Source organism: Alkalihalobacillus sp. BA299, from assembly GCF_017745675.1.
In the GTDB taxonomy this organism is placed as follows: Bacteria; Bacillota; Bacilli; order Bacillales; family Bacillaceae_F; genus Alkalihalobacterium.
Genome location: NZ_JAFLJM010000009.1, coordinates 115,344 through 173,014 on the forward strand (window position 1 = coordinate 115,344; position 57,671 = coordinate 173,014).

General features: G+C 36.1%; 50 protein-coding genes and 2 pseudogenes (2 of these 52 cut by a window edge). 42 read left to right on the forward strand and 10 right to left on the reverse strand.

The window, feature by feature from the left end; genetic code table 11:
* The 23 genes and pseudogenes from pdxS to J0N78_RS13585 form a co-directional block, all read left to right on the forward strand.
* A protein-coding gene (gene pdxS / locus J0N78_RS13475; RefSeq protein ID WP_209123629.1) for a pyridoxal 5'-phosphate synthase lyase subunit PdxS crosses the window boundary here: on the forward strand, positions 1 to 76 show its 3' end. 809 nt of this gene lie to the left of the window's left edge; 76 of the gene's 885 nt are visible here — the last part of the coding sequence; its start codon lies beyond the left edge, outside the window; its stop codon occupies positions 74 to 76.
* A 451-nt stretch (positions 77 to 527) separates the two neighbouring features.
* Entirely contained in the window at positions 528 to 1,625 is a 1,098-nt protein-coding gene (gene aguA, locus J0N78_RS13480; RefSeq protein ID WP_209123630.1) for an agmatine deiminase, read from the forward strand.
* A 25-nt stretch (positions 1,626 to 1,650) separates the two neighbouring features.
* Positions 1,651 to 2,526: a carbon-nitrogen hydrolase gene (locus J0N78_RS13485; protein WP_209123631.1), complete on the forward strand. Its 876-nt coding sequence runs from the start codon at positions 1,651 to 1,653 to the stop codon at positions 2,524 to 2,526.
* Between the two features lie 344 nt (positions 2,527 to 2,870).
* Positions 2,871 to 4,254, forward strand: a pseudogene (gene nhaC / locus J0N78_RS13490) (Na+/H+ antiporter NhaC).
* A 438-nt stretch (positions 4,255 to 4,692) separates the two neighbouring features.
* Entirely contained in the window at positions 4,693 to 6,066 is a 1,374-nt protein-coding gene (locus tag J0N78_RS13495; protein ID WP_209123632.1) for a putrescine aminotransferase, read from the forward strand.
* A gap of 89 nt (positions 6,067 to 6,155) precedes the next feature.
* Positions 6,156 to 8,267: a sigma 54-interacting transcriptional regulator gene (locus J0N78_RS13500; RefSeq protein WP_209123633.1), complete on the forward strand. Its 2,112-nt coding sequence runs from the start codon at positions 6,156 to 6,158 to the stop codon at positions 8,265 to 8,267.
* A 1-nt stretch (position 8,268) separates the two neighbouring features.
* Positions 8,269 to 8,499, forward strand: a complete 231-nt coding sequence (locus J0N78_RS13505; protein WP_209123634.1) for a biotin/lipoyl-containing protein — start codon at positions 8,269 to 8,271, stop codon at positions 8,497 to 8,499.
* Between the two features lie 223 nt (positions 8,500 to 8,722).
* A complete protein-coding gene (locus J0N78_RS13510) occupies positions 8,723 to 10,360 on the forward strand; it encodes an ABC transporter substrate-binding protein (protein WP_209123635.1) in 1,638 nt (545 codons plus the stop codon).
* 33 nt (positions 10,361 to 10,393) lie between these two features.
* Entirely contained in the window at positions 10,394 to 11,353 is a 960-nt protein-coding gene (locus J0N78_RS13515) for an ABC transporter permease (protein WP_209123636.1), read from the forward strand.
* Between the two features lie 3 nt (positions 11,354 to 11,356).
* A complete protein-coding gene (locus J0N78_RS13520; protein WP_209123637.1) occupies positions 11,357 to 12,247 on the forward strand; it encodes an ABC transporter permease in 891 nt (296 codons plus the stop codon).
* 15 nt (positions 12,248 to 12,262) lie between these two features.
* Positions 12,263 to 13,267 carry an ABC transporter ATP-binding protein gene (locus tag J0N78_RS13525; protein ID WP_209123638.1) on the forward strand — a complete coding sequence of 335 codons (1,005 nt, stop codon included), beginning with the start codon at positions 12,263 to 12,265 and terminating at the stop codon, positions 13,265 to 13,267.
* A complete protein-coding gene (locus J0N78_RS13530; RefSeq protein ID WP_209123639.1) occupies positions 13,264 to 14,241 on the forward strand; it encodes an ABC transporter ATP-binding protein in 978 nt (325 codons plus the stop codon). Before J0N78_RS13525 ends, J0N78_RS13530 begins: the two co-directional genes overlap by 4 nt.
* Before the next feature lie 18 nt (positions 14,242 to 14,259).
* The gene (locus J0N78_RS13535) at positions 14,260 to 15,204 is read left to right on the forward strand and encodes a DUF1177 domain-containing protein (protein WP_209123640.1); all 945 of its coding nucleotides are present in this window, start codon (positions 14,260 to 14,262) and stop codon (positions 15,202 to 15,204) included.
* Positions 15,201 to 16,457, forward strand: coding sequence for a M20 family metallopeptidase (locus J0N78_RS13540; protein WP_209123641.1), 1,257 nt, complete (start codon positions 15,201 to 15,203; stop codon positions 16,455 to 16,457). The genes J0N78_RS13535 and J0N78_RS13540 overlap by 4 nt, the downstream gene beginning before the upstream one ends.
* A gap of 38 nt (positions 16,458 to 16,495) precedes the next feature.
* Positions 16,496 to 17,260 carry an IclR family transcriptional regulator gene (locus J0N78_RS13545; protein WP_209123642.1) on the forward strand — a complete coding sequence of 255 codons (765 nt, stop codon included), beginning with the start codon at positions 16,496 to 16,498 and terminating at the stop codon, positions 17,258 to 17,260.
* A 72-nt stretch (positions 17,261 to 17,332) separates the two neighbouring features.
* Positions 17,333 to 18,943 (forward strand): PucR family transcriptional regulator, encoded by a 1,611-nt coding sequence (locus J0N78_RS13550; RefSeq protein WP_209123643.1) that lies wholly within the window; start codon positions 17,333 to 17,335, stop codon positions 18,941 to 18,943.
* A 295-nt stretch (positions 18,944 to 19,238) separates the two neighbouring features.
* Positions 19,239 to 19,871, forward strand: coding sequence for an aspartate/glutamate racemase family protein (locus J0N78_RS13555; RefSeq protein WP_209123644.1), 633 nt, complete (start codon positions 19,239 to 19,241; stop codon positions 19,869 to 19,871).
* Positions 19,872 to 19,888: 17 nt separating this feature from the next.
* Positions 19,889 to 21,463: an OPT/YSL family transporter gene (locus J0N78_RS13560; protein WP_209123645.1), complete on the forward strand. Its 1,575-nt coding sequence runs from the start codon at positions 19,889 to 19,891 to the stop codon at positions 21,461 to 21,463.
* A gap of 80 nt (positions 21,464 to 21,543) precedes the next feature.
* Entirely contained in the window at positions 21,544 to 22,599 is a 1,056-nt protein-coding gene (locus J0N78_RS13565; RefSeq protein ID WP_209123646.1) for an S-methyl thiohydantoin desulfurase family protein, read from the forward strand.
* 23 nt (positions 22,600 to 22,622) lie between these two features.
* Positions 22,623 to 23,561, forward strand: coding sequence for a DUF1177 domain-containing protein (locus J0N78_RS13570; RefSeq protein ID WP_209123647.1), 939 nt, complete (start codon positions 22,623 to 22,625; stop codon positions 23,559 to 23,561).
* A gap of 2 nt (positions 23,562 to 23,563) precedes the next feature.
* Positions 23,564 to 24,220 (forward strand): AroM family protein, encoded by a 657-nt coding sequence (locus tag J0N78_RS13575; protein ID WP_209123648.1) that lies wholly within the window; start codon positions 23,564 to 23,566, stop codon positions 24,218 to 24,220.
* 63 nt (positions 24,221 to 24,283) lie between these two features.
* Positions 24,284 to 25,162, forward strand: coding sequence for a DMT family transporter (locus J0N78_RS13580; protein WP_307794937.1), 879 nt, complete (start codon positions 24,284 to 24,286; stop codon positions 25,160 to 25,162).
* Complete coding sequence (locus J0N78_RS13585) at positions 25,149 to 26,105, forward strand: aminopeptidase (protein WP_247747299.1); 957 nt, start codon at positions 25,149 to 25,151, stop codon at positions 26,103 to 26,105. Before J0N78_RS13580 ends, J0N78_RS13585 begins: the two co-directional genes overlap by 14 nt.
* 701 nt (positions 26,106 to 26,806) lie before the next feature.
* Here J0N78_RS13585 and J0N78_RS13590 read toward each other — a convergent pair.
* The 3 genes from J0N78_RS13590 to J0N78_RS13600 all read right to left on the reverse strand — a co-directional run bounded on the left by J0N78_RS13590 (position 26,807) and on the right by J0N78_RS13600 (position 30,501).
* Positions 26,807 to 28,015, reverse strand: coding sequence for an oxalate decarboxylase family bicupin (locus J0N78_RS13590; RefSeq protein ID WP_247747300.1), 1,209 nt, complete (start codon positions 28,013 to 28,015; stop codon positions 26,807 to 26,809).
* A 256-nt stretch (positions 28,016 to 28,271) separates the two neighbouring features.
* Positions 28,272 to 28,541 (reverse strand): hypothetical protein, encoded by a 270-nt coding sequence (locus J0N78_RS13595; protein ID WP_209123650.1) that lies wholly within the window; start codon positions 28,539 to 28,541, stop codon positions 28,272 to 28,274.
* A 124-nt stretch (positions 28,542 to 28,665) separates the two neighbouring features.
* Positions 28,666 to 30,501 (reverse strand): UbiD family decarboxylase, encoded by a 1,836-nt coding sequence (locus J0N78_RS13600; protein ID WP_209123651.1) that lies wholly within the window; start codon positions 30,499 to 30,501, stop codon positions 28,666 to 28,668.
* A gap of 359 nt (positions 30,502 to 30,860) precedes the next feature.
* Here J0N78_RS13600 and J0N78_RS13605 point away from each other — a divergent pair, with 359 nt between their 5' ends.
* The gene (locus J0N78_RS13605) at positions 30,861 to 32,897 is read left to right on the forward strand and encodes a methyl-accepting chemotaxis protein (protein WP_209123652.1); all 2,037 of its coding nucleotides are present in this window, start codon (positions 30,861 to 30,863) and stop codon (positions 32,895 to 32,897) included.
* 178 nt (positions 32,898 to 33,075) lie between these two features.
* Here the strand turns inward: J0N78_RS13605 and gbsB are convergent, their stop codons facing one another.
* The gene (gbsB, locus tag J0N78_RS13610; protein WP_209123653.1) at positions 33,076 to 34,287 is read right to left on the reverse strand and encodes a choline dehydrogenase; all 1,212 of its coding nucleotides are present in this window, start codon (positions 34,285 to 34,287) and stop codon (positions 33,076 to 33,078) included.
* A gap of 54 nt (positions 34,288 to 34,341) precedes the next feature.
* Positions 34,342 to 35,814 (reverse strand): betaine-aldehyde dehydrogenase, encoded by a 1,473-nt coding sequence (betB, locus tag J0N78_RS13615; protein ID WP_209123654.1) that lies wholly within the window; start codon positions 35,812 to 35,814, stop codon positions 34,342 to 34,344.
* Between the two features lie 352 nt (positions 35,815 to 36,166).
* Between betB and cudC the strand changes: the two genes are divergently transcribed.
* The 10 genes and pseudogenes from cudC to J0N78_RS13665 form a co-directional block, all read left to right on the forward strand.
* Positions 36,167 to 36,670, forward strand: a complete 504-nt coding sequence (gene cudC, locus J0N78_RS13620) for a choline uptake/conversion transcriptional regulator CudC (protein WP_209123710.1) — start codon at positions 36,167 to 36,169, stop codon at positions 36,668 to 36,670.
* Between the two features lie 105 nt (positions 36,671 to 36,775).
* Positions 36,776 to 37,819 (forward strand): ABC transporter substrate-binding protein, encoded by a 1,044-nt coding sequence (locus J0N78_RS13625; RefSeq protein WP_307794933.1) that lies wholly within the window; start codon positions 36,776 to 36,778, stop codon positions 37,817 to 37,819.
* Positions 37,820 to 37,902: 83 nt separating this feature from the next.
* Positions 37,903 to 38,760, forward strand: coding sequence for an ABC transporter permease (locus J0N78_RS13630; RefSeq protein ID WP_209123655.1), 858 nt, complete (start codon positions 37,903 to 37,905; stop codon positions 38,758 to 38,760).
* A gap of 19 nt (positions 38,761 to 38,779) precedes the next feature.
* Complete coding sequence (locus J0N78_RS13635) at positions 38,780 to 39,952, forward strand: quaternary amine ABC transporter ATP-binding protein (protein WP_209123656.1); 1,173 nt, start codon at positions 38,780 to 38,782, stop codon at positions 39,950 to 39,952.
* Between the two features lie 59 nt (positions 39,953 to 40,011).
* Positions 40,012 to 40,176 (forward strand): aldehyde dehydrogenase family protein, encoded by a 165-nt coding sequence (locus J0N78_RS13640; protein ID WP_209123657.1) that lies wholly within the window; start codon positions 40,012 to 40,014, stop codon positions 40,174 to 40,176.
* 21 nt (positions 40,177 to 40,197) lie between these two features.
* On the forward strand, positions 40,198 to 41,610 hold the full coding sequence (locus J0N78_RS13645) for an FAD-binding oxidoreductase (RefSeq protein WP_209123658.1): 1,413 nt from the start codon (positions 40,198 to 40,200) through the stop codon (positions 41,608 to 41,610).
* A complete protein-coding gene (locus J0N78_RS13650) occupies positions 41,603 to 42,898 on the forward strand; it encodes a (Fe-S)-binding protein (RefSeq protein WP_209123659.1) in 1,296 nt (431 codons plus the stop codon). The genes J0N78_RS13645 and J0N78_RS13650 overlap by 8 nt, the downstream gene beginning before the upstream one ends.
* A 607-nt stretch (positions 42,899 to 43,505) precedes the next feature.
* On the forward strand, positions 43,506 to 45,689 hold the full coding sequence (locus J0N78_RS13655; protein ID WP_209123660.1) for a malate synthase G: 2,184 nt from the start codon (positions 43,506 to 43,508) through the stop codon (positions 45,687 to 45,689).
* Between the two features lie 349 nt (positions 45,690 to 46,038).
* Positions 46,039 to 46,479, forward strand: a complete 441-nt coding sequence (locus tag J0N78_RS13660; RefSeq protein WP_209123661.1) for a MarR family winged helix-turn-helix transcriptional regulator — start codon at positions 46,039 to 46,041, stop codon at positions 46,477 to 46,479.
* A gap of 42 nt (positions 46,480 to 46,521) precedes the next feature.
* Positions 46,522 to 46,827: pseudogene (locus J0N78_RS13665) on the forward strand (ABC transporter substrate-binding protein); the annotation flags it as partial.
* Positions 46,828 to 46,880: 53 nt separating this feature from the next.
* Here the strand turns inward: J0N78_RS13665 and J0N78_RS13670 are convergent.
* Positions 46,881 to 47,642, reverse strand: a complete 762-nt coding sequence (locus J0N78_RS13670) for a DUF3891 family protein (protein ID WP_209123663.1) — start codon at positions 47,640 to 47,642, stop codon at positions 46,881 to 46,883.
* A 277-nt stretch (positions 47,643 to 47,919) separates the two neighbouring features.
* Between J0N78_RS13670 and J0N78_RS13675 the strand changes: the two genes are divergently transcribed.
* From J0N78_RS13675 to J0N78_RS13690, 4 genes are all read left to right on the forward strand, one after another.
* The gene (locus J0N78_RS13675) at positions 47,920 to 48,231 is read left to right on the forward strand and encodes a YtxH domain-containing protein (RefSeq protein ID WP_209123664.1); all 312 of its coding nucleotides are present in this window, start codon (positions 47,920 to 47,922) and stop codon (positions 48,229 to 48,231) included.
* 114 nt (positions 48,232 to 48,345) lie between these two features.
* Positions 48,346 to 49,035 (forward strand): response regulator transcription factor, encoded by a 690-nt coding sequence (locus tag J0N78_RS13680; protein ID WP_209123665.1) that lies wholly within the window; start codon positions 48,346 to 48,348, stop codon positions 49,033 to 49,035.
* A 15-nt stretch (positions 49,036 to 49,050) separates the two neighbouring features.
* Positions 49,051 to 50,499 carry a sensor histidine kinase gene (locus tag J0N78_RS13685; protein WP_209123666.1) on the forward strand — a complete coding sequence of 483 codons (1,449 nt, stop codon included), beginning with the start codon at positions 49,051 to 49,053 and terminating at the stop codon, positions 50,497 to 50,499.
* On the forward strand, positions 50,492 to 51,592 hold the full coding sequence (locus J0N78_RS13690; RefSeq protein WP_247747302.1) for a mechanosensitive ion channel family protein: 1,101 nt from the start codon (positions 50,492 to 50,494) through the stop codon (positions 51,590 to 51,592). Before J0N78_RS13685 ends, J0N78_RS13690 begins: the two co-directional genes overlap by 8 nt.
* 42 nt (positions 51,593 to 51,634) lie before the next feature.
* On the opposite strand, the gene J0N78_RS26185 is transcribed toward J0N78_RS13690, so the two are convergent.
* Positions 51,635 to 52,591 (reverse strand): methyl-accepting chemotaxis protein, encoded by a 957-nt coding sequence (locus tag J0N78_RS26185; protein ID WP_280637222.1) that lies wholly within the window; start codon positions 52,589 to 52,591, stop codon positions 51,635 to 51,637.
* A 241-nt stretch (positions 52,592 to 52,832) separates the two neighbouring features.
* Here J0N78_RS26185 and J0N78_RS13700 point away from each other — a divergent pair, with 241 nt between their 5' ends.
* From J0N78_RS13700 to J0N78_RS13705, 3 genes are all read left to right on the forward strand, one after another.
* Entirely contained in the window at positions 52,833 to 53,678 is an 846-nt protein-coding gene (locus tag J0N78_RS13700; protein ID WP_280637223.1) for an FAD-dependent oxidoreductase, read from the forward strand.
* 41 nt (positions 53,679 to 53,719) lie between these two features.
* Entirely contained in the window at positions 53,720 to 54,082 is a 363-nt protein-coding gene (locus J0N78_RS26190) for an NAD(P)/FAD-dependent oxidoreductase (protein WP_307794934.1), read from the forward strand.
* A gap of 159 nt (positions 54,083 to 54,241) precedes the next feature.
* A complete protein-coding gene (locus J0N78_RS13705; protein WP_209123667.1) occupies positions 54,242 to 54,640 on the forward strand; it encodes an HPr family phosphocarrier protein in 399 nt (132 codons plus the stop codon).
* A 256-nt stretch (positions 54,641 to 54,896) separates the two neighbouring features.
* On the opposite strand, the gene J0N78_RS13710 is transcribed toward J0N78_RS13705, so the two are convergent.
* Positions 54,897 to 55,148, reverse strand: a complete 252-nt coding sequence (locus J0N78_RS13710; RefSeq protein ID WP_209123668.1) for a DUF2621 family protein — start codon at positions 55,146 to 55,148, stop codon at positions 54,897 to 54,899.
* Between the two features lie 290 nt (positions 55,149 to 55,438).
* Here J0N78_RS13710 and J0N78_RS13715 point away from each other — a divergent pair, with 290 nt between their 5' ends.
* Positions 55,439 to 56,017 carry a hypothetical protein gene (locus J0N78_RS13715; RefSeq protein WP_209123669.1) on the forward strand — a complete coding sequence of 193 codons (579 nt, stop codon included), beginning with the start codon at positions 55,439 to 55,441 and terminating at the stop codon, positions 56,015 to 56,017.
* A 151-nt stretch (positions 56,018 to 56,168) separates the two neighbouring features.
* Here the strand turns inward: J0N78_RS13715 and J0N78_RS13720 are convergent, their stop codons facing one another.
* Entirely contained in the window at positions 56,169 to 57,209 is a 1,041-nt protein-coding gene (locus J0N78_RS13720) for an ABC transporter substrate-binding protein (RefSeq protein WP_209123670.1), read from the reverse strand.
* Positions 57,206 to 57,671 carry the 3' portion of an ABC transporter permease gene (locus tag J0N78_RS13725; protein WP_209123671.1) on the reverse strand. It continues 287 nt past the right edge of the window, so the window shows 466 of its 753 coding nt (coding positions 288-753); its start codon lies beyond the right edge, outside the window; the stop codon is at positions 57,206 to 57,208. The genes J0N78_RS13720 and J0N78_RS13725 overlap by 4 nt, the downstream gene beginning before the upstream one ends.

Below are 57,671 nucleotides of genomic sequence, written 5' to 3' on the forward strand. Positions count from 1 at the left end.
ACTAGGAACAGCAATGAAGGGAATTGAAATTTCTTCATTACAGCCATCAGAACGTATGCAAGAACGGGGATGGTAAAACTCTAGCTTCAAAAATAAGTTAATAAAACTTTATTTATAACGATAGGCGTAATGTCTTTTCATAGATTAGACATTATCCTATCGTTTTTATTAATCTTAAAGGGCGGTTAATCTAATAATTTAAAAAAGAGTCTATATGGCTTTAAATTTTACGACAATTAAAATTTTAAAGGATAGAAATGACATTGAATAAATCGTTATTCATTTTTGCATAAATTATGCTTCTGTGAATGAGGCTCTACTCATCAGTTATCAACACTTTCAAAGTTTATAGATAATTTGGAATTGGCATGAATTTTGCAATAGTAAATATGAAAGTTGTAATAAATGAGTAGGAGGTTAACATGTTACAAAGAAAGTACTTCTTTATACCTGTCTTATTATCGATGAATTTAATCGATGCATCTCTACATTAAAAATATTTAATTTTCAATGAGAGGTGCAGAAGAATGGCAAAGACATTATATAGTAAACCAATAAACGATGATTTTCGCATGCCAGGTGAATTTGAAGAACATGAAGGGACTTGGATGCTTTGGCCAACACGAACAGATACGTGGAGACTAGGGGCAAAACCAGCCCAAGATGCTTTTGAAAAAGTGGCTATTGCCATATCACAGTTTGAGCCCGTTACCGTTTGTGTTCCTTGTTCTCAGTATGAGCATGCCCGTGAAATATTACCGAGTTCAATTAGAGTAGTGGAGGTATCTTCTAACGATGCTTGGATGAGAGATATCGGACCTACTTTTATAAAAAATGACCAAGGGGAAGTACGAGGAATTGACTGGGGATTTAATGCCTGGGGAGGTTTACAAGGTGGTCTTTACTTTCCTTGGGATCAAGATGCTTTTGTTAAACAGAAAGTACTAGAAATTGAAAGAATCGATCGATATGACGCGCAACATATCATTCTAGAAGGTGGAGCGATAACGGTTGATGGGGAAGGAACACTCATTACGACCGAGCAATGCTTGTTAAATGCCAACCGTAATCCTAACATGACGAAAGAGGAAGTAGAAGAGCAATTAAAAAACTATTTAAACGTCAAAAAAGTCATTTGGTTAAAACAAGGGATGTTAAATGATGAAACTGATGGTCATGTCGATGAAGTCGTTTTCTTTGTTAAGCCAGGGGTACTAGCGATGAGTTGGACGGAAGATACAAGCCATACACAATCCCCTATTCTTAGTGAAGCTTACAATCAATTAAAAAATGAAGTAGATGCTAATGGAAGAACGTTTGAAATTCACAAAATTCAAATACCTAAACAGGTAAAGATTTCAGAAGAAGATGCGAATGTAATTGACCGTTCTAGAAGTAGTTTTAAGAGAGGTGGTGGAATTGAACTAGCCTCGACTTACGTCAATTGTTATATCTGTAATGGAGGAGTCATCGTTCCGGCATTCGGTGATCCTGAAGACGAAAGGGCACTTATAAAAATTCAAGAATTATTTCCAGAGCGTAAAGTCGTTCAAGTAAACACAAGAGAAATAGCCCTCGGCGGTGGAAATATTCACTGTATTACACAACAGCAACCTAAAAAATAATTAAATAGAAAGGAAGTAATTGATCATGTCAAAAGGAAAAGTAAATGTCGCATTAATTCAACACAAATGTGTTGAGGACCGCTCTGAAAATATGAAAGTCGCAGTCGATATGATACGTAAAGCTGCAGAACAGGGGGCGCAAATTATTTGTACGCAAGAATTGTTTACTGGAACGTATTTCCCGCAAACGATTAATGTCAATAAATATGAATGGGCAGAACCAATTCCAGGACCTACAACTAATACGATGCAATCTTTAGCAAAAGAACTAGGTGTTGTGATTATCGTTTCATTATACGAATATGCCATGGATGGTGTCTATTTTAATACAGTCGTCGTTTATGATACAGATGGTGCTAATCTAGGAAAATATCGAAAACATCATATACCAGAAGGTCCTCAATATATCGAGAAATATTATTTTACAGAAGGAGATGGTGGATATCCTGTGTTTAAAACGAAGTATGGAACTATTGGAGTACTCATTTGCTGGGATGAGTGGTTCCCAGAGCCATCTCGTATTCTTGCTTTAAAAGGAGCAGACATTGTATTTTATCCTTCCGCTATCGGTTCAGAACCAGATTATGCAGATTTGGACACATCGCAAACATGGATGGATGCAATCAAGGCACATGGCATTCACAATAATATGTTTATTGCCGCGGTCAATCGTGTCGGACGTGAAGATAGTGATGAGGGCTATATGGAATTTTATGGTCGAAGCTTTATTAGCAACCCATGGGGTACAATTATAAAAGAAGCAGAAACGAAAGAAAATGAAATTATAATAACAGAGATTGATCTATCTGAAATAAAACGAGCAAGAAACATCTTACAATTCCACCGTGACCGTCGTCCGGATAGCTATCAAGATTTATTAAAAAGAATTATAATAGAATAATATGTTGTTTTATTAGGTCTTAAAGTTATTATTTAAGACCTCTTTTTTTATAATAAATCTATTATATATCGCTTTTACAGGTTCACATTTATAAAATATGAACATAAGAAAAAATCATTAATTATGCACTATTGAATGATCTATTCAAAATTGCAGATTAAAAAAGAAATCTATAGGTTAAATCATAGAAAATATATGAAATATAAGCTTTGTTGAATGTTCAATAGTTGGCATAGGAATTGCAAGTAATAGAGTGTAGTTATTTAAAAAGATTTTTGGAGGGGATTACACTGACAAAAGGTAGAAAACCAACGATTTTCGTAGCTTTGATTCCAATTGTTTTTATGATTTGCGCACTTGCAGTTTCAATCGTTGTATATGATGTAGATGCGCATATTCCTTTACTACTAAGTGCAGCTGTTGCTTGTATTGTTGCACTAAAGCTAGGGTACAAGTGGAAAGAAATTGAAAAGAGTATGTTAGATACAATTAGACTCTCGATGCAGGCCATTCTAATTTTAATGATCATTGGAACGATTATTGGTTCTTGGATTGCTGGTGGGATCGTACCTACAATGATTTATTATGGGTTAGATATATTATCACCAGGTTATTTTTTAGTGGCAGCTTGTTTAATATGTTGTGTGGTTGCGATCGCTGCGGGTAATGCGTGGACGGCTGCTGGTACCATTGGGGTTGCGGTGTTAGGAATTGGTTTTGGTTTAGGTATTCCGCTGCCAATGGTGGCAGGTGCGATCATATCTGGAGTATATTTTGGAGACAAAATATCACCGTTATCCGAAACAACCAATCTAGCTCCAGGAATAGTTGGGGTAGAGTTATTCGATCATATTAAACACATGCTCTATACCACTGTACCTGCTTTAATTATTTCCTTGATCCTTTACACGATTTTAGGGTTGAAGTTTTCCGGGCAAGGTTCTAGTACGGATGATGTTTTATTAATTCAACAGACATTAAAAGGAGAGTTTTTAATTAGCCCCTTTCTATTAATTCCTCCTTTACTTATTATCGTAATGCTCGTGTACAAAATACCAGCGATACCCGGTTTAACGATCGGTTCAATACTTGGAGCGCTTTGTGCAATCTTTATTCAAGGCCAATCCGTAGGTGACACGATATCTGCATTACATTACGGTTTTAAAACGGTTACGAATGTGCCAATCGTTGACGATTTACTGAATCAAGGTGGAATCGAATCGATGATGAGTACCGTTGCGTTAATTTTATTAGCGATGTCATTTGGTGGAATATTAGAAAAAGCAAGGATACTAGAAACGATCGTCGATCAGTTACTAAGGTTTGCTAAAAGTACAGGCAGTCTTATTACTGCTACAGTAGCCACATGTTTCTCTGCCAATGTCATTGCTTGTGATCAATACTTATCAATTGTACTGCCAGGGAGGATGTATGCTCTTGAATTTCAAAAAAGAGGACTGCACCCGAAAAACTTATCACGGACCGTTGAAGATGCTGGAACGATGACTTCACCACTCATACCATGGAATACATGTGGGGCATTTATGTATGCTACTTTAGGTGTACATGCTTTTGATTATGCGCCTTATGCTTTTCTCGTCCTGTTAAGTCCATTAGTAGCTATTCTTTATGGTTATACAGGTATAAAAATTGAATACCTACCAACAGAAAAAGCGGAAAATGAAGCGTCATAATCGATATTTAGAGTATAAAATATGCTTCTATTAAGTTTTGTTTCGAAACTTTTATCTTTGAAACAAGGTGGTAATCGAAATATGCAACATTTTATCACACAATTACCCTATGAATTGGCTTCTGCTTTTATCGCATCCATTATGTTTATTATTGCGGGTATTTTTATCTGAATATTTTTAAAAATGGTTTTACCCATTTGTGAATAACGTTATGCGTTTTTGCATAAATCGGGTTTGTTGGAAAGGACAAAACATAAGCATGTACCTGTTTTCAAAAGCGTTACAACTGGCAAATTAGAGCATGAGAACTTCGATAAACAGTAAATAAGTGAAGTTGGCATAAAAATTGCAATTATTAAGTTGAGCGGTGAAAAGGGGGAGGTATATGACATTGGAGAACGTAGAGGAACTAGGTCTGTAAAGAATATTAGAAATTCATTCTATCAAAAATATTTAATTGGAGGATAAAAAGATGGAAACGAGTACAACTACACAAACATTGGAAAAAGAATATGGAGCGATTAATTCATATATTAAAAAAGTATTATCATTAATCGAAAAGGAACACGTATCCAAAGAAGAAGCCGAATGGATTACGAAAGAAACAGTAGATAACTTTAGGGAGCATGTTAACCCAGGATTTTTGGAATATCGAAAATCGGTAACGAAGGACACTCAATTTGCATCCGTAGAATGGTCAGATTCAGGTTCTTGCTTTAAAGATGTTCATGGTAAAGAATACATCGATTGTCTTGGTGGGTTTGGGATTTATAATGTAGGACATCGAAATCCTAAAGTAGTCAAAGCGGTTACGGATCAATTAAAAAGACAAGCACTACACAGTCAAGATTTACTCGATCCATTACGCGCGATGTTAGCGAAAATTCTAGCGGAAATTACACCTGGTGATTTAAAATATTCCTTTTTTGTCAACAGTGGGACTGAAAGTGTTGAGGCTGCATTGAAACTAGCAAAAATGTATAATGAACGAAATACATTTATTGCAACGACAAGGGCCTTTCATGGCAAAAGCTTAGGTTCCTTATCAGCAACGGCGAAAGGAGTATTCCGTAAACCGTTTTTACCATTAATACCTGGGTTTAGACATGTCCCATTTGGTGATATTGACATGATGCGTAAGACGATGGAATCTTGTGCATTAGTAGGCGAAGATGTAGGCGCTGTTATTATTGAGCCAATCCAAGGTGAAGGTGGAGTTATGGTACCTCCAGAAGGGTATTTAAAACAAGTTCGTGCATTATGTGATGAGTTCGGTGCTTTACTGATTTTTGATGAAGTCCAAACGGGTATGGGTCGAACAGGTAAAATGTTCTGTGCTGAAGTTTATAATGTTGTCCCTGATATTTTATGTCTTGCTAAGGCATTTGGTGGAGGAATTATGCCAGCTGGAGCGTGCGTGGCTTCTGAGAAAGTATTTAAGAGCTGGTTCCCTAACCCATTTATGCATACTACTACATTTGGAGGAAATCCATTAGCTTGTGCCGCAGCAATTGCTACGATTAATGTATTAATTGAAGAAAATTTACCGCAAAGAGCGCAAGAAGTGGGAGAATACTTTATCAATGGGTTAAGAGAAGTTGCAGCTCAGCATCAAGACAAAGTCTTAGAAATTCGCGGGAAAGGCTTACTCATTGGTGTTGAATTTCATTCAGACGAAATCGGCTACGAAGTGTCAAAAGGATTATTTGACCGCGGCGTACTTGTAGCGGGTACACTCATTAATTCGAAAACGTTTAGAATTGAACCACCTTTAACAATAAGCTATGATGAAGTCGATCAAGTGATTGCAACATTCAAAACAACTTTAGAAACACTGAAAGTATAATTTGAATGGAAGGCTTTATTGCCTTCCTTTTTACTTAACTTTCCTTTTCTATAAGATATAATGAAGAAAAAAAGGATGGTCGATTTACAATGATAGATGTTCGAACTGCAAATACAATATCAATCAATTCGTCGATTTCGGATATCTGGGAGATGATGTCAAAGTATACGGACCCATTTATCTTTATTACTGACCCATTAGAAAATGAGGGGATTATTGGATATATTCATAGTAAAGATATTATGCCTTTGCTAAGAAAAGGTAACATTGAAAACCTTCATGTTAGCGAATTGCCTATTCAAACGAATATTATTAAAGTGTCTAAAAATGCAGATGTATTAGACTTTTTTAAAGTGTTTGGTGAAGATGTCGTTGTAATCGTAGGTGAAACTAACAGAATTGAAGGATATTTACAAAGAGAAGATGTTTTATATTACCTTTTAACAAGTAAATCTTCAGGAACCGATTGGATCCGCTCCCTCTTAAATTCCATCCCTATGGGAATTATTATTACCGATACCTATGGAAGAATAGAAAATTTTAGTGACGAAGTACTTCGTATGTTGAAAATGTCATCTGAAGAATTAAGAGAAAAGCAAGTAGGAGAGCTTTTAGATCAAGAGTCTTACTTAAAAGTGATTGAGCATGGAGAAACGATTTTAAATTATATCATCATTAAAGATGAATATAGTGTATTAGCCGATTTAGGACCGATAAGGAATAAGAAAGGGATTGTTACTGGATCGATTGTTGTTTTACAAGACTTACCGTATATCGAAAAGATGGCGATGGAATTAGAATATGTAAAAAACTTAAATGTTGACTTACAAGCCATTCTTTCATCTACTTATGATGAAATTATTGTCCTTAGTAAGAAAGGGACATTGCTTCGATATAGTGGTAGATTAATTAATGATTTTTGGGAAACGGATAAGGAGCAACTAATTGGAATTAATTTAATGGAATTAGAACACGAAGGGACTTTCTTTTCATCGATTGTAAGAAAAGTCATTGAAAAGAAACGGAAAGTAACGGTCACTCAAGAAAGTCGTTCAGGAAAAAATGTGTTAACTGTTGGTAATCCGGTATTTAATCAAAATGGAGAACTAGAACGTATCGTCATTGCTTTAAGAGATATTACAGAAACGGTTTTATTAAAAGAAGAGTTACGAACAGCAAAAAAAGAATCAGAAAAGTATAAAAAAGAGTTAGAGCATTTTAAAGATTGGTCTAATTTAAATATCAATAAAAAGATCATATACCGTAGTGATAAAATTGAAAATGTCATGAAATATATAAAAAAGATTTCTAACGTTTCTTCAACGGTGTTATTAACGGGCGAATCAGGCGTTGGAAAAGAGGTCTTTTCTAGAGCAATTCATGAACTTGGTCCACGAAGCAATAAACCTTTTATAAAAGTAAATTGTGGTGCGATTCCAGAAAATCTGCTTGAAAGTGAACTTTTTGGCTATGAAAAAGGTGCTTTTACAGGTGCAAATGCCAATGGAAAACCTGGTTATTTTAAATTAGCGAATAAAGGGATTTTATTTTTAGATGAAATAGGAGAGCTCCCACTTAATTTACAAGTAAAGTTATTACGTGTATTACAAGAAAGAGAATTTATGCCAATTGGTGGTACACAACCGATTGATGTAGATGTTCAAATTATAACAGCGACAAATAAAGATTTAGAGGAAATGGTCGAAAGAAAAGAATTTAGAGAGGATCTATTTTACCGTTTGAATGTTATTCCAATTCATATCCCTTCTCTAAGAGAGCGACCTGAAGATATTCCGCTGCTTTGCCTTCATTTCCTGCAAAACTTTAATCATAAATATAATAGAAATAATCAATTATCCCAGGATGCCTTAGACTTATTAGAATCCTATTCTTGGCCAGGCAATGTCAGAGAACTTCAAAATATTATTGAACGATTATCAGTAACTAATGATAATGAACTCATTGATTCAGAACAAATCCTTCCGATTATAAAAAAAGGAAAGAAAAGTACAGGGAATAAAGAAATAAATAAGATTATCCCTTTAAAACAAGCCATTAATAATGTAGAAGAACGTTTAATTATTCTGGCTATGGAGGAGTATCAAACGACAACGGAAGCCGCAAAAGCATTAGGTGTCAGTCAATCGACCATTAGTAGAAAATATAGCGAATTGATAAAGAAGAAAGAAAGAGGGGAGTAAAATGGGGTATAGCACAGAGGTTATAAGTCCTTTTAATGGGAAAATAAAAAGGATCTATTATAATCCAGGAGATGATATAGAAGCTGGTGAGGTTTTAATTAGTCTTTATGTCAACGATGTAAGTATGGACATCTTATCTCCTATTGATGGGAAAGTTGAATTAATAGATGTAGTGATTGGAGAAAAGGTTATTTCAGGAATGGTTATAGCTATTATAAAGGAAGCACATTAAAACAATCTCAGTTAAATGAGGTTGTTTTTTTATATTGATATTTAAAGTTAAACATTTCCTTTTATACAAGGAAATGTTTATGTCAGAAAATACTACGCAAATTAATTTTTTAGAATATTTACATTATAAAAAAGGCTTGTTATAATGGCAACATAAAGTTTCATATATAGAAGTTGTGTTTCTATATATGAAACAATAAATAAATAAGAAAAGAGGGGAAGAAATGAAAGCGTTAGGAAAACATTTTGGTCTGATTTTTTTGGTGACGTTTCTTTTTGTTGTTGCAGCTGCATGTAGCAGCGGGGAGACTTCACAAACAGAAAACAAAAATGAAGGGGAAGCGACACAGGAAACATCGGAAAGTAATACTACAGAAGAAACTGGTGTAAACGAGGGTGGAGAATTAACAGTGGGTCTTTCAGCCAATCCAATGACTTTAGATCCAGTGAACTATACTACCGCATATGAAGGTCAAGTAATTAGAAGTATTGCTGATACATTAGTGATTTATAGTAATGACTTATCTGAAATTGAACCTGCTTTAGCGACAGAATGGGAAGTATCTGAGGACATGTTAACTTATACATTCAAGTTGCGGGATGACGTTTATTTTCAGCCTGGTGAATATCAAAATGGAAGACAAATGACAGCTGAAGATGTCAAATATAGCTTAGAGCGTTCGGCGAAACAATCGGCCATGAACCGGCTTCGTATGGTAGACCGTGTTGATGTTGTAGATGAATTTACTGTAAATCTGCACCTTAACGAAAAGAACTCAGCATTACTAGCTGTATTAACAGATGCTGGTAATGTTATTGTTCCAAAGGAAGAAGTAGAAGGTTGGGGCGACCAATTTGGTATGAACTTAGTAGGGACAGGCCCATTTCAATTGGATGAATGGAGAATTGATGACCAAATTAAGTTATCAAGACATGAAAACTATTGGTCACAAAGACCACACTTAGATTCCCTTATTTGGAAAGGTATTACAGATCAAAATATGATGGTGAATGCGCTTCGCTCAGGTGATATCGATATTGCAACTGATGTTCAGGGGCAAAATCGAGCGATATTAGAACAAGATGATAATTTTGAACTTTTAACTACTCCTGGCTTATCCATCGAATATGTCGCTTTAAATATGAAGGAAGGTCCAACAAAGGATATTCGTGTACGTGAAGCAATTAATTTAGCAACAAATGTCGATAACCTTGTGCAGGGAGTTTTCCAATATGGGGGAGCCGTGAGATCTTATCTTCCACTACCGAAAAGTTCATGGGGTTACGATCCATCATTAGAAAGTCTTGTCCCTGATTTTGATCCAGAAAGAGCAAAGGAATTACTTGCAGAAGCTGGCTACCCAGATGGATTTGAAATCGATTTATACGTCATTGAAAGACGTGTACCACATGCTACGATTTTTCAAAGTCAACTTAAAGAAAATTTAAATATTACTGTGAATATAAACGTAGTAGAAATGGGTGTTTTAACAGATGTTGCTTCAAAAGGAAATGCTCCGATGTACTTAATGGGCTGGAGCTGGTATCCAGATCCAGACTTCTTCCTATATCAAATGTTCCATAGTGATCAAATTGGAGCTCTTGGTAATGGATACGGGTTTGATAATGAAAAAGTGGATGAATTAATTAAGAAAGCTACATCAGAAACAGCAGAGCAAGAAGAACGTGCAGCCTTATATGTAGAGGCGCTTGAATTAATTGTTAAGGAATATCCGCGTGTAGAACTAAGTCTTATTGAAATTTCTGCGGGGATTAGTAAAAATGTCGAAGGTTTTGATGTTAGACCTGATAGTTCATATGTCATCGTTAATCCTAATACAAATGTTTCAATAAAAAAATAGGTTCCTCTATGAGAAGAATGGAGGCGATACGTCTTGCTGAAATTTACAATTAAAAGATTAATAAATATTATTCCTACTTTACTTATTGTTGCTACGATTGTTTTTGTTATCAACCGGATTATCCCTGGTGACCCAGCTGCTGTTATGCTGGGTCCCCAAGCTACAGTTGAAGATATTGCTGAAATGAGGATTAAGTTAGGTTTAGATCAGCCAATTTTTATGCAATACATCGATTATATTATTAACCTATTAAAAGGTGATTTTGGACAATCGATTTACTATAAGGAGTCAGTTCTTATACTTATCTTAGATCGATTTCCTAATACGGTATTACTTTCAGTAACCGCATTAATGATTGCTCTTTTAATTGGTATTCCTGCAGGTATGATCGCTGCAACTAAACAAAACTCTATATTAGATTATATTGTAATGTTGGGAGCGCTTGTGGGTGTTTCGATGCCTGTATTTTGGTTAGGTATAATGCTTGTGCTTCAATTTAGTGTAAACCTCGGCTGGTTTCCCGCAACTGGAATTGGATCTATGGATCAGGGGTTTGGAAATGTATTTATACATTTGATTTTACCAAGTATAACTCTTTCGACCATTCCTATGGCTACATTTGCAAGAATTACGCGATCGAGTATGTTAGAGGTTATCTCACAAGATTATATAAAGACAGCGAGAGCGAAAGGATTAAATGAATTTTTTATTATTGCGAAGCATGCACTCAAAAATGCACTAACGCCAATTTTAACAGTAATGGGGATGCAGATCTCTTTATTGTTAGGTGGTTCCGTTCTAACCGAAACTATCTTTAGTTGGCCTGGTATGGGTCGATTAATAATTGATGCTATTGATAAGCGTGATTTTATGATCGTTCAAGGTGCTGTTTTGTTTGTTGCACTTATCTTTGTTTTAGTTAATCTTATCGTTGATATTTTATATAAGGTAGTAAATCCACGTGTGAATTATACAACGAAAAAAGGGAGATAGAATATGGAAGATGCACCAGTTTCTACTAAAATAGAAGCCATCAAGCAACCAAAAACAACCGGAAATTTATTTTTAAAAAAATTGATAAAAAATAAATTAGCTGTAGTTGGACTGTTCATAATTATTATCATGGTTATTACAGCTATTTTTGCTCCGCTAATTGCAACCCATCCTCCTGAAGCTATGGATACAGGGAATGCTCTAGTAGACCTTGGGACAAATGGTCATATCCTTGGAACTGATAATTACGGTCGGGATCTATTTAGCAGAATTGTTTTTGGTACAAGGATTTCAATTATAGTAGGTATACTCTCAGTAGGTTTTGGAGCTGTTATCGGAACGTTTCTTGGCTTAATTTCAGGTTATTATGGTGGGCGGCTAGATAACATCATTATGAGATTGATGGATGGTTTGTTTGCTTTTCCATTTATATTATTAGCAATTACCTTAATGACGGCACTTGGAAATGGATTGATGAATGTTATTATTGCGATCGGTATAGCTTGTGTACCAGGGTTTGCTCGTCTAGTACGTGGACAGGTGTTAAGTGTAAAAGAAGAAGAGTTTGTTGAAGTGGCACGATCGATTGGATCGACAAACGGGAGAATTATTTTTACGAATATTCTACCAAACTGTCTCGCTCCGATTATTGTATATGGGACGATGAGTATTGCGGGTGCGATTTTGTCTGAAGCCGCTCTCAGTTTTTTAGGATTAGGTGTACAACCACCAACACCTACTTGGGGAAATATCTTGAAAGATGGAAAGGATTTCCTTGTTCTTTCACCCCATATGGCTACATTTTCTGGTCTAGCAATTCTACTAACAGTAGTAGGGTTTAATATTTTTGGTGACGGATTACGAGATTCACTAGATCCGAAAATGAAGGTTTAAATAGGAGGTGGAATGATGGTAGATCAATCAACGTTATTAAAAGTAGAGGACTTAGAAGTAGCATTTTATTCATCATCAAATACAGTTAAAGCTGTAAATGGTATTAGTTTTAACTTAAAACGTTCAGAGACGATAGGTATTGTTGGTGAATCTGGATCTGGGAAAAGTGTGACAGCAACATCTATTCTAGGGTTATTACCTCCACGCACGAGTAAAATTGAAAAAGGATCTATAACATTTGAAGGCAAAAATCTTGTCTCATTACCAGCAAAACAAATGCGAAAAATTCGTGGAAATGAAATCTCAATGATATTTCAAGATCCGATGACGTCTTTAAATCCAGTTTTTACGATTGGAAATCAACTTGTTGAAGTGATTTGTCTTCACCAAAACGTATCAAAAAAAGAAGGAATGCAACGTGCTATTGAAATGCTCAGGCTTGTTGGTATTCCGGAACCTGAGAAACGTATTAAACAATACCCCCATGAGTTTTCTGGTGGGATGAGACAACGTGCAATGATAGCTATTGCATTAGCATGCCAACCTAAATTACTTATAGCTGATGAACCAACAACAGCTCTTGATGTTACGGTACAGGCCCAAATACTCAACTTAATGAAAGATCTACAAGAAAAATTAGAGACGGCTATTATTTTAATTACTCACGATCTAGGAGTGGTTTGGGAGAATTGCGATAAAGTCATTGTAATGTATGCAGGTAACGCAGTTGAAGCTACGTCAACAGAAAATTTATACGAAAAACCGCTCCATCCATATACTTGGGGACTACTAGATTCACGTGTTAAGCCGGATGAGGATATGTTGACACCAGTACCAGGTAGTCCGCCAGACTTACGGAATGAAATTAAAGGTTGTGCATTTGCTACAAGGTGCAAATATGCTAAAGAGGTCTGCTTCGAGAAGAAACCTAGCTTAATAGAAGTAGAAAAAGATCATTCTGTTGCATGTCACTTTCAAAAAAATGATCAAAGATTGGTAAGGGATGGGGGATATCAATGAGTGAAACTTTGCTAGAAGTGAAAAACATTAAAAAATATTTCCCTGTAAATGATGGAGGTTTTTTTTCAAAGTCCAATAAATATTTAAAAGCTGTTGATGATGTTAGCTTCAAAATTAATAAAGGTGATACTGTGGGAGTTGTAGGAGAGTCTGGTTGTGGGAAATCAACGATGGCTAGACTTGTTAATCAACTTATCACCCCAACCTCAGGATCTGTTCTTTTTAATGGGAAAGATCTAACAACAATATCTGAAAAAGAGATACGATCAGCACGCAAGAATATTCAAATGATCTTTCAAAATCCATACGCTTCTCTAGATCCTAGGAAAAAAGTTGAAAAGCTTATTATGGAGCCGATGATCATTCATAAGATAGGGACAAGGAAAGAACAATTAAAGAGAGTTCATGAACTATTAGAAGTAGTCGGATTAAACTCTTATCATGGTGATCGGTACCCTCATGAATTTAGTGGTGGGCAAAGGCAGCGTATTAATATTGCCCGTTCTTTAGTGCTTAATCCAGATCTTGTGATTTGTGATGAGCCCGTTTCGGCATTAGATGTTTCTATACAAGCACAAATATTAAATCTATTAAAAGAATTACAAAAGGATTTTAATTTGACTTACATGTTTATTGCACATGATCTAGATGTTGTGCAATTCATCAGTGACCGAATTTTAGTGATGTATTTAGGTAAAGTAGTTGAGGCTGGAACGTATACGGATATTTACGACCGTCCTCAGCATCCATATACAAAAGCATTGTTATCAGCAGCACCCTTAAAGAGTCCGTTCGAGAAGAAAGAACGTTTTTTGTTAGAGGGAGATATTCCTAGTCCTATTGATCCGCCATCTGGTTGCCACTTTCATCAAAGGTGTCCATTTGCTGTGGAAAAGTGTCGTTCAATAGCCCCTGAACTAGAGCGATATCAGGGAGAACATAAAGTAGCATGTCATTTAACAGGAGAAATTTAATACAATGGAGGAGTTTATATGTCTTTTAAATATGTAACAGAACTTTATGAAATTCTTGATGATATTAATGTTAATGGAAATACAGTAGCAAAATATTTCGAAGATAATGGATTTAATACTGTTGATGTTAAAACCGTTACTGGAGAAAAAGGTAGTACCGACTTTATTAAAATTATGATACCAGGAAGAAACGGGAAATTATTTGGAGGAGATGCACCAACAATAGGAATTGTCGGTCGTTTAGGAGGAATTGGCGCACGTCCTGAACAAATTGGATTTGTCTCTGATGGAGATGGTGCATTAGCTGCTATATCGATTGCAGCTAAACTATCTAGTATGCAAAGAAAAGGTGATACGCTTGAAGGGGATGTTATTGTTACAACACATATTTGCCCAGTTGCCCCTACGCAACCACATGACCCAGTCCCTTTTATGGATTCACCCGTTGATATTTTAACGATGAATAAGTATGAAGTTGTAAAAGATATGGATGCCATTATTTCAATTGATACAACGAAGGGGAACAAGGTTGTAAATCATAATGGCTTTGCGATTACTCCTACGGTCAAAGAGGGTTATATTTTACGTGTTAGTAATGATTTGCTAGATTTAGTGCAACAAACAACCGGTAAAAATCCTGTAACTTTACCAATTACAACACAAGATATCACACCTTATGGAAATGGACTTTACCATATTAATAGTATCTTGCAACCAGCGGTAGCAACGGATAAGCCTGTAGTTGGTGTAGCTATTACTACTGAAGCGGCTGTAGCAGGTTGTGGAACAGGTGCAACACACTTGATTGATGTAGAAAGTACCGTCCGTTTTGCAATAGAAGTAGCAAAGGTGTATGGTCGTAAGAAGTGTTCTTTTTACAATGAAGTAGAGTTTGAAAAAATGAAAAGTTTATATGGTGATATGAGTCATTTGCAAACATTAGGTCAGAAGGTGAGTTCATGATTGCAGATTTAAAATACCAAGCCATTTTAGCTGTTGAAAAAAATAAAGAAGAATTACTTCATCTATGCTCTAAATTAATTCAATTTCCGAGTGAAAACCCTGTTGGTAATTCTACTCCAATTAGCCATTATATTGCCGATTATTTAAAACAATATGAAATTGATACAGATTGGTACGAGGCTGGACAAGATATGTGGAATTTGATTGCGAAGGTTGGAAATTCAGATGGGAAGATGTTAATTTATTGCGGACATACTGACGTCGTTCCTGCTGGTGATTTAAATCGTTGGGACTTCAATCCGTTTTCTGGTGAAATAAAGGATGGTTGGATGCTTGGGCGAGGAGCAAGTGATATGAAAGCTGGCCTCGCAGGAATTATTTTTGCAACTACGGTATTGAAAAGACTAGATATTTCACTTCCTGGAGAACTTTGTTTGGCAATCGTTCCTGATGAAGAAACTGGAGGAGAATTAGGTGTTCCATGGTTGTTGGAAAGAGGGTTAGTAAAGGGGGATGGTTGTTTAATTGCAGAACCTTCTTCTCCTTTAAATCCTACTCTAGGTCAAAAAGGGTCGTTATGGTTTAAGTTGACGGTTTATGGGGAACAGGCACATGGAAGTTTGGGACCAATAGCCGGAAAGAATGCAATAACAGATACGATAAAGGCAATTGAAAAAATAGCTAAAGTTTGGCATATGGAAATAACGATTCCTGAAGAGGTTAAACCAATCATAGAAATTTCGAAAAAATACATGAGTGAAAATGAAAGATCACAATATATGCATATACTAGAAAAGGTTTCAATAAATGTTGGAACGATAAAAGGTGGTACGAAATCAAATATGGTACCTGATACCTGTGCAGTAGAGATTGATTGCAGATTACCTTTTGGGATAACGAAAGAAGAAGTATTGTCTTTTATTCATGATGAATTGTCTAAATTAGGAATCACATATGAAATAGAAGAGTTTGGTTTCAGGAGCAATGCCAATTACACTGCACCTGAAGATCCGGTATGCGAAGCGATTGTGAATAATATTAAATTCGTAACTGGACAAGATGCGTATGGTGTCATGCAATGGGCTAGTAGTGATGCTAGACATTTTAGAAAGTATGACATTCCAGTTCTGCAATATGGACCTGCCTATTTACCTAGTATCCATAACTTTAATGAAAAAGTTCCTGTTGAAGATATTATTCGTTGTGCCAAAGTATATGTAGCCGCTGCAATTGATTTTTTATACAATAAGTGATAGATCGTATTATTATTTGTAAGTAAGGAGATACCAAAATGCTAAAAACGTTAGACCAATCATTAAAAGTACTTATGGCTTTCACGAAAGATAGACCTACGTGGGGGGCTCGTGAACTAGCAAAAGAACTAGACCTAAACGCAACAAATGTGTATCGTATCCTTGCTACTTTTGAAGAAAATCGCTTTCTATCAAAAGATCCTGTAACGAAAAAATATTCATTAGGTATTAAATTGTGGGAATTAGGGTTACTAGTACATGATAATCATGGTATTTCAGAATTCATTAAGCCTATTCTAGAAGATTTAATGGAGAAAACAGGGGAATCTGTTTTCTTAACCGTTTTAGATGGAAATGAAGCTCTAACATTAGATGTGGTTGAGCCTCAGGATAAAGTCAAGTTTTCGGTAACGATAGGTAGCAGGGCTCCCTTGTATGTGGGAGCTTCCTACCGTTCGATTTTAGCATTCATGCCAGATGAAGAAATTAATAAGATAATCTCAGGGGGCTTAAAGGCATACACATCATCGACGATTGTAGACCGAGAACAGTTACGAGCTGAACTAGAATTAATTAAAGAACAAGGCTGGGCAAGAAGTGAAGGAGAGTTTACCAAAGATGTTATAGCTATTGCTGTACCATTATTTTATAAAGATGAAGTGAAAGCTTCGCTTACAGTTTCAGGACCTACTTATCGTATTACGGAAGAGGCTATTCAATATATTCTCATTCATATTAAAGAAGCTAGTGCAGAGATTATGAAATTAATGGAAAAATACCAATTCGCATTAAACAAGTATTAATAATCATAATCCAGTACTCGTTATTATTTCAATAGAATTTGTTTTATAAAATTCAAAAAAGTGGTGATTAAAATGGACGTATCAGCTGCATTAAAGCTTGGAGTTTTACAACAAGGCAAAGTATTAGCAGGAAAAAAAGGTGTAAATCGACAAATTAAAGCAGCTGAAGTAATGGAAGTACCAGATATAAATGAGTGGTTAACGGAAGGAATTTTGATTATTTCTACTTTTTACTCGATAAAGGATTTACCAAAAGCACAAATAGAAATGTTTAAAGCATTAATAAAAGTAAATGGAGCTGGCCTTATTATTAAAGTAGGGAGATATGTAAAGGAACTTCCACAAGAAATGTACGATTTAGCAAACAAACATGATATGCCTATTATTACTCTCCCACTAGACGTTTCTTTTGTTAATGTATTAACCGTATTATTTGAAAAAATCTATGAGGAGAAAAAAACAAACCAGATCGAACAATTACAACTAATGAATAAGCTCGTAAATACAGAAGTAAAAAGTTTAAACGATTTTCTTGTAGAATTATCTTCTATTACTAAAGAAAACGTATATTTCGAAAGCCGCGATTTCCGTTTAATATCATTTTCAAAAACAGAAAAAGATAAAAGACGAAAAAATTTTTCCTTTTTGAGTTTTCCCCAATCAACTATTTCATCTGTGGAGTACAAGAAATATATGAGCATTAACGATTATATGATAGAAAATGATCGGATGATCATCCCAGTAGATGAGGCAGGAGAACGTATAGGATATTTAAATATTATATTAAAAAATTCTAAGGCATTAGTAGGCATTCTTGAAAGTAGTAGGGTCAGTATTAAAAAGCAGACGAAATTATTGTTTTTAAAAGATCGATATGAAATTGAAAAACGCTTTTTCCAAGAAAGTCAATGGATCAAGGATTTAATTCGTAAAAAGAAAGTGCTCGATTATTCTTCTATTAGTAATTGGCTCAATTTAGAAAGTAATCACTTATATGGATTATATGCTCTCGACTTTTTTAGTTTAGAACAGTCAATTCCAGAAATTATAAGCAATGAAAAGATTACTCATTTATTATATAAAAAAATATATAAAGTTATAGATCGTAAGCTTCCAAGTTCACTTCTCTTTCGTTCAGGTAAGTATCTTTATGGCTTATACGTGTGTAATGACCGTCAAAGCCGTCCCATGATGATTGAAAAAATTCACAATGTCGTAACCCAACTCGACCGTGAATTAGAATGTGATATTTATTGCGGCATAAGCCTGTTACATGAGCAATTGACTGATATTGATAAGGCGAAGGATGAAGCAAAGCTAGCTTTACGAATGAGAGAAGATATATGCATTAACGATAAAATAATCATTTATGAACAAATGGGACTTAATAAAATTTTGTTAAAGCTAAAGAACGATAAAGATGTTCTGCACTTTTTTGATGTAACCCTTGGGGAATTAAAATTTAATGATAATGAGAATGAGGAACTCATCCAAACTCTTGATATATTTTTAGAGGAAAATGGGAACCATTCAAAGACATCAGAAAGAATATACATTCATCGTCGGACATTGAAATATCGTTTAAATAAGATTGAATCGATCTTAAATATTAACTTGGACGATAGTGATACACGTTTCTTACTTTATCTCTTACTAAAAATAAGAAAGCTAAATTCAGCATAGCCGCTTAATGCGGCTATTTTTTTGTAGAAAAGAAGACGGAACTAGAGAGCATGAAGGAAATTCAAAAAGAGCTTCCGCTCGCTGCGGCTTCGTTGAATTTTAAGTTGGCTAATCATATTATCTTTTTTCATTTTGGTTATGAGCGGTGCTCATGAATGGTTTTATAATTCAGCATGACAAGGCTAAAAATATCAAAATGAACAAATTTTTTCAAAAATCATTGCACATTATGCGGATTACATCGTTAATTCAGAAAATTTATAATAAAACAAAAGGAAGGGGGGATAAGGCAGCGATGTTAGGGATTATACGTGTATTAACTACGGAAGATGAAGCTGTTTTGCAAGAACATTCGCGAATGATGAAAGAGGAGTTTAATATTGATACGGTTTCTCGGTGTATTCCAGAGCAATGGAATGGAATACACAATGATGAGACATTACGGCTAGCGATGCCCAAAATTGAAGCTTTAGTTAAAAGTATGGTCGAGCAAGATGGTGTATCTGCGGTCACGATCAGTTGTGCAGCAGATCCTGCGGTGGAAACGAGCCGGAATCTCGTAGATGTTCCAGTGTACGGGGCTGGAGAAGTAGGGGCTCACACAGCACTGATGGTCAGTCACAAAGTTGGTGTACTTGGTATAACTCCAGAAATACCACCAAATATTGCAAAGATACTAGGTCATAATCTCCTAGATTATACGAGGCCAGAAGGTGTGTCATCTACTGTAGACTTGTTAGCTGAAGATGCAATGAGCCGTGCAATTTCTGCATGTCAAGAGCTTGTCAACAAAGGGGCAACGAGTATTTTATTTGCGTGTACAGGTTTTTCTACAATCGGTTTAAAACGTGAGTTAGTTAAAATCGTTAATGTTCCTATTATCGATTTAGTACAAGCTCAAGCCATTGCATATTCACTAACAACATAAAAAGGAGGAGATACAATATGCACCAGAAGTTTGATTTTTCTCTTGTTATTTTTTCAATTTTAGTTGCCATCCTTGGAGCTATTATCGGAATGCAAATCATCGTAACGTTAGGGATTACTCCTAATACATCTATTATTGGTGCACTCATCGCCATGCTTATCGCACGTATTCCAATGCAAATTTTTTATCGATATAAGTCACTAGAAAATCAAAATCTCCTGCAAACAACGATCTCTTCTGCGACATTCGGTGCAGCTAATAGTTTACTAATTCCTATTGGTTTACCTTTTGTATTAGGAAGACCAGATCTTATTATCCCGATGCTTATCGGTGCAGGTATTGCTTTAATTATTGATGCACTAATTCTTTATAAAGTTTTTGATTCTAAATTATTCGGATCAAATGAAGCTTGGCCGCCAGGAGTTGCTACTGCAGAAGCGTTAAAAGCTGGAGATCAAGGTGGGAAAAAAGCGAAATATCTTGGAATTGGAATTGCTGGAGGAATTGCAGGTGCATGGGCTGGTATTCCTATGTCAGCCTTCGGTGTAGCCTTTATAGGTAACATTTGGGCGTTAACCATGTTTGGGATTGGATTACTTATAAAAGGGTATTCTCTACCTGTTTTTAATGTCAATTTAGATGAGTATTATATTCCACATGGGATGATGATTGGTGCAGGTCTAGTAACTCTTATTCAATTTATTTTAACTATCACAAAAGATCGTAAAGCGCGTTTAGAAGATCAAGTTGCAGCAACGGCTGAAGATAATTGGGTCAATACCCGAACAGAGAAAGATGTAACAAAAGCTTTTGGGTATGGTTATGTTGCTTTTATCGGTGGTGCACTAATAGTTGCATTAATCGGTGGACTGGTTTCCGAATTATCACTTGGTAAGTTACTATTATTCTTATTATTTGCAGCACTTGCAGCACTTGTAACACAAATCATTGTAGGAGTTGCAGCGATGCACTCAGGATGGTTCCCAGCCTTTGCAGTAACCTTAATTTCATTAATTGTTGGTATGCTATTTGGTTTTCCACCAATTGCATTAGCTTTCTTAGTAGGGTATACAGCAGCAACTGGACCAGCCTTTGCTGATTTAGGTTATGACTTTAAAAGTGGAACATTGATTCGTAATACAACAGATATAAAAATGGAGCTTTATGGCCGGAAAATGCAATTGAAATCTGCACTGATCGGTTTCGGTGTTGCGATTATTATGGTTGCTTTCTTTCACAACGTATTCTTTTTACAAAACTTGGTTCCGCCAGTTGACCGAGTATACGCAGCAACGATTGAGGCAGGTATTACTGGAAGTGCAGGGATGTACTTACTTTTATGGGCAATTCCAGGTGCAATTATTCAATTTATTGGAGGCCCTAAGCGACAAATGGGAGTTTTGTTTGCAACAGGTCTACTTATTACGTTCCCAATCGCTGGTTGGGCGGTTCTTTCAGGGATTTTATTACGTTTAATCATCCTTAAAGTACGTGGGCCACAAGCAGAAGCGACAATGTATACGACAGCAGCAGGCTTTATTGCAGGTGATGCTATATTCAGCTTCTTTACTTCGATTTGGAAAGCGAGATAGTCATTTGTGTCATTAAAATGGTGCTAATCGATAGGTGAATCAATAAAACGCAGATGTATTCAATTAAAGGGAGTGGAATGATGGAGAAGAGAACGATGACCCTTGAATTAATGGAGCAAGCCGTATACGGTGGCGCTATATTAGGCGGCGGCGGTGGTGGCTGGATTCATGATGGGTTGCAAAAAGGGAAATTAGCCTTAGAAATTGGAGAAATAAACCTGATCACTGTTGATCAATTAGAAGATGCTGATTATGTAGCGTGTGTGTCCCTTGTAGGGGCACCTGCTGCTAAAAGTCAATATATAAATGCAAAACAGCTATATTCAACTGTAGAATTACTTCAAAAAAATTTTCATAGTCCTGTAAAGGCGTTAATGACAAATGAAAATGGAGCTGCTACAACAGTAAACGGATGGATACAAGCGGCACTAACAGGATTACCAGTCATCGACGCACCGTGCAATGGACGGGCGCACCCTACAGCTTCAATGGGGTCAATGAACTTATCTGAAATGGATGGCTATCTCTCGTATCAAGCAGCAGCAGGTGGGAGAGATAGTTATGAAATTTCAGGATTTGTAAGTGGTACTATTCAATATACTTCTAATATCATTCGACAAATGTCTGTTGAAGCAGGAGGTCTGGTTGGTGTAGCGAGAAATCCTGTTCAAATAGGCTATATCAAGGAAAATGCTGCTGTTGGAGGAATTAATCAAGCAATTGCTTTAGGAGAAGTATTTCTAAATGAAAAAGATCCACTTCATAAAATTGAGGCTGTTGCTACAAAACTTCAAGGTCGTGTAATCAAAGTAGGAAAAACTCGCGATTATTCAATTTCAACAAAGGGTGGATTTGATGTCGGGAAGTTGTATGTGGATGATTTAGAACTAACATTTTGGAATGAGTATATGACAGCAGAAGAAAATGGAGACCGAAAAGGAACATTTCCGGATTTACTTATGACCTTTGACACAGAGACAGGATTACCTATTGTAAGTGCTGAAATGGAAAATGGTCGTAATATTGCTGTTATGTCTGTACCAAAGGAGCGCCTTTTACTAAGCTCGACGATGTCCAACAAAGTACTACTTAAAACAGTAGAGTCTATTATAAATAAACAAATAGTTTTTAATTAGATTTAGAGAAAGGAAGAAGAAAAATGTCACTTCAATATACAATGCAATTTATCGAAATACTAGATGACCCATCAATAAATGGGAAGAAGATCGTTGAATTTTTTCAAGAGTATGAGTATGTAGAAGCATCATGTGAAACAGTTGAAGGGAAAGCTGGCTCCACTGATTTTATTAAAATTTTAATTAAAGGTACGAATGGAAAATCATCAGGTGGTTCAGCTAAAACATTTGGTATTGTTGGACGACTAGGAGGCATTGGGGCACGTCCTTCCAGAATTGGATTAGTGTCTGATGCTGATGGCGCCGTTGCAGCTGTTGCCACAGCTGCAAAACTTGCAGAGATGTCAAAAAAAGGTGACCGACTAAAAGGCGATGTCTATGTAACAACACATATTTGTCCAAATGCACCGACTCAACCTCATGAACCAGTAGATTTTATGGGATCACCAGTAGATATTTTGACAATGAATAAATATGAGGTGCTGCCAGAAATGGAAGCTATTTTATCTATTGATACAACAAAAGGTAATCGCATAATAAACCATAAAGGTGTTGCACTTTCACCTACTGTTAAAGAAGGGTATGTCTTAAAATTCAGTGAAGATTTATTACGTATTTTAGAAATGTCATCTGGTCAGCTACCAGCAACTTTTACTGTAACAACACAGGATATTACCCCTTATGGTAACGGTGTTTATCATATTAACTCAATTCTTCAACCATCAGTTGCAACAGATGTTCCTGTAGTAGGGTTAGCAATTACAGCAGAATCTGCAGTTCCTGGGTGTGGTACTGGTGCTAGTCATGAATTGGATATCGCTCAATCTGTCCGATTTGCTATTGAAATCGCGAAAGAATTTACAGCTGGTACGATTTCTTTTTATGATGAAAAGGAATTTAATCAACTTGTAAACTTGTATGGTTCTATGAGTGTGCTGCAAACACTCGGGAAGGACGTTTAAATATGGATGAAAAAATTGGTCTAATTACGATTGGTCAATCGCCTCGTATCGACATGACACCTGAAATGCAAGAGTTATTAGGACCAATGATTGAATTTGTAGAAGCGGGTGCTTTGGATGATTTGTCGGATATAGAGATTGAACAGTTAGCGCCTAATAAAGATGAGACTGTGTATATTTCAAGATTAAGAAATGGAAAAAGTGTAAAGCTATCAAAACCAAAATTACTACCTTATTTACAACAAAAGATAAATAAGGTAGAAGAAGGGGCATCAAGTTCAATTGTTGTATGTACTGGTAGTTTTCCGACCCTTACACATACGAAACCATTATTATTTCCTGATCAAGTATTAAAGCATGTTGTCGAAGCCGTATTAGGAAATGGAACGATAGGAGTAATTGTTCCTTTAGAAGAACAAAAAAAGCAAATGTTAGAAAAATGGGATAAAATTCCTGTAGTTGTCGAAGCTGTATCCCCATATGAAGAATCTGACTTTGAAGGACCAGCAAGAGAATTAAAGGATAAAGGTGCTTCGATCATAGTCCTTGATTGTATGGGTTATAAAGAAGCTCATAAGCAAATGGTAAAATCTGTGACTGGCCTCCCAACGATTTTATCAAGAAGTGTTGTGGCTAGAGTTGCCGCAGAATTAGCATAGAAAGAACGGCTTTCCGTTCTTTCTACTCCTATGTAAGCAGAAAAGAGGTGAGTTATTATATATATATTTGCCTTACTAATGTTGAGTACTTTATGGGGCTCAACATTTTTTTGGACAAAAATATTATTGGTAGACTTTCATCCTATTTCGATCGTTTTTTTTAGATGCTTGTTTGGTGTTTTGTTCTTACTCCCATTTCTTATAAAACAAAAGGCTTTTTCTAAGATAAAACTATCACCTTCATTAATAATTATTAGTTTATTAGGTGCAACAGTACCATGGACATTAATGACAATGAGTGTGCAATACTTAGAAACTACTTTAACAGGGATAATAAACTCACTTACACCCATTTTTGGTATGTTATTGAGTATTATCGTCTTAAAACATCGCCCAAGATCGTTTGACTGGCTAAGTTTATTTTTAGGTTTTGTTGGAGTGGTTATTATTTTTATCGTTCAAAATAAAAGCATTCCATCTTCTGAAATTTTAGGTGTGTTAATCCTCCTAGTTGCAACTTTTAGTTATTCATTCACAAGTATACTCTCAAGTAAATATCAAAAAAGTACGTCACCATATATTTTAGCATTTACGACGTTGTTTACTGCAACGATAGTTTGTGGGATAATTATGGTTTTTGTTCAGCCGGATGGTTATTCGTATTTATATGAACCAACCAATTTTTCTGTATATCTTATTTTAGGTATGTTAAGCTCTGGGCTTGGCTATGTTGTATTCTATTATTTAGTTTCGTATGGTGGCCCAGTTTATGCCCTTTTTATAACATATATTATGCCTATAGTTACTATAATGTTGGGTTACTTTTTCTTAGATGAGAGCGTAACCGGTAGTATGATTATTGGATTATTATTTATTTTAATTAGCATTACCTTAATGAATTATCAAAAGAGAAGGGAGAAGGACAAATTTGAGTCAGCTTAATACGTTTTTACCAATCGTAAAAAATATGATGAAACAAAATGTGTGTGCTTTTGGAGATGAATATGTTGTAGTTTTAACGGATTTTGAAAAAGAGGAAATTGGACGGCTTGTATTTGATAGTCTATGTAAACTTAGTTTTAAGACTGATTTCGTATTGATGCAAACGCGATCCCGCTCTGGAGAGGAACCACCTGCTACGATAGCAGCAATGATGAAAACGGCTGATATTTGTTTTTGCATTTGTCAACATTCATTAACGCATACAAAAGCTAAGAAAGAAGCTAGCCAAACAGGAACAAAAGTGATTACAATGCCAGGGATAACGATGGATATGTTCACAGAAGGAGCTATGAAGGCTGATTATGAAAAAGTTGAAAAACTTACAAATTTATTTACAGAAAAGCTAACTGCCTCTGACAAAATAAGGATACAAACTGGGCAAGATAATGAGTATTTACTTACCATTAATATTAAAAACAGAGAGGGAATTAATAGCACAGGTGTATTTAAGAATAATGGTGCATCTGGGAATCTTCCATCTGGTGAAAGTTATATTGCTCCTCAACTTGAAAATTCCTTTGGTGAAATTTTAATTGATGGTTCCATAGCTGGAATTGGAAAAGTGTCTACACCAGTCTTACTAAAGGTAGAGAATGGTCGACTAGTTTCTGCAAGTGGTTCGGAAGGTGAAAAGCTTTTAGAGTTACTTGGTGAAGGTGATGGAAGGTGCATTGCAGAATTTGGAATTGGAACGAATAACGCAGCACGTGTAACAGGAAATATATTAGAAGATGAGAAAGCATACGGAACCATTCATATTGCATTTGGCTCTAATCTTACCTTTGGCGGAACGATAGACGCAGGTGTTCATTTAGATTGTGTTACTAAAAAACCTTCAGTTTGGATAAGTAGCGAAAAAGTAGTGGAAAATGGTACCGTCTAATTTTAAGAAGTTCAGAGTTTAATCTATTATCATATACCTGATCTGTAGTTTGGGATTTAACGATTACTTAGAAAAGTGAAGATTGAATTGGCATATTTATGTACATTAAAGTAATAAAGAAGTGAACGTGACTTTAATTAAGGTGTGATAGAGTTAGCCCAAAGCAACACAGCTTTCTTAATGACAGACCCAAATTAAGGTTCCGTTCACTAAATATCCTTTACACGATACAGATGATCGCGAACATTGTAAATTGGCGTACAGTAATTTTGTCATTATCAATTATATTTCTTTCCATTCTTTAACACCTCTCGTAACAGAACTATAAAGATTAGACGTATCAAAAGAAAAATGGCAGAGGGGCGGAAGATTTTTGAATAGAATTACGAAGTAAAAAATGACTCCGTCGCTATCTGTGACAAAAGAAGAGATTGATACTGGAATTGAGGTGCTATCCAATTTCAAAAGGAAAAAGGTATCATGATCAGCCGTTAATTTTAATATTGACCTTTAAGGTTGTTGTGAAGATTTGGAAATGAGAAGTATTTTTTCTAGTACAAAATTACTTAGAATTAGGAGGGACCAGCAATAGGTGTTGCTGGTCCAATCTTTTTATATAGAACAAATTTTTCTTGAAACAAAAGAAGCGGACTTGGTAGTAAATATAAAAATATAAAAGCTTTTATAATTATTGATAGTATTTAAGAGTCAGATTTACTTGTTTTAGGGTAGTAGGAAAAGCCTGGATATTTTACGACTTGCACTTTTTCTTTTCTCAGCGCAGCTATAAATTCAGAATCTACATTTAAATTTTCCTGTACTAGCTCATGAGGAGTTAGTGCGAGTGATTGATTTAGCGAAACATCAGCATATCGAGAACTTTTAAAAACTGCTAAAAACCATAAAGATGTATCTCCAGTGTTTTGAATATAATGCCCATAGGGATGTGGTACATAACCTACATCACCTGCACGGTAATCGAACGTTCGTGCTTGGCTGTTGGCAGCAAATACCGTCATTCGTGCAGTCCCTGTCAAGTAATATTGCCACTCATCTGTCGGATGCCAATGAATTTCCCTCATTGCCCCCGGCTTGACTTCGACTAACGCTGCTGCAGTTGTAGTTGATATAGGAAAGTTGGTGGAATCGACTACTCGGACTGTCCCGCCAGGATATACACTTGGCTCCTGTGCGTGCAGTCGATGAGTATAACTCTTTGGTACAGTACCGTAGGGATCGGGTACTTGTTGACTTGCCAGTGGACCAGGAATCTTTCCTTGAAAAATATACACCTGGTTTTTGGGAATGTGAGAAAAAGTACTTTTTGGTACACCGAAATTTGCCGATAATACGTCCTTAGGTGTGTGTGCGAAGTAATCTGAAATAGAGAAAGTGTCTAGATCAGAAAAGCTACCGTTGTCAAAAACGAGAAGAAACTCGCAGCCTTCATCAAGACCTTGAATTGAGTGTAGTAATCCAGGGGGAAAGAACCACAAGTCTCCTGGTCCGACGTCAGCAATAAAGTTTCTACCATCTTGGTCGACAGCAGTGATACGAGCGGAACCCCAAATCATGTAGGCCCATTCCGATTCTTTATGCCAATGTAACTCACGGACACCCCCTGGCGTCAAAGCCATGTTTACTCCCGCTAATGTGGTTGAAATCGGCAGTTCTCTTGTAGTTACCTGACGTGACCATCCACCATGTTTTAATGTCATAGGCGTATCGGAAAATGAAAACTTTAAGTTGGGGATCCCTCCAGTATCGGTAGGAGGTGGGACTAGCATATCTGGGTTCTGCATGTCTCGCATAATGTCCCTTGGACCAAGGTCTACAAAACCGGCACCATCTTTTCGAATTGGCTGCGGAACATTTTCATATTCAGGTCTGGTACGATTATGGTTTCCCAAAGAAATTTACTCCCTTCATTCCGACATTCTTCAATCCGTTAAAATCCTTAATTATGTTATGAAGGTAAACAGGAGGTTATGATGATTTCTGTATTTGTTTTGTTAGAATAATGTGGTATTCATATTAATACTATAGGCATCAACTATTACTTATGTACATCGCTTTAGGGTTCATCCATAAATGTATTGCTTCATCTCTCATAAATTAATTTTTGAAATAAAAAAGGTGGTGCCCACGTGGAGCACCATTCTTCTATTAATCAGTCCGTAACCGAAGTAAAGAGAGTACCCGTTGTCCAATCGATAGGCTCATTTGTTTTGTGTACTCTCTAATTCGGAAAAATTTCTTACGACTAATTAACATTACATTGTCAGCCTTTGTAAGTTTTTCTGTTACTTGAGTGAAATACTGGTTAGTTATGACGGCTTTTTCATTGGACTTCGCTATAAGTATTTCACGTACTGTAGATACTCCAATAATAGACCAGTAATTTATCGTTAGAATATGCTCTTTTTTTTGACTCATTATCATATCCCCCATAAATCATTTCCTTTATTATTCCAAGGACTAGGGTTAATATGTAATGTCAAGATGACAAGGTGGTTGACCCTCGGTAGCTTTTGATCGTTTCCTTTGTATTATTTTTTAATCAGATGATTTTTATTTCTTCTAGACTCGCTCCTTTAGCAAAAAAACGTTCAATGTTTTGTTCAACATCAGGATCAGGAATTAATGGTGGTGCATGATGCGGTTTTGTTCTGGCATCGATGATCAAATTATCACAGCCCCAATGTTTGTTTTCGTAAAAGCTGTTCACTCCATGCATATCATGGGATGGATTACTTCGTGTAAAGGTAACCCAGAGAAAATTACTGATCGATTCAGATAAAAATTTACTATCATCACATACAATGATTAGTGGACAAGAAGGGAGTGATCCCTTGCTTTGAACAGCATCACACAGCTTGTTCATTTCTTGTACTGCATTTTCGTAACTTGAGAACTTTGTTGCTTCTAAGGCTACCATACCAGGCATAATCATTTGAGCCTTGCTAAAATCACGTAATTCCTTCAACGTTTTAGGTACTTCAGTACAGAGCTCTCTTTTTTTCTCGCCACAAGCAGCAATGACAACTTTACTACCTGTGTTTAATCCTGTTCCAGAATAATCTAGTGTATCGATCGTTGTGTTTGTTTGAAAATGAATATCTCTTCGAAGATCAATTCTTTCTAAAATATAAGTTAAAAAATCGATTTCTTTGTGTGTATCTAGTGGTTTTTCTTCCTCCGCTGCAATAAATAAATACTTGGCAAGACTAAGTTGTCCTGTACCTAAAATTCGATTTGCAATCGTTAGAAGTTCAGCTGGCTGCTTTACTTTTTGGTACGGTGTGTAACGTTCACTACCGATAGCGAATAGTAAAGGATGCACACCTGCGGCATCTACAGCATGAACTTCTTTTACGCCGGGAATTTCTTGTTTAATTGCGCCTCCCGTTAATTGGTGAATCAGATCACCAAAGGCAGTATCTTCCTGAGGAGGTCGTCCAACTACAGTAAACGGCCAAATCGCATCCTGTTTTGCGTAAACTTTATGTACTTTCATTAATGGAAATAGATGAGTAAGGCTGTAGTATCCTAAATGATCTCCAAATGGTCCCTCTGGTTTTGTTTCCCCAGGGTGGATTTCTCCTGTGATGACAAAGTCCGCATCATTACTTATGCAATAACCATCTTCATAGCTATAACGGAAGCGATGTCCAGATAACATGCCTGCCATAGTCATTTCAGATAATCCTTCAGGTAGCGGCATGACAGCAGCTAAAGTGTGAGCGGGAGGACCACCAATAAAAATACTGACTTTTAATGGTTTTCCTAGTTTATTGGCTTTATGTTGATGAACGCCGATACCACGATGAATTTGATAGTGCAAACCTATTTCTTGATCCATTTCATATTCGTTCCCGCTAAGTTGAACTCTGTACATTCCTAGGTTTGCGTTCATGATCCCTGGCTTTTCTGGGTCTTCAGTATAAACTTGAGGTAACGTAACAAAAGCCCCTCCATCATCTGGCCAGTGCTTGATGAGTGGTAAATCAGAAATATTGATTTCTAGTGTCGTAACAGGAAGGCCATTTGATTTCTTACTAGGAAGTGCTTTTAATCCTGTCAGTCCACTGTTTAAATGTGCAAACGGGCTTTTCAAAGCTTTTATCGGGTCGTTTCTTAAGCTAATGACGTTCTTTGTTGCGTCCCAAGTGTTACGAAAAATAAATTTACTTCTTTCTACAGTCCCAAACAAATTCGAGACTGCGCGAAACTTTGATCCTTTTACATTTTCAAATAATAACGCCGGGCCACCTGCTTCAAAAACTCTCATATGAATGGCAGCCATTTCTAAGTGTGGATCCACTTCTTCTTTTACACGTATTAAATGACCATTTTTTTCTAGATCAAGGATACATTCTTCTAGATTACGATACATTATTCATAGCTCCTAATTCTATAGTTTTCCTAATAGTCTTTTCAATTTTATTTCAGAGGTAAGCTCTTTGTTGATTTTACCTTCAAATAGTGTATTGAATCAATTTATAATTCGTATTTTTCAATAATATGCCAAAATCAACCGTACTTATTAAGGGTCTAAATAATAAAATCTAACATTCATGTTAAATCGCAAGTATAAAGGGGGAGGTGTACTTCTGAAATAGCTAATATAGTAGGCAAGAAATTTATTACAACAATTTTCAAAATATAATATTTTCTTTTAAAACTTTTATGTTAAAATAGTTTATACGACATTTACACCATGTCAAAAGAACTAACGTGAGAGGGGTCTTTGCAATGTTTCGTTTAAAGCGGTTACATCATAAAATGCTGTTAATCTTTGCATTATTATTTGTTGTAATCATCGGATCAACGGTATTTATTAATTACCAACAAACATCTTCCTTAATGGAGAAGGATGTACGAAATCAAGCAAGTATTATTGTGCATGAATTAAAGGACAATGTTGAGCTCTATTTAAGTAATTATAGTTCAAATCTTACATATTTCAGTCATGATGGCACTATTCAAGAGTATGTAAAAAGTGATGAAGAAAATAAAGGGGAAGCATGGGCTAATGTGAGCACCAATTTCTCACATTTTCTAGATATTAACCCTAATATAAATATTATTTATATAGCTGAGGCATCGAAGGAAATTAGAATTGAACCGCATGTTGATCTTCCTTCTGATTTTGATCCAACTTCAAGACCATGGTACGTTAATGCGCTTGAAACTCCTGAACAGGTCGTATGGTCAGAGCCGTATATTGATACAGCAACAGATGATTATGTCATTACAGCATCAAAAGCGATATTAGATCCGATTAGAAATTCAATAGATGGAGTTGTCGCATTAGACCTTACTTTAGATAAGGTGGCTGAATCTGTAAATGCTGTTGATGTTGGCTATGAAGGCTATACTTTTTTATTGGATGATCAAGGTGTGGCGATTGTACATCCAGAAGAACGTGGGAATAACCTTGCTGAGCAAGATTATATTTCAGAATTATATAATCAACCTGATCATAACGGTATTTTAGATTATTATTACAAAAGTACGAACCAAGTGCTTATCTATGACACGATTCAAGAAACAAATTGGAAAGTCGGTGCAGTATATTTACAAAATAATTTACTAGAAGGTGCAAATACAGTACGTAATAATAGTTTTATCGTAGCTGGAGTAGCTTTATTGCTAGCACTAATTATCATTTATTTTGTCTCGATCGGAATTACTCGCTCGATCGGGAGATTAAATCAAGTGGTTGAAGAAGTGGCAAATGGTGATCTTACAGTAAACATCGAAACCAATTCAAAAGATGAAATCGGCCAACTAACGACTAATTTCAATCAGATGATTATAAATATGAGATCTTTAATAAGTGAAGTTAATAAATCGGTAAAACAAGTGGCTTCATCCGCAGATAATTTAAGTGCAGTATCAGAAGAAACGAAAGCATCTAGTGAGGAAGTTGCAAAAGCGATTTCTGGAATAGCAACGAATACGAGTGAGTCTGCAAGTTCAGCCGATTCTACTAGTCAGCAAACATTGGGTCTCTCGTCGGAAATAAGCAATGTTGCTTCACAAACTGAGAAAATTAGTGATCAATTCGAACAAGTCGAACAAGTGAATGAACATGGTCTCGTTCAAGTAAAAACATTGCGAGAATCTGCCAATGAATCAACGGTAGTCATCGAAAATGTAGAAAGAGTAATTTTAGGATTATCTAAAAAGGTAACTGAAATTGAAAATATTATTGCTACTATTAATGGTATTTCGGAACAAACAAATCTCCTTGCATTAAATGCTTCGATTGAAGCAGCGAGGGCTGGAGAGCATGGCAAAGGCTTTTCCGTTGTAGCGGTTGAAGTGCGAAAGTTAGCAGAACAATCATCAAAAGCAACGGAAATGGTACGGCAAACGATCCGAGGAATACAGGAAGAGTCTAACTTAGCAGTTAATGAAATGAGCATTACAAAGGAAATTGCATTTAAACAACAGCAAGTCGTTGAAGATACTGAAGATGCATTCCATTCCATTTCTGAAGCTGTTCAATCGATGTCTCATTCGATTAATCAAATTACAAAAGATTTAAATGGAATTAACGAATTTAAAGATGATGTCGTTTCTTCTATTCAAATAATATCTTCTATGTCTCAAGAGACAGCTGCAGCTTGTGAAGAAGTTAGTGCATCAACTGATGAACAATTAACAGTACTTGAATCGATTGCTGATTCAGCAGAAGAATTACAAGCTTCAAGTGAACAACTTTATGCTATGATTAGAAAGTTTAAAATAAGTAAGGATGATTCTACGGAAAATAAAAACTGAAGAAATCAATAAAGGTAAGTAGATATTTAGGAAATAACGTCCTCAGTGTACTGTAACATCTTAATAGAGGCATTTTAGTTGAACAAGAAAAATTATGAAATGTAAAAACGCTCGGGGTCACTTCAGGTCACTTCAAAACCGAGCGTTTTGTCTTGCTCCTTATATTGTGATGTCTTGTTTAGTCTAATGAAGATGGAACTAGATCATAACAACGCTTGTAGATCCACTCGTACGCATCAACATTTAAGTCGCGCGGGTTACCGACTGTTTGAGGGTCCTTCATTGCTTCTTTAGCAAGACGTGGAATCATGTCTGCTGGTACACCTTGCTCTTCAAGAGAAGGGATTTCAACATCTTTTACAAGACGATAAACTTCTTTTACTGCGGCTTTTGCAGCCTCTTCTGTGCTCATATTGTGTGTATCAACACCCATAGCTTGTGCGATACGTGCGAATTTTTCAGGGTGTCCTTTCCAGTTGAATTCCATTACTGGTCCAAGCATCCACGCTACGCACTGGCCATGAGGAACGTTAATAATTCCGCCTAATGTTTGAGCCATTGCATGTGCTGCTCCTGCAGATTCACTTCCGTAAGATAGCCCTGCAAGCATTGCAGCTTGTGACATTCCATAACGAGCTTCAATATCTTGACCATTTGCATAAGCACGACGAAGATATTTTGCCGTGTATTCAATCGCTAGTAAAGCAACAGCGTCTGTAACTGGTTGTGCATAGTGCATTGTATAACACTCAATAGCATGTGATAATGCATCAACGCCAGTCATCGCAGTGACGTGAGGAGGCATTGAAACGTGTAGCTCAGGGTCAACGATTGTTAGATGAGCAGCGATTAATGGTCCCCCTGTGTTAAATTTAAATTCACGTTCTTCATCTGTAATAACAGCCCATTGTGTAACTTCAGATCCTGTTCCAGCTGTTGTTGGAATTGTAGTTAATGGAGGAATACGATTTTCTAATGGCTTCTTACCTTCTGCTGCTTCATATTCTAGAACTGAAGCGTTATGTGCAACCTCAACACCAATAGCTTTTGCCGTATCCATTGAGCTTCCTCCACCAACTGCGACTAATCCATTACAGTTATTTTCTTTATAAGTGTTTGTTCCTGCTTCTACGACACGAACGGGTGGGTTTGCTTCAACTTTATTAAATAGGATAACTTCAATACCAGCTTCTTTTAATGATTTTTCTACTGGCTCTGTCATTCCAGCACGATAAATTCCGTCATCTGTTACTAAAAGAGCCTTTGTAACTCCAAGGTTCTTTATTTCATTGCCGACGTGCTTTATAGCACCGATACCATGTTTAATTACTGTTGGCACCTCAAATGTGTGAAGCTTTGTCATATTTTCTACGCGCATATTCATTCCCATTGTTTAAATTCCTCCTCGTATGATTAAAAAATAATAGATAAATCAATAGTATGATTACTTAAACCAGCCTACAGGCTGAGGATTTGTATTTTGGAATACGTGTTTTACTTCTGTGTACTCTTCTAAACCGATTTTTCCTAACTCGCGGCCAAAGCCTGATTGTTTATACCCACCCCAAGGTGCTTGGGCAAAGTACGGATGATAATCATTAATCCAAACCGTACCCATGCGAAGTTTACCTACAACACGTTCAGCCTTTGCAATATCCTTTGTCCAAACAGCACCTGCAAGGCCATAAATTGTATCATTTGCAAGTTGAATTACTTCTTCTTCACTGTTAAAGCGTTCTACTGTTAAAACAGGTCCAAATACTTCTTCTTGGACGATCCTCATATCAACCTTGCAATCTGTAAAAATAGTTGGAGAGTAGAAGAATCCTTTTTGCAATTCAGGTTCTGATGGACGATGACCACCGATGACTAATTTTGCACCTTCAGCCTGTCCAATTTCTACATATTTCTCCACTTTTTCTCGGTGTTCGGCAGAAATCAATGGTCCAGACTGTGTACCTTCATCAAAACCATTTCCGAGCTTAATGCGCTTGACTCGTTCAACAAGAGCTTCAACGAATGGATCATGAATGGAATCTTCAACTAGCAATCTAGCACCAGCTGAACATACTTGTCCGCCATGGAAGAAAACCGCATTTAATGCTTGGTCGACAGCTGTGTCAAAATCTGCATCTGCAAATACGATATTTGGATTTTTACCACCAAGTTCAAGAGCAATTTTTTTAACATTAGTGCTTGCAGCACGCATAATTTTCTTCCCTGTGTCAATTCCTCCTGTAAATGAAATAAGATCGACATCTTGATTTACTGCCAATTCATTTCCTACTGTTGGTCCAGATCCTAAAACAAGGTTAACAACACCTTTTGGGAAACCAACTTCTTCCATTAATTCAACTACTTTAATTGTTGTTAATGGTGTAATTTCACTTGGTTTGATAATTATTGTGTTTCCAGCTGCAAGAGCAGGTGCAATTTTCCAAGCTGCCTGTAGCAATGGATAGTTCCACGGTGTAATTTGACCGCAAACACCAATCGGTTCACGTACGATTCGACTTTTTGAGTCTGGAATTGGCGATGCAATGATCTCTCCGCCGTCTTTATCTGCAAGTCCAGCAAAATAACGGAATACCTCTGCAATATCATTCATATCTGCTTCACTTTCAATAATTGTTTTACCCGTGTCGAGTGTTTCTAATTTTGCGAGTTCGTCTTTGTCTCGTTCGATTATTTGTGCTACTTGTAAAACCATCTTGCCTCGTTCAGATGCTGGTGTGTTCGTCCACTCACCGTTATCAAATGCAGCTCGAGCTGCAGTAATTGCGTATTGTGCATCTTCGTGATCACCTTCAGTTACTTTCGCGATCACTTCTTGGTTAAAAGGATTAATGATTTCCCGTACTTCTTTTGTATGAGAGTTAACCCATTCACCATTAATAAACATTTTTTTTACTACCATATTTGTCATCCCTCCGTTTTGGAAGTTTTTTCATTTTGTTAAAAAAATATTTAACGTTTTGAACAATTTAAATTTAACATAAGGAAATTTTATTTGTAAAGTATGTGAATGAGCATTTTTGAAGACTATATATAGAAGGGAAAAGTTAAAAAAATTTTTTTGTTACTTGTTTTTAGTGTTAAATGTACATTTATATTTGACATAAAATCTATATCTAGTATAGTTGTATATAGAAAGTTTGTTTTAAAAAAATTTAACAAACTGAATTTACTAAATGAATTTAATGAATTTGAAAGAAGTGATATAGGTGGCAGAAAAAGATGCGCAAGAAAAATTAGAAGCTGCAAAAAATATGGTGATTGGCTCCATCTCAGAAACAATGGACCTATATGGTGTAACGCCATCTGTCGGTCGTTTATATGGTGCTATGTATTTTCATAAAGATCCAATGACTCTTGATGAAATGAAAGAAGAGTTGGGGATGAGTAAACCGAGTATGAGTACTGCCGTTCGAAAATTACAGGAAAATGAAATGGTACAAAAAGCTTGGAAAAAAGGTGAACGGAAAGATATGTATATTGCAGAAAAAGACTTCTTCAAATCATTTGCAGAGTTTTTCTGCAAAAAGTGGGAAAAGGAGGTCACTGTCAACTTAGAAGCAACTGTAAAGGCGGAAGCGATTTTAGAGGAAATATTATTAGATCCAGAGGTTTCAGAAGAAACACGTCAAGAGACGATTCGATGCTATACCCAACTTAAAGAATCAAAAGTCTACTACAAGTGGCTTAAATCACTTGTTGATAGCTTCCGGACGGGAGACATTTATAACTACCTTCCAAAAGATAGGAAAAAGTAGTGAATAACAATATGTATTCTTAAAGTGAGGTGATATTGCTTTAGATGATCCGACTAGAAATTTGGAAACGAAAGACACAGAAAAACGTATAGGAGGAGATTGATAGTGAAGATATTTAATCAAGGAAGTATTAGACAAGTATTACTAGCGGGGATCTTAACTGCTGGAGCGGTATTTGCATCAGGCTGTGGTGTTGAAGGAGGATCAACAGGAGAGAGTTCTACCTCTAATAAGATTGATACAATCAAATTTGCTGATGCAGGTTGGGATAGTATTCGTTTACACAATGAGATAGCTAGAACTATCATTGAAGAAGGTTACGGATATAAAACAGAAGTAATGCCAGGGTCAGAAACAGGTTCATTAATCGGTATTAGTAACGGGAGTCTAGATGTTTACATGGAAATTTGGACAGGAAATTTCTTTGACCAATACAATGAAGCAGTAGAATCTGGAGATATTGTAGAGCTGTCTGTCAATTTTGATGATACAAAAGAAGGTTTATATGTCCCAACTTATGTGATTGAGGGAGACCCGGAGCGTGGTATTGAACCGATGGCACCTGAACTAAAATCAATCCATGACTTGCCTGAATATTGGGAAGTATTTAAAGATGAAGAGCAACCGAATAAAGGGAGAATTTATGGATCTATTCCTGGATGGGCAGCAGATGCAGTTCTTGAAGCAAAGGTTGAAAACTACGGTCTAAGTGAAAAGTATAACTATTTCCAACCAGGTTCAGATACGGCGCTTAATACTTCATTAATTCGTGCCTACGAACGAGGAGAAGCTTGGGTTGGCTATTATTGGGAGCCAACTTGGATTGCAGGTATGTACGACCTTACATTATTAGAAGACAATCCTTATAACGAGGAAGAATGGATGGATGGGTATCGTACAGAGTTTCCTTCTCAACGATTAACGATTGCAGTACAAAAGCAATTACCAGAACAAGCACCGGATGTTACTGAGTTCTTAAGAAACTATGAAACTAGTAGCGAAATTGTTAGTCATTCATTAGCATATATGCAAAAAAATGAAGCTTCTACTGAAGAAGTTGCGCTATGGTTTTTACAAGAATACGAAGATCTATGGACACAATGGGTGCCTTCAGAAATTGCAGAAAAAGTAAAGGCTGAAATTCAATAGTATAAATAAACCATTGTACGAACTCGTCATATACGAAAAAAGGGGGGACATTGGTTGCACTTAAGAATTGCAGCTAACATTCAATGAGTAACTTTCCAGAAAGTATAGATTTTAATTTAGGAATATATGTTGAAAGATTTGTAGATTGGCTTGATGTTAACTTCTCAGGTGTTTTTGAGATTATCAGTTCGATCATTTTATGGTTCATGATTCATATGGAAAGCTTTCTTTTATGGCTTCCGTGGTGGTCTTTCATTTTAGTTGTTTTATTATTAGGGTGGCGCTTCGGCTCCTTGATTTCAGGAATTGTCTTTTCACTACTTCTAATTCTTGTAGGGTCCTTTGGTTATTGGGACTATATGATGATGACATTGTCAATTGTGCTTGCCTCGGTAGCCATTTCCTTGCTCCTTGGTATACCACTCGGAATAGCGATGGCTTACAGTAAAGTAATGGAGACCATTATGCGTCCTATTCTTGATGCGATGCAAACGATGCCAAGCTTTGTGTACTTAATTCCAGCGATGATTTTCTTTGGTATGGGGAAAGTACCAGCTGTATTCGCAACCATTATTTATGCTATTCCGCCAGTTATTCGTTTGACAAACCTAGCCATTCGTCGAGTGTCCAAAGAAATGGTAGAAGCTGCTCATTCATTTGGGTCATCCCCGTGGCAGCTTTTACTGAAAGTTCAACTACCACAAGCTTTACCTACGATTATGACGGGTATAAACCAAACAACGATGATGGCTTTATCTATGGTTGTCATCGCCTCGATGATTGGTGCGCAGGGGCTTGGAATGGAAGTATTAATTTCTATTAACCGAGTAGACATCGCGCAAGGTTTTGAGGCCGGATTAGGTATTGTTATATTAGCGATAATTATAGACCGAATAACCCAAGGAATTACGAAACGTTCTAAAGTAACTAGTGAGAACTAACAAGAAGGGGCATTCTCTTATGACAGAAAAACTTAAGGTAGAAAATTTAACGAAGATATTTGGACGAAATCCAAAGTCCGTCCTAAAAAAAGTTAAACAGGGTGTATCAAAAGATCAAATTTTAAAAGAAACAGAAAATACTGTTGGTCTTTACGATGTGTCTTTCTCCGTTAACGAAGGTGAAATGTTTGTTATTATGGGCCTTTCTGGTAGTGGTAAGTCGACGTTAATTCGCTGTCTTAATTTGCTAAATAAACCGACGGAAGGAAGCATATATGTTGATGCTGAGGATATTACGAAATACTCTAAGCCAAAACTTCGAAATTTTAGGCAAAAGAAGATCGCTATGGTATTCCAGCATTTTGGATTATTCAGCCATAGAAATATAATTAGTAATGTTGAGTATGGACTTGAAGTTCAAGGTTTATCCAAGGATGAAAGATATGAAATAGCACGTCAAGCAATTGAAAACGTTGGCTTAGCTAGCTGGGAAGAAAAAATGCCACATGAGCTAAGTGGCGGTATGCAGCAACGTGTGGGCCTAGCTAGAGCGCTGGCAAATGATCCAGATATTTTATTGATGGACGAACCGTTTAGTGCTTTAGACCCCTTAATTCGTAGAGACATGCAGTTAGAGTTAATGGAGCTACAGTCCAAGCTAAAGAAGACGATTATTTTTATTACACATGATATTAATGAAGCATTTAAAATTGGTGACCGTGTTCTTGTAATGAAGGATGGTCAAATTGAACAAAGTGGTACTCCAGAAGAAATTATTGAAAACCCAAAAAGTGAGTATATTAAAGACTTTGTTCAAGATATTGACCGTTCAAAAGTTCTACAGGCAAAGCATGTCATGTTTAAGCCTTCAGCCATTGTTTCTTTAAAAGAAGGATTAAAATCTGCTGTTCATGAGATGAGATCAAATGGCATTTCAAGTGTATTTGTCGTTGATAGTGAACGGAAACTACAAGGTCTTGTAACAATTGATGATACGATAAAAGCAATTAAAGAAAATAAACTTTTAAAAGATATTATTATAAAAAATTATTATACTACTGAATTAGAGACGTACATTCAAGATTTAATTCCGTTGGCAACTGAATCAAAATATCCGATTGCTGTTATCGATGAAAATGAGAAATTATTAGGAATTACCTCGCGAGTATCTGTACTCTCGGCTTTAGTATAAACAATTGTTGTTGTGATTTGTAACCTAAACCCGCTAATTAGTATTGGCGGGTTTAGGTGATGGAAGGTTTAGAGTATGGTATAGTTAGTATTAATGATCCTATCCCTACAACAGTCCAAGCCCCATTTGGGGGAGTGAAGCAGAGTGGTATTGGCCGTGAGGGCGGAAAATATGGAATTAAAGATTATTTAGAAGAAAAGTTTGTATCCATTAACATCGGATAAAAGGGGAAAGGGTGTATTAATATGTCGCAAAATTGGAAGAAGGCATTAGATAACATCATTTCTGATCAGCGAAGAGTATTATCAGAAAAGGCTGATCTACATAGCTATGCATTTGACGGATCATTTGGGCACTTCTTACCAGAACGCGTTGTTCAGCCAATCCATCGTGATGAAGTTGTAGATATTGTAAAACTTGCGAACCAATACCAAGTACCAATATATCCAAGAGGGCAAGCCACTTGTTTAAGTGGCGGCCCTCTCCCTGTTGATGGTGGAATCGTCATTGATATGGTAAAGATGAATCAGAAGCTTGAGATTGACAGCGAAAATTTAATTTCAGTTGTATCTCCAGGAGTGATTACTGCTGAAATTCAAAAGGCAGCGCTGGAAAAAGGTTTCTTTTATCCTCCAGATCCAAGCAGTGCCCACGTTTCAACGATTGGTGGGAATGTGGCTGAAAACTCTGGTGGTCCTCGTGGTTTAAAATATGGTGTTACTGGGGACTATGTTATCGGTTTGGAAGTTGTTACACCAGAGGGAAAAGTAATTCGAACGGGTGGTAAGACGATAAAGAATGTAACAGGTTATAACCTAACAAAATTGATAGTAGGCTCGGAAGGGACACTAGGAATTGTTACAGAAATTACTTTACGCCTTATACCAAAGCCGAAGAAAAGTGTGTCATTAATGGCAGTATTTGACACGCTTGTTGATTCTGGAAAATCCATTTCTTCCATACTATCATCGGGTATTCTTCCTGCGGCGATGGAAATTATGGACCAATCTTGTATTCAAGCTGTCGAAAATTATAAACCGAGTGGCTATCCGACGGATGCAGCAGCGATTGTTTTAATTGAATTAGACGGTCATCCTGTCGCGATTGAAGATGAAATAAAAGAAGTTGCAGAAATCTGTAAACAATTAAATGCTCGTACGGTGAAAGTAGCAACTACAGAAGAAGAAAGAGTAAAACTGTGGGAGGCCAGGAAGCTTGTCTCTCCAGCGATTACGAAAATAAAACCGACAAAAATCTCAGAAGATGCAACCGTCCCAAGAAGTCAAATTCCGCGTATGTTTGAGCGATTGATGGAAATCCGCGATAAATACAAGATAGATCTGGTTGTGTTTGGCCATGCTGGAGATGGCAATCTTCATCCTAATATTCTTGCCGATAAACGGGATCAAGAAGAGATGAAACGTGTAGAGGATGCTGTAACAGAAATTTTTGAAGCTGCAATTGATCTTGGTGGTACGTTATCGGGGGAACATGGGATTGGAACAATGAAAGCTCCTTATATGGAACGAGAATTAGGGATCGACGGGTTAGATATGATGAAACGAGTTAAAGAAGCGTGGGATCCAAACAACATTATGAACCCAAAAAAGATTTTCCCTAACCCAGGTGTCTCAAAGTTGGTATTAACCGATGGATAACTTAAAAGAACTACAGGATAAAATTGGGTACAAATACACGTTTGACTGTGTTCAATGTGGTTACTGCTTACCAGCATGTCCTACATATGATTCGATGGGTAAGGAAACGCATTCCCCAAGAGGACGAATTAATCTAGTAAAGATGGCTGCAGAAGGTAAAATTGATCTTGAAGAGATACGTGAACCGATCGATAAATGTCTAGGCTGTAGAGCCTGTCAGACCGTATGTCCAACAGGTGTTGAATATGGAAAAATCTTAGAAGGGGCTAAGGAATCTCTTGCAGATCAACAGCAATTGTCCATGCCCCAAAAAGCAGCCAAGAGCTTTATTTTTAATCATCTGTTCCCTCATCGTTCAAGAATGGATTCGTTCGGTAATCTCATGTGGTTTTATCAAGCGTCAGGTGTTCAAAAAGTTGTTAGAGGCTTGAAAGCTACAAAACTAGCACCTCTTCATTTGGGTGAATTTGAGTCGATTATGCCTAGGGTTGTTTCACCTAATAAAAGGAAAAACCGACAAGCTGTTGTAAAGGCGGAGGGTAAAACAAAAACGAAAGTCGCTTTTTTTACGGGTTGTATTATGGACTCAATGTTTTACGAGACAAACCAAAATTCAATTGAACTCTTAAGAAAATCAGGAGCAGAAGTCATTATTCCAGATAGTCAAACATGCTGTGGTGCACTACATGCACACGCTGGCAATGTATCGGACGCAAAAGAATTAGCCAAGAAAAACATCGAGGCTTTCGAAAAGGAAAACATTGACTATGTCATTAATAATGCAGGTGGATGCGGATCAATGTTAAATGAATATGGTCATTTGTTTGATGGCGATCAAGAGTGGGGTGAGAGGGCGAGGCGTTTTGTAGCTAAATCTAAAGATATTAGTGAAATCCTCTATGAGTTGAATGGTTTAACCTTCACAAGAGAGGTAAATGACGTTGTGACCTACCAACCTTCATGTCACTTAACAAATGTTCAAAAGGTCGTTGATGAACCACTTGAATTATTGAAAAACATACCTGGAATAGAGTATCGAGAAATGCAAGATCATAATCGTTGTTGTGGTTCTGCTGGTATCTATAACATTGTGAATTATGATGACTCAATGGAGATCTTAGATTCTAAGATGGAAAAGTACAAACCAACAAAAGCAACTACAATCGTCACTACAAATCCAGGTTGCCTTTTGCAAATGAAAATGGGTATTAAGCGAGAAAATCTTGAAGATCGAGTAAGAGCCGTTCATTTAGTGGATTTGTTAATTGAAGCTATTGAAAACAAATAGAAAGGATCTTTTCTAAAAGATTGTTGCTTTTAGCTATTGAACCGTTAACCAAGCGAAAGCTTGGTTCTTCACGCTTTGGCGTGAAGCCTTTGAACATAAATCAGCCAGATGGACAAATGAATTTTGTCCATTAGGGCTGATTTATGTTCAAAAAACGGTCCAATAGCAACAAAGTTTACGAAAACAGCTAATAGAAAACAAACCTAATAACCAGTATTTTAAAATATTGAAAATGGGGACTACTTGAGCTTTGAAAGCTAACAAGTGGTCTCTATTTTAATGTAAAATCTTATTTCGTTAATTTTAGACAGCATTAAAGCTGAAGCAAAACATGATTGTTTTTCTAAAAGATTCTCAACCATTTTCTGTATCTCTGGACTTAATACCTTACAACACCAAATATTCTCCATAAACATAAAATAAATACTTTCAAAAAGGCTAAGTATAAAAATGTTCACAATACATTTCTATTTTTCTATTTCTCTTTTTATCAGAATTGTTTCTTTTTTAACTTATATGTTATATAATAATGTCATAATGTTATATAACAGTCTTTGAGCTGTTTAAACCATGTCATACTGTGATTATTTTAAGGAGGCAAATGAATATGAAAGACTATGTACAAGTAGGAAATCTTCAAGTAGCTTCAGTTCTTTATGAGTTTGTTAATACTGAGGCTCTTCCAGGAAGCGGACTTACTAGTGAACAGTTTTGGTCTAATTTGGAAACATTAGTAACGGAACTAACTCCAGAAAACAAGGCATTATTAGAGCGACGGAAAGAAATCCAAACAGAGATAAGTACATGGCATAAAGAAAATAAAGATAACTTTTCTTTTGATAAGTATAAATCATTTTTACAACAAATTGGCTATCTTGAGCCTCAAGTAGAAGATTTTAAAGTTTCAACACAAGGGGTGGACGACGAAATCGCACATCAAGCGGGTCCACAACTAGTTGTACCTGTTAATAATGCGCGTTATGCGCTAAATGCGGCAAATGCTCGCTGGGGAAGTTTATATGATGCTCTTTATGGAACGGATGCGATTCCTGAAGAAAATGGAGCTGAGCGAGGGAAAGGTTATAACCCAGTTCGTGGTGAGAAAGTTATCGCTTTTGCAAAAAGCTTTCTAGATCAAGTAGTACCACTCATCGAGGCGGCTCATAAAGATGTAGAAAAATATGAAATTAAAAATGATAAATTAATCGTTTTACATAGTGATGGGCAAGTAACTGAACTTCAAGATGCTACGAAACTGGTAGGTTATCAAGGGCATCCAGAAGACCCATCTACTATACTATTAGTAAATAACGGGTTACACTTTGAAATTCAAATCGATCGTAACCACCCTATTGGAAAGTCGGATCAAGCAGGTGTCAAAGATATTTTAATGGAATCTGCACTGACAACAATTATGGATTGCGAAGATTCTGTTGCGGCTGTAGATGCTGAAGACAAAGTTGAAGTGTACCGTAATTGGTTAGGTCTTATGAAAGGTAATTTAACAGCAACATTTTCTAAAGGTGATAAAACGGTTACACGTGAACTTAATACAGATCGTACGTATACGACGCTATCTGGAAATACGTTAACATTACGTGGGCGTTCGCTTATGTTTGTGCGGAACGTTGGTCACTTAATGACAAATAATGCTGTACTCCTACCAAATGGGGAAGAAGTTCCTGAAGGTATTCTAGATTGTATGATTACGAGTCTAATTGCAAAACATGACCTTTTAGAAAATAGTAAACTCAAAAACACTACAAAAGGATCCATTTATATTGTTAAACCAAAAATGCACGGTTCTAAAGAAGTCGCATTTTCTAATAAACTATTTAATCGTGTGGAAGATCTACTCGGCCTTGAGCGTAACACATTGAAAATCGGTGTCATGGATGAAGAACGTCGTACGTCTCTAAATCTAAAAAATTGCATTGATGAAGTAAAAGAACGAGTTGCCTTTATTAATACAGGGTTCCTTGATCGAACAGGGGATGAAATGCATACATCGATGGAAGCGGGTCCGATGATTCGTAAAAATGATATGAAATCGTCGACTTGGTTGCAGTCGTATGAAAAATCGAATGTAAATGTAGGGCTTGCTTGCGGATTGCAAGGGCATGCACAAATTGGTAAAGGAATGTGGGCGATGCCAGATCTAATGGCAGAAATGTTAGCGCAAAAAGGTTCACAGTTAAAAGCAGGTGCGAACACAGCTTGGGTACCTTCTCCAACAGCTGCAACTTTACATGCACTTCATTACCATGAAGTAAAAGTACCGGAAGTTCAAAATGAATTGAAGAAGAGCATCACCGATTTACAGGATAAAATTTTAGAAATTCCAGTAGCCCTTAATGCACAGTGGAGCACTGAAGAAATTCAAAAAGAGCTAGATAATAATGCGCAAGGTATATTAGGATATGTTGTGCGTTGGGTAGAACAAGGAGTCGGTTGTTCAAAAGTTCCAGATATTAATAATGTAGGACTGATGGAGGACCGTGCGACTTTACGAATTTCTAGTCAGCACGTAGCAAATTGGCTTCATCACGGAATATGTACAGAAGAGCAAGTATTAGAAACGATGAAACGTATGGCTGCAGTTGTTGATGAGCAAAACGCCGGTGACCCTGAATATCGACCGATGGCAAAAGACTTTGATAACTCAGTTGCATTCCAAGCGGCTTGCGAGCTTGTTTTTAAAGGAATCGAACAACCAAGTGGCTATACAGAGCCTATCCTACACCATCGTCGGATAGAAGCAAAACAGAAGTTTGCTACGCAAGCGAAATAACCAATTATTAACCAGTGTGGTGGGGAGATAAACCGGCCACGCTGGTTTCTTTTATTTGAAAAAATTTAGTATAATTTTTTTACATCATTACTAAGTGGGTAACTGAAGTAGAGTTAAATCAGTATCCGCTACGAAAAACACCAACAGTTGAAGAGAATATCCGACTTGTCATTATACCTGAATTGGATTACATCCAATGTATTTCAAAATCGGACCATTCAAGAGTTACAAAAGTTAGTTCGATCTCTTACAAGCGAACAAATTAGGAATAATAGCTAAAGAAAAGCTTGAACAAGACCAGACCTTATTGTACGATCAATATAATAAATAGGGCGAATAGGGGAGTAACATGGACTACCGAAAGTACGTTTTGCACGAATCAATAGGTTATAAAATTGCAAATACTGGACGACTAGTCATTAATCGATTAAATAAAAATTTTAAAGATAATAACTATCCAGTCACAAATGAACAATGGTCGATAATGATCCGCTTGTGGGAAGAGGATGGACTCACCCAACAGCAACTAGCTACTTTAACAGGTAAAGATCAACCTAGTGTTTCAAGATTAATAAATAATATGGTTAGGCGAGAGCTAGTTAAACGAGTTCCACATCCTGTAGATGGAAGAACAAACTTGATCTTTTTGACATCTGAAGGAAAAAAGTTACAAATTGGACTGATTGAACAAGCTCAAAAGACGATCCAACAAATTACAGAAGGTATTCCTCAAGATGATTTAGCTGTTTTTTTACGAGTATTAGATAAGGTTAATAAAAATCTTCAATAATAAAGTAACGTACAAAACACATGGATTCTCAATTAGATTCTCATGAGTGAACCAACGGTCGATGTAAATCCTGAAAAAGTGGTTGTATTTTACTTTGGAGTACTAGATTCTTTAGATAAAATGGGAGTAGAAGTAACAGGAGTCCCACAAGCTAACATTCCTCCTTATTTAGCAAAATACGAGGATGAAAAGTATGAAAATGTAGGTAGCTTAAAAGAGCCTGACTTTGAAAAAATTGCAGAAATTTCTCCAGGCTTAATCATTATTTCTGGTAGACAGCAAGAATCGTATGAAGAGTTAAGTAAAATTGGTCCAACCCTTTACATGGCCATTGATAATACGAACTACAGAAAGGGAATTAATGATTAAATTAACCACAATTAGCAATTATCTAGATAAATCTATTTGAGAATAAAGATCTGTTGCTCCTCTAATAAGCTGTTTTCATAAGCTTTTGCAATCCCCATCACTTCAATAGCATTTTTTAAGACGGTTTTATATTTTAAGGTTACTTTGAATTCGTTAGAAAATGGAAATGTCCTTATTGTAATTTCTTTTGGATTAAGCCATTCGGCGAAAAGAGGATGTATTTTATCGTTGAAGAGTTCGGTTTTACTAAATCCGTTAATAAACCATGGATGTTCTTGCTCCTTTTTTATTCCAAGCTCATTTAAGCAAAAGTATAAAGAGAGATCATCACAGAATTGTAGTAAGCGATAGTGTTCTAACAATAAGGCATGATCTAAGTCTGGAATATTCCCTTTTATTTTTTCCTGTCTCTTCCTTTCAGCATTTAAAAATTGGATGCCTTTTTCATCGTTAGAATGAGAAAAAAAGGAGCTATAATGAAGGCTACATAATAAGCTAGCATAAGGACTGACTTTCTCAATTTCATCTAACCCAATAGTATAAAAAGCTATTTTAGGAAGTAGTGGGAAATCTGAAAACGAGTATGGAAGGTTCGCTTGATCATTCCAGATTGGAGTTTCATCTAGCCCGATCCAGCTCCGGTCGTGTTCATATGCTGCGAAAATAGCATCATCAAAGAAGTGTTCTGCCTTAAGTAAGTCGCACTTAAAATGCTTCGCGACTTCTCCCGATATAAAGGCGTGGTCATGCTGCTTAATCATTATAAATGCATCATTTGTCTCTCGAATAATCACTAGTAAAACGCTCCTTTTCTTAACAATTACTTCTATTGTAAACGAAGCTGAGGAAGTTGATCAAATTGTAATGAGTAGTGACTTGTTACTTTATTCTCAAACGTCTATAAAAAAGCATATATGTATAAAAAAAGGGTATGTTATGAGTAGGATAATAAAGGAAGCTTTCGTAAACTTCTGTATGGCCATGCTTCAAAAAGCCAATAGTCACAACCGTAAGAAGAAGGTAATAGGACAAACTTAATTAAAACAACAAGCCATTTAAGGAGTTGGTGATATGGGTCGAAAGAATAATATTGGGCCAGGATTTGTTATTGGAACGCTTGTTGGTGGAATGATTGGTGCAACAAGTGCACTGTTGCTTACTCCTAAAAGAGGTGAAGAAATGAGGCAGGACCTTATCGGTCGGATGAATATATCGACGTCAGAAACTAAACCTCTTTCTCATATGATCCTCGAAATGGGGAGTGAATGGGCTTATGATTTTTTTGAGGAAGATGAAAACCAAATTGATGAGGATCAAGGTGGAGGAGAAGTAGGGTATGTTGTTCATGAGATGTTAGATAATATGGAAGAGCAAAGAGGCTGATTTATTAATTAGCCTCTTTATTTCTTCTACTCTCTTAACACTTTCTACATATTTTTATAATATGTTATTTAGAATGTTTTAGAATAAAGTTAAGTTACATTTGGGGGAACCAAAATGAAAAAAAAGATTATTCTTATAGTTGATGATGAAAAAGATATGCGTGAGTTGATTAGTATTTGTTTACAAGGTGAGTATGAGACCGTGGAAGCGGAAGATGGAGAATCGGCACTAGAGCTTCTCGATGCACAAGTGATTGACTTAGTACTTCTCGATGTGATGATGCCAATCATGGATGGCTTTTCTGTACTCAAAGAGATGAAGCAAATTGAAAAAGTAAAAGATATTCCTGTTATTTTGTTAACAGCGCTTGGGGATACAGAAGACATCGTAAAAGGCTTAAATCGAGGTGCTGATGATTATATTATCAAGCCATTTGAACCGCGAGAAATGATTGCTAGAATACAATCTGTGCTTAGACGTTCGACTATTCTTGAAGAAGTATTTGAACTTCATCATCTTAAATTTGATCAAGAAAAGTATCAAGTTACATATAATGGACAAGTTGTTCCTCTCACAAAAAAGGAGTATAAACTGTTTTTTCGTTTAGCAAGCCATCCAGGTAGAGTGTATTCACGCGAACAATTAGTAGAACTTGAATGGGACTTTTCATTTGATGGAGATGCTAGAAATGTCGATGCTCATATTAAAAACATTCGAGAAAAGTTAAAGAAAACTAAATACCCTCACAAAGTTATTGAAACTGTTTGGGGAATTGGTTATCAAGTTGTTCAAGAACTTTCATGATGTTGGGGGAATGAGATGAGGCTTTCTTCTAAGCTTACTATGCTTTTAGTAATATGCTTAATGACTACAATATTAACAATGAGTATCACTTTTTATATTCAATCAAAAGAATTTTATCAGGATCATCTAACAAAACAATTAGAACATCGATTAGTCACTCATGCAGATAGTATTGAAAACCACTTTGTTATTGATACAATCTTACATGTATTGAAAATGGAAAAGGATGATACGGTTAATTTTCTCCTTTTTGATGAAAAATTAACCCCTTTAGTCATGGCGCAGCCTATTGATCCTGAGCTTATTGAAGCGTATCATCTGTGGATTAAGCAAAAAATTAATACAGAATCACTACATGTTGATATTAAACAACCGATTACTGACTACGTTACAACAAGAGAACATCACATTCAACATATTTGGTCGATGCAGCCAGTATACGTAAATGAGAGAGTTAAGGGCTATTTATTTATTGATCAAAATATGAGAGAATTCGAAGCGACGAAAAATAATATTTTACAGCTCGTATTTATTATGAGTATTATTATTTTTGTGATTGGTCTCCTATTTATCTTATACTTATCAAGAGTGTTAACAAAGCCATTACAAAATATGGGGAAGGCGACGACTCAAATTGCTAAAGGAAATTTTGAGTATGAAATTAAAACGACAGCTAAAGATGAGGTCGGGCGTCTAGCTCAAGATATTCAACAAATGTCTGATCAATTAAAACGTTATAATGATACGAGAAAAGAGTTTTTATCCCACATTTCCCATGACTTGAGAACCCCTTTAACATATGTTAAGGCCTACGCTGCATTGTTAAAAGACCGAGAAGAAAGTGATTCAATGTGTAAAAAGCAAGCGAGTATGATTTATAAACAAGCTAAAAATATGGAAGTACTCGTCAATGATTTGTTTGAGTTAGCAAAATATGAGGAAGGGAATATACAACTTCATAAGGATGTTGTAAACTTGTATTCTTGGTTACATGATTTAAAATTGGATTTTGACTTGAAACTACAACAAGAAAATATAGAATTTGAACTAGAAATTGAAAACAAACTATCGACGGGCTATTTTGATAAAGAGAAGATGAAACAAGTTATAAAAAATTTAATTGAAAATAGTATTCGCTACACACAAAATGGTAAAATTATAGTTCGTATCCAGAAGAATAACCAAAAAAAACGATTAAGTATTGCTATACAGGATAATGGTCTAGGGATCCCTGAAAGTGAACTACCGTTTATATGGGAGAGGTTTTATCGAGTCGATAAATCGCGTACATCAAAAAATGGTGGAAGCGGTTTAGGGTTAGCGATCGTAAAACATATTATTGAGCTTCATGGTGGGACTATCAATGTTGACAGTAAGCTAGGTGAAGGAACAACATTTTTAATAATGCTACCACAGCAAACAGTTGAGAAGAAAGACGGATTGGGGGAATATGAAATTGACTGAGCTAATAGATCAACTCATTTCTTTTTTTATGCAATACAGAGTAATAACGACCATAATTATTGTCATATTCTTTGTTTTTATTAATCGTTGGTTGTCAAAGCTTGTAATCTATTTGCTTTCGAAGCTAATTAATAAAACGAATAACCAATTTTTTATTGCCGTATTAGACGCGTACGAAAAGCCGCTACGAACGTTCTTTATCTTTTTACCGATCTATATTGGCATAATGTCTTTTGATCTAACACTTAGTACTGAATTATTGATTGATCGTATTTTTAATACAATTATTATTTTAATCATAGGGTCAGGGTTGATTAAGCTTTCAAGTAAAAGCTCTAGATTGTTTGAAAAACTGAAAGAGAAATTTGCAATGGAATTTGATGAAATTTTAATTCCGTTCTTTTCTAAAGTATTGCAAGTTGTCATCATTGCAGTCATTCTAAGTTTAGTGGCCCAAGCTTGGGGGCATAACATAAACAACTTGGTCGCTGGTTTAGGGATAGGCGGTCTTGCTGTAGCCCTTGCGGCGCAAAGTACGTTAGGAAATCTGTTTGGTGGTGTCGTTATCATTACAGAAAAGCCTTTTTCTCTCGGGAATTGGATTAAGACACCTTCTGTAGAGGGGATTGTAGAAGATATCGGATTTAGAAGTACAAAAATCCGTACGTTTGCCAATTCGGTCATTGTTATACCCAATTCAACCTTAGCCAATCAAGAAATTGAAAACTTTAGTAGCATGGGAAAACGTAGAATTATGTTTAATCTTGGTTTAACTTATCAAACGTCTAGAGACCAAATGAAAAAATGTGTAGAACGAATTGAAGAGATGATTAGAAACCATGAAGCTGTTCATCCAGAGACAATCATGGTTCGATTTGATAAATTTAATGATAGTAGTTTAGATATTTTCTTATACTTCTTTACTAAAACAACAGTATGGGCCGAGTATTTAAAAGTTAAAGAAGATATCAACTTTAAAATATTAGAGATACTAGAAGAGGAAGGGGCAAGTATTGCCTTTCCAAGTCGTTCATTATACGTTGAAACGGTTGAAAAAGAAAACGAAAACAAAGAACTCACTGTTGAAGGGTAGAGTTATAAAAAAGAGGCTGACAATAATTGTCAGCCTCTTCAATTATTTTTGTAGCAGTTGAAGTTGATTCATGCCTTCTTTTAATTGATGTTCAACTTGAATAGCTTCATCAATATGTTGTTGGATCAATTGATTAGTTTCATCAAACGTATTAGCTGTTTGAGAGATTTCGTTGTTGATGTTTTGGCTGAGTATATCCTGTTCTTTTATTGTTTTCAACACGGCATTTACATCTGTTTTTACAGCATCAATAGCTACGATAATTTCTTCGATACTTTGTGCTGTTTGGTTACCGTATTCTTTACCTTCTTCAACAGCTCGTAATGTATTGTTAGAATCCTCTAAAGCTCGTTCAGTTTCTGTTTGTATATGTTTAATTAAGTCATCGATACTTTTGGTACTTTGTGCAGTGTTTTCAGCTAATTTTCTAACTTCATCTGCTACAACAGCAAAACCTTTACCGTGTTCTCCAGCACGCGCAGCTTCAATCGAAGCATTTAACGCTAACAGGTTAGTTTGTTCAGCAATTTCATTAATTACTTTTACAATTCCTTCTATTTCCTTTGACCTAGAACCTAATTGAGCCATGCTTGCTGCAGTTTGTTTTGATTCTTCTCCTAGTCTTTCGATTAACAATTGGATTTTTTTGACGGAATTTTGCCCATTCGTTGATTTGTCTACCATAATATCAGTAGAAGAGATAAGAGATTGGCCTTTTTCTCCCATTACTAAAGAAGTGTTACTTAATTGCTGGCTCGTTTCAGTGACAGTTTCAAAATGTTCTCTTATATTTTCAACCATTGTTCCTAGTGTATTATGTTGTTCATTAACAGCATTATGCTCTTCGAAAGCAGCAATAAAACTATTATTTATTTCATTAAAAAGTTGATTATTTTGTACATCTTTTTCACTAAGTTGCTGTTCTAGTTCTGCAATACGTTTTTCTAGCACTAATTTTTCAGATTCAAGCTGTTTAACTTTACTATTTGAAAAGAACAATGCAAATTCACCTCAAGATTTTACAAATTGATAAATAGAAATTCAAATCTATCATATCATAAATATGTACTAATATAGTCCTAGAGTTTAAAAATATTATTAATTTAGTTTAAAGTATTAGGTCAGTGTGGTATAAATTAATGAAGAATATCATTTAATAATAATTATTATTTAAGGTTGACTATTAAATAAAAACTATTTAATATAATTAATATAATTGTAAATAATGGAGGGGTGGAAGATGAAAGTCATTGTTTATTCAAGTAAAGGTTGTCCGTATTGTGAAAAGGTAAAAAGTGCTCTAAAAGAGTGGGGTATTCAGTATGAAGAAAGAAATGTCTCCGTTGTAAAAGAATATTTCGACGAGTTAAGAGAAAAGAAAATTATGGGTACTCCAGCTACTTATGTTAATGGAAAACTAATTCTCGGTTTTCAAGAGAAAAAGTTTAGAAAAGCACTTGGATTACCATTAGATAGTGAAGAAAAAGTGGAGAGTAAATCAACAGAACAAGGTGATGAAGAAATTTTTGCATCAATAACGAAAGAGATTCTTGAGGATGAATATGACTTTGTTATGATTGGTGGCGGTCCTGCTGGTGCTTCAGCAGCCGTATATAGTGCAAGAGCAAAGCTTAAAACATTGGTATTAGATAAAGCACCTAAAGCTGGCACACTTGCAATTACACATAAAATTGCAAACTATCCAGGGATTCGTGGTGAAGTAACAGGCCTTGAACTTTTAGAAGTAATGCAAAAGCAGGCTAAAGATTTTGGAGCGCAATTTGTTCGTACAAATGTATTATCTGTAGATTTCTCTGATGAAGTAAAGAAAATCAATATACCAGAAGGAACAATTAAAGCGAAAAGTGTGTTTATTGCAGTCGGAGCAAAAGCGCCGGGAAGTAAAATTAAAGGTGAAGAAGACTTTACGGGACGCGGGGTAAGTTATTGTTCGACTTGTGATGCCGCATTTTATGAAGGTCGTACAGTGGTAGTTGCCGGTGATAATGAGGAAGCATTACATGAAGCTGAAATGTTAGCAAAGTTTTGTAAAGAAGTGAGTTTATATTACCGACTGAGAGCGTGAAAGGGGACGCTAATCTTTTTGAAATAGAGCAGGTAAAAAATGTGAAGATCTATAAAAAACATAGAATTCGTGAAATTAAGGGTAGCGATAGTGTTGAGCAAATAGTAGTACAAGATAGTAATCGGCAAGAACAAATATGGGATGTTGATGGTGTTTTCTTATATTTAGGTGGAATGAAGCCAGGAACAGATTTCCTCGGAAATGAAATTGCTCGAGATTCAGAAGGTTATGTCGTTGTAGACGAATTCCTTCGTACAAATATTGAAGGGGTTTTTGCTGGTGGTGATGCTCGCCGTACTCCGATTAAGCAAGCAGTTGTATCAGCTGCAGACGGTGCTATTGCGGCAATGGGAGCAGATCAACATGTAAATAAACGATCTAAAATGAGACCTCAATATAGCTAAAATTTTTCACGTGAATTTATCTTTCTTTTCAATGCTAAGGAAGAAAAACAGCACTCCTATCTTTCCATATTTTTCTGTTATCAAATATAACAAAGATGTAGTTAGATAATTATTTTATTATTATAATAATCCTTAATTCAGCTATGTGGAGGGATTATTATGAAGGTTGAAAAAGAAATGATTTTTCCAAAAGGGTTTACGGTGAGAAAAGTAATAGAGCTTGTAACGGTAAATGAGCGTTTTGCTAGTAAAATTTATTATCATACAGAAAGTCATGAATGTAATGGAAAGAGTTTATTGGGGTTAATGTCTTTTATGCTTATGACGAGAATAGGTGAGACTTATACGATTTCGGCTGAAGGTGATGACTCGGACGCAGTGCTGTCATTTTGGTATTCTTTTGTAAACCAACTTCATGAAGAAATACCTTTAAGCTACTGGGAGGAAGAGGGTGCCGAAACGGTTCAAGAAGCGATGTGTCATTCCATTTCGTTTTGGAATTCTTCTGTTCGTTCAGTAGCCCAGTCCTATTTGAAGACAGGAAAAAAAGAAATCTAAACTTTCGTTTCAGCTTCAATTTAATCTCCAACAATTGCTGACTATAGTAGTATTGTTTGATAATTAAAAATTGAAAAATATAGAGTGAATAAAATTTTCAGTAAAATTTTGGATTTAAGGCAGGAAAATAAATAAATCGAGAGAAATAGTATATAATCAACGTGAGCATTTATTAAATATAAGGCTAGAGAACAAATAAAATGAAACAAAGGGAGTCTTTTAAAAGCTCCCTTTCTTTAACTATTTAGTATAACGTCTACTTTAGAATTTCTTCATATGGAGCCAAATCAATTTTTTTACTTTTTAACATAGCTACCGCACGTTTTTGCATCGGACCAGGTGAAGCAAGAATATAGCCTCGAATCACATGATCTTTTGTTACTTCTTCACCATTTGCTAGTTCATTAATTTTTGCTTCAATACCTTTTTTAGCCATCGGTCTAACGAACACAGGAACTGGTGCTAATAATTCTTCTAATAAAGATGTTGCTTCATCATTCCAACTCACTATTTTCAATCCTTTCAAAACGATAAATTTCAAATCTATTATATACATAATTGAAAGCGTATCACAAATTGTAACCTTTTTAAATCTTTCTACGTTCAACATATTAAAGAGATATAGAAATTGGGCATATTTTTGAATAAGAAAGGGTAAACATGAAACTAAGGATATGTGGACAAGCTATTAATAGTCTTGTATCAAAATGCGCTATGCATTCAATTAACTTTTAGATAGAGAAAAAAAGATTAGTGCAAGAGGAAATAGTTATACTTTATTGTTTGGAGGGAATGTGGATGATGAACCATCTTATATTAAAACTTTCCATGATCACGATGATTATTACCGCCCTTATTTTATCAATGGGATTTGTAAATGAAAAATCAACTCCAGACAGGAGTGACGATGAGGCATTCTCGATAGAAAGTACTGGTGAAACAGGTATTGTATTAGCTGCGAACAAAGAGGCGGATAATAATATTGTTAGCTTTAACTGGATTGAAAAAGGATTTGATGGCCAGTTAGATCATATAGAATTTCAGCTTGGGACAGAAAAGGATGAAATACTGTCAAAAAGAGGAAATGCTATTGAGACAGGGTACTATGAAGGTGGAGAATATTTTAGATACGACGATGCAACATTTTTTATAAACCCTGATACCGATCGCTTAGTAGCAATTGCGCTGTCTATAGAAGAATATGATTTAAATGGTACGAAGTTAAAAAAAATCTTAGGGACTCCAGATGTAAGTGAGCGAAATGAAATGGAAGGCCTATGGATGTACGAATACTATTTAGATAAATACACTCTTATGTTTGAAGCTGATAATGAAAATGGAAAAATACTCTTTGCTTGGTTAAGAGAGAGAGTTTAAAATGGAACAATAGAATGAATCTAATCATTTAATTCATTCTATTGTTTTAGTTAGAGCAATTTTAATAGGTAGAAAAATTCTACCAGATGGATAAAAGACAAACCGTAGTACGTCAAAAATAAGTGTGCTTTAAAGTTTTTTATTTTAAAATTTATTCTGTAATATTTTCAAAGATAGTGTCAACTTTAGGTGCTTCTTCAATGAGACCAGCAGCCAATAACCAGTCGATTACTTCTTGCCATGATTCTTTGGATTGGCTTCCGAAGCTTTCTGTCTCTGTTTCCATTTTGGATAAAAGGATTTCTAAGCTTTGCTCTTCGACTTCACGGATAAGAGGGAAGTTTGCTTGGTCTTGATTTGCAAATAAAATGTCTAAGCTTTCGGTGGGCTCATTTTTCATTTTTTCATACCCTTTTACTGCCGCACGCCAGAACGCTTCGATATCGTCACGTTTCGCTTCTAAATTGTCTTCGTTTGTGACAATGACTAACTCATAATATGAAGGTACACCGTAATCAACAGGGTTAAAATAGCGAATGTCATGTCCTTGGTGCTTTAATACAGGATACTCATGATTAATATAAGTTCCTATTACAGCATCGACACGCTCGCTAACGATCGATGAACCTAACTCAAAACCGACATCCATTAAATTTACCTGCTCGTAATCTCCGCCGTCAGCTTCCACCATTGATTTTAAAATCGGTTCATTTACAGGAATTCCAGGGTAACCAACTGTTTTTCCTTCTAAGTCTGATGGTGACTCTATTTCACTGTCTGCCATAACCATCATATGGTTTAAAGGAGACCGAACGACCGCTGCGATCGAAACAACAGGAACATCTTTTGTACGAGCCATAATAACATCTGGTTGATAAGTAATTCCAAGTGTTACGCCACCTGATGCTGCTAAATTAATCGGGTCTGTTGGATTAGCAGGGAAAACGATATTAACATCTAACCCTTCTTCTTCAAAATACCCTTCTTCTAACGCAGCATATAAATAAGAATGAACAGCATTTGGATACCAGTCGAGCATAATGTCGATGCTCGTTAATTCTTCTGTATCAGGTGCTTCAGGAGTGTCTCCTCCTGCTGTTTCTTCTAGTTTCTCTTGTTGCGGGTCTGCTCCGCAAGCAGCTAAATTAAATGCTGTTACAAGAGATAGGACGAACATTGATAGTTTTTTCATAATTTTTTCCTCCATTTAAGTAAGTATGTTTCTATTGTTTTGACTAATAAAAATAATGTAATTCCTAGGATTGATAGCCAAACGATTGGTGCAAAAACGCCTGCACCATCAAACTGTGTCATCATCCTGCGACTAAAATAACCTAAGCCCGCATTAGCCCCTAACCATTCCCCGATTGCTGCCCCAATAACACTTAAAGTGACAGCAACCTTTAGACCTGAAAAAAAGTAAGGTAGCGCGGTCGGTACTTGAACTTTAAAAAACGTTTGCCAACGGCTTGCTCCCATTGTACGTAATAAGTCGATATGGTCTTTGCTCGTTGACCTGAGGCCATCGAATGCGCCAATGGTTATTGGAAAAAACGTAATAAGTATTGTAACAACAACCTTACTCCAAATCGTATAACCAAACCACAAGACAAATATCGGCGCTAAAGCAATAATTGGAATCGTTTGTGAGGCA

Excerpts from the sequence above, each read along its gene's own strand:
- aguA (WP_209123630.1), top strand. The coding sequence starts at position 528 with ATGGCAAAGACATTATATAGTAAACCAATAAACGATGATTTTCGCATG.
- J0N78_RS13485 (WP_209123631.1), top strand. The coding sequence starts at position 1,651 with ATGTCAAAAGGAAAAGTAAATGTCGCATTAATTCAACACAAATGTGTT.
- J0N78_RS13495 (WP_209123632.1), top strand. The coding sequence starts at position 4,693 with ATGGAAACGAGTACAACTACACAAACATTGGAAAAAGAATATGGAGCG.
- J0N78_RS13500 (WP_209123633.1), top strand. The coding sequence starts at position 6,156 with ATGATAGATGTTCGAACTGCAAATACAATATCAATCAATTCGTCGATT.
- J0N78_RS13505 (WP_209123634.1), top strand. The coding sequence starts at position 8,269 with ATGGGGTATAGCACAGAGGTTATAAGTCCTTTTAATGGGAAAATAAAA.
- J0N78_RS13510 (WP_209123635.1), top strand. The coding sequence starts at position 8,723 with ATGAAAGCGTTAGGAAAACATTTTGGTCTGATTTTTTTGGTGACGTTT.
- J0N78_RS13520 (WP_209123637.1), top strand. The coding sequence starts at position 11,357 with ATGGAAGATGCACCAGTTTCTACTAAAATAGAAGCCATCAAGCAACCA.
- J0N78_RS13525 (WP_209123638.1), top strand. The coding sequence starts at position 12,263 with ATGGTAGATCAATCAACGTTATTAAAAGTAGAGGACTTAGAAGTAGCA.
- J0N78_RS13530 (WP_209123639.1), top strand. The coding sequence starts at position 13,264 with ATGAGTGAAACTTTGCTAGAAGTGAAAAACATTAAAAAATATTTCCCT.
- J0N78_RS13535 (WP_209123640.1), top strand. The coding sequence starts at position 14,260 with ATGTCTTTTAAATATGTAACAGAACTTTATGAAATTCTTGATGATATT.
- J0N78_RS13540 (WP_209123641.1), top strand. The coding sequence starts at position 15,201 with ATGATTGCAGATTTAAAATACCAAGCCATTTTAGCTGTTGAAAAAAAT.
- J0N78_RS13545 (WP_209123642.1), top strand. The coding sequence starts at position 16,496 with ATGCTAAAAACGTTAGACCAATCATTAAAAGTACTTATGGCTTTCACG.
- J0N78_RS13550 (WP_209123643.1), top strand. The coding sequence starts at position 17,333 with ATGGACGTATCAGCTGCATTAAAGCTTGGAGTTTTACAACAAGGCAAA.
- J0N78_RS13555 (WP_209123644.1), top strand. The coding sequence starts at position 19,239 with ATGTTAGGGATTATACGTGTATTAACTACGGAAGATGAAGCTGTTTTG.
- J0N78_RS13560 (WP_209123645.1), top strand. The coding sequence starts at position 19,889 with ATGCACCAGAAGTTTGATTTTTCTCTTGTTATTTTTTCAATTTTAGTT.
- J0N78_RS13565 (WP_209123646.1), top strand. The coding sequence starts at position 21,544 with ATGGAGAAGAGAACGATGACCCTTGAATTAATGGAGCAAGCCGTATAC.
- J0N78_RS13570 (WP_209123647.1), top strand. The coding sequence starts at position 22,623 with ATGTCACTTCAATATACAATGCAATTTATCGAAATACTAGATGACCCA.
- J0N78_RS13575 (WP_209123648.1), top strand. The coding sequence starts at position 23,564 with ATGGATGAAAAAATTGGTCTAATTACGATTGGTCAATCGCCTCGTATC.
- J0N78_RS13595 (WP_209123650.1), bottom strand. The coding sequence starts at position 28,541 with ATGAGTCAAAAAAAAGAGCATATTCTAACGATAAATTACTGGTCTATT.
- J0N78_RS13600 (WP_209123651.1), bottom strand. The coding sequence starts at position 30,501 with ATGTATCGTAATCTAGAAGAATGTATCCTTGATCTAGAAAAAAATGGT.
- J0N78_RS13605 (WP_209123652.1), top strand. The coding sequence starts at position 30,861 with ATGTTTCGTTTAAAGCGGTTACATCATAAAATGCTGTTAATCTTTGCA.
- gbsB (WP_209123653.1), bottom strand. The coding sequence starts at position 34,287 with ATGGGAATGAATATGCGCGTAGAAAATATGACAAAGCTTCACACATTT.
- betB (WP_209123654.1), bottom strand. The coding sequence starts at position 35,814 with ATGGTAGTAAAAAAAATGTTTATTAATGGTGAATGGGTTAACTCTCAT.
- cudC (WP_209123710.1), top strand. The coding sequence starts at position 36,167 with ATGGTGATTGGCTCCATCTCAGAAACAATGGACCTATATGGTGTAACG.
- J0N78_RS13630 (WP_209123655.1), top strand. The coding sequence starts at position 37,903 with ATGAGTAACTTTCCAGAAAGTATAGATTTTAATTTAGGAATATATGTT.
- J0N78_RS13635 (WP_209123656.1), top strand. The coding sequence starts at position 38,780 with ATGACAGAAAAACTTAAGGTAGAAAATTTAACGAAGATATTTGGACGA.
- J0N78_RS13640 (WP_209123657.1), top strand. The coding sequence starts at position 40,012 with ATGGAAGGTTTAGAGTATGGTATAGTTAGTATTAATGATCCTATCCCT.
- J0N78_RS13645 (WP_209123658.1), top strand. The coding sequence starts at position 40,198 with ATGTCGCAAAATTGGAAGAAGGCATTAGATAACATCATTTCTGATCAG.
- J0N78_RS13650 (WP_209123659.1), top strand. The coding sequence starts at position 41,603 with ATGGATAACTTAAAAGAACTACAGGATAAAATTGGGTACAAATACACG.
- J0N78_RS13655 (WP_209123660.1), top strand. The coding sequence starts at position 43,506 with ATGAAAGACTATGTACAAGTAGGAAATCTTCAAGTAGCTTCAGTTCTT.
- J0N78_RS13660 (WP_209123661.1), top strand. The coding sequence starts at position 46,039 with ATGGACTACCGAAAGTACGTTTTGCACGAATCAATAGGTTATAAAATT.
- J0N78_RS13675 (WP_209123664.1), top strand. The coding sequence starts at position 47,920 with ATGGGTCGAAAGAATAATATTGGGCCAGGATTTGTTATTGGAACGCTT.
- J0N78_RS13680 (WP_209123665.1), top strand. The coding sequence starts at position 48,346 with ATGAAAAAAAAGATTATTCTTATAGTTGATGATGAAAAAGATATGCGT.
- J0N78_RS13685 (WP_209123666.1), top strand. The coding sequence starts at position 49,051 with ATGAGGCTTTCTTCTAAGCTTACTATGCTTTTAGTAATATGCTTAATG.
- J0N78_RS13700 (WP_280637223.1), top strand. The coding sequence starts at position 52,833 with ATGAAAGTCATTGTTTATTCAAGTAAAGGTTGTCCGTATTGTGAAAAG.
- J0N78_RS13705 (WP_209123667.1), top strand. The coding sequence starts at position 54,242 with ATGAAGGTTGAAAAAGAAATGATTTTTCCAAAAGGGTTTACGGTGAGA.
- J0N78_RS13715 (WP_209123669.1), top strand. The coding sequence starts at position 55,439 with ATGATGAACCATCTTATATTAAAACTTTCCATGATCACGATGATTATT.
- J0N78_RS13720 (WP_209123670.1), bottom strand. The coding sequence starts at position 57,209 with ATGAAAAAACTATCAATGTTCGTCCTATCTCTTGTAACAGCATTTAAT.